We start from the raw sequence: 56,065 nt of genomic DNA on the forward strand, positions 1-56,065 counted from the left end.
GACCAGATCCTGGTGGTCGACCGCGGCCGGGTGGTGGAGCGCGGCACGCACGACTCGCTGGTCGCGGCCGGTGGGCTGTATGCCGATCTCTACCGCACCCAGTTCGCCGCGGCGTCGCCCGGGTCGCCGCCGTTCACCGCGGAGGAGGTGGAGATCCTGCCGGTCCCGGCGAGTACGGTCGAACCGTGACCGGCTTGTTGATCTTCGCGGTGGTGTTCGCGGCGCTGCTGTTCGCGTTCGCGCGGTTCGGCGGCTGGGTCAGGCGCAAGGGGATCGGTGGCGGGATCATGGGGCCGATCGACGAGGCCTACCGGCCGTCGGCCGACCGGCTGCGGCGCGAGACGGTGATCCACGAGCAGCGGGTGCTGCCGCCGCGGCCGGGCGACGAGACGTCCACTGTGTAGGCCGCCGCGCTTCCGGCGCGTCGGTGTGATGGTGACCTCGCGGCGGCGGTGGGCTGCGGCCGGTTCGGGAGGCTCGTGCGGGCGGCGGACGGCGGACGGCGGGCGGCGGCCAGCGGCGGACGGCGGGCTCGCGGGTGACGGGAACGGCTCGGGCGGGCGGTGGATTCCCCGGTCAGTCCGGGAGGGACTCGCGCAGGGTGGTGAACTCGCGGATCAGGTCGGGCAGCTGGAAATGGGCGTTCAGGCCGCTCGGGTTGGGGAGGACCCAGACCGGGACGCCGCCCACCTGGTCCGGCTGGGGGCCGATGCGCGCTTTGGGGCGGGCGAAAGCGGCCCGGTAAGCGGTGACTCCGAGGACGGCGAGGAAGTGCGGCTGCTCCCGGCGTACCAAAGCTGCCAGGATCTGGCCGCCCGCGGTCAGCTCGTCGGGGGACAACTCGTCGGCGCGGGCCGTGGCCCGCGCGACGACATTGGTGATGCCCAGCCCGAGCGCGGGGAGCAGATGCTGCTCGGACGGGTGCAGCAGGCGGTCGGTGAAGCCGGCGCCGTGCAGGGTCGGCCAGAAGCGGTTGCCCGGCCGGGCGAAGTGGTGACCGGTCGCGGCCGAGTAGAGGCTCGGGTTGATCCCGGAGAAGAGCACCCGCAGGCCGGGGCCGATGAGGTCGGGGATGGTCCGGTTCGCGGCCGCCGCGATCTCCGCCGCTGACGGCTTCTTCAGAGGGGATGCCGCTGACGGCTTCAGCGGAGGAGATGCCGCTGACGGCTTCTTCAGAGGGGATGCCGCTGACGGCTTCAGCGGAGGAGATGCCGCTGACGGCTTCTTCAGAGGAGACGCCGCCGACGGCTTCTTGAGAGGAGACGCCGCTGACGGCTTCTTGAGAGGAGACGGCGCCGACGGCTTCAGTGGAGGAGACGCCGCTGACCGGCCCGCGGGGGTGGGCTCGGGTGGCCGGGGAGGGGTGGTCACAGGGTGCGCAGGGCGCCGCCGTCGATCGGGACCACGCACCCTGTCAGGTAGCTCGCGGCCGGGGAGAGCAGGAAGGCCGCGACCCGGCCGAACTCCGAGGGCTCGCCGATCCGGCGGACCGGGATGGCCGCGGACACCTCGGCCGCCGCGGTCGCCGGGTCGCCGGTGGCCTGGAACAGCTCCCGGTTGCGGTCGGTCATGAAGCGGCCCGGCAGCAGGCCCAGCACCCGGATGCCGCGCGGGCCGAACTCGTCGGCCATGTCCTTGGCCGCCATCGCCAGACCCGGTCGCAGGCCGCTGGAGATGCCCAGGCCGGACAGCGGCGTCTTCACCGAGGTGGAGAGCACCAGGCCGATCGCGCCGCCCTCGGGCAGCGCCGCCGCGAACGTGCGGGCTGCCCGGATCGACCCCAGGAAGACCGTCTCGAACGCGTCCCGCCACTGGTCGTCACTCATGCTCGCGGCGCTGCCCGGGGCCGGGCCGCCGACCGAGATCAGCGCGCCGTCCAGCCGGCCGAACCGCTCGGTCGCGACGTCCACCAGCTCCCGCGGGGTGCCCGGGTCGGCCAGGTCGGCGGTGATCCCGACGGCGTGCGGGGCGCCGCCCAGCTCGGCCACCGCGACCGAGACCTTCTCCGGGTCGCGGGACGAGATGACCACCCGGGCGCCGTCGGCGACGAGCGCCTGCGCGGTGGCGAAACCGAGGCCGCGGGAGGCGCCGGTGAGGATGAAGACGCGATCAGCCAGGCCGAGATCCATGCCGCCATCTTTCCAGAGCCGGGTGGTGATCCGTGCCGGTCACCCGTTGAGCGCGGCGGCGGTGGCCGCGTCCGCCGGGAGGAACGCCTCGATGGCCAGCTCGGAGAGGGTCACGTCGCGCGGGGTGCCGAGCACCGAGGTGACGCTGAAGAAGTTCAGGCCGTCGTACCGCAGCGGGACCACCACGCCGGTCGGCGGGCCGGCCACCTCGCCGCCCGGGTAGCCGCCCAGCTCGGTGCGCAGCTCGCGGAGCACCGGGTCGGCGGTCGCGGCGGCCTGCCGGTCCAGACGGTGCAGCAGGTGGGTCCGCCACTCGGCGAGGTTCTCGGTCCGCGGCGCCAAGCCGTCCGGGTGCAGGGCCAGGCGCAGCACGTTGACCGGTGGTTCGAGCAGCTCGGGCGCGCAGTCCCGGGTGAACCGGCCGATCGCCTCGTTGGCGTCCACCATGGTCCAGTGCCGGTCGACCAGCACCGCCGGGAAGGGCCCGTGCCCGGCCAGCACCTGCCGCAGCCCGGCCAGCACCACGGCCAGCGGCTGCCCGTCCAGATCGGACTCCGGGTAGGCCGGCGCGAAGCCGCCGGCCAGCAGCAACTCGTTGCGCCGCCGCAGCGGCACGTCCAGCTCCTCGGCCAGCCGCAGGATCATCTCCCGGGTCGGCCGGGACCGGCCGGTCTCCACGAAGGACAGGTGCCGGGCCGACACGCCGGCCCGGCCGGAGAGGTCCAGCTGGCTCAGCCGCCGCTCGTCCCGCCAGGTCCGCAACAACTGTCCCACCGCGCTCATGGTGGCCAGAGTAGGCGGGCGGCTGGGGCGGCGGCATTACCCGCGAGGTAATCGCCGGGCTTACCGGGCGGCGGCAGGCTGGGTCCCGTCAACGAACGGCACCACGAGGGGACAAAGACGATGAGCGACTTCGACACCATGATCGAGCGGTACCTGGCGGTCTGGAACGAGACCGACCCGGCGGCCCGGCAGGCGGCGATCGCCGAGCTGTTCGCCGAGGAGGTGCGCTATGTCGACCCGATCGCCGCGGTCCGCGGGCGGGACCAGCTGAGCGGCCTGATCGGGGCGGTGCACCAGCAGTTCCCGGGGCTGGTGTTCAGCCCGGGCGGGCCGGTCGACGCGCACCACGACCAGGCGCGGTTCACCTGGCACCTGGGGCGGCCGGGGGAGGAGCCGCTGGTGATCGGCTTCGACGTGGCCGAGCGGGACGGCGCCGGGCGGATCCACCAGGTGCTCGGCTTCATCGACAAGGCGCCGGCGGCGAGCTGATCGCCGCCCACGCCCGGGCCCGCGATCGGTTGCGGTCAGACCGGTTTCCGGTACGGCCGGAGCACCCGGCCGCGGGCCCGCCGCGCCTCGCTCAGTGGCGGCGGACGGCGTCCTCGACCAGGTCCAGCACCCGGGCCAGGTCGCCCGGCGGCCGTCCGGTGGCCAGGTGCAGCACCAGCCCGTCATAGGCCAGCTCAAGGAACTGGGTGAGCACGTCGACCGGCACGTCCTTGCGGAGCACGCCGGCCTCGCCCTGGCGCTGCAGGCGCTCCCGGGTGGCGTCGGCGATGGCGGCCGAGCGCTGCGCCCACCGCTTGGCGAACGCCGGGTCGGTGCGCAGCCGGTGCGAGACCTCGAGCTGGGTGCCGAGCCAGCCGGCCGTGTCGCCGTCGCTGGTGCCGGCCCGGTCGAGCAGGTCGCGCATCACCTGGACCAGGCCGTTGCGGGCGACGGTCTCCACCATCAGCGCCGCGTCGTCCTCGGCGACCGCCAGGAACAGCGACTCCTTGTCACGAAAATGGTGGAAAATCGCGCCACGGGACATGCCGGTCGCCTCCTCCAGGCGGCGGACCGTGGCGCCCTCGTAGCCGAACCGCGCGAAGCAACCGCGGGCCGCCGTGAGGATCTCGTGGCGGCGGGCGTCTAGCTGGTCCTGGCTTACCCTGGGCACGCCGCTGATCGTGTCATGCGGCCCCGCAGTCTTGCAATCCGTACGTACGGCTTTTTAAGCCACGATCGGATGATGCGAAATGCGTCAAGCTTTCCGCTCTTTGTTTACAGTCCTGGACTGTTCGCTGCGGTCACCGCTCACGTAAAGTGCCCGCGTGCCTCTAGTCTTCCTCGCCCTGGACGACACCCTGCTCGATCGCAGCGGTGCGTACCGGTTGTGGGCTAAAGGCTTCCTCGACGAGATCGGCGCATCGCAAGATGATCTTGACTGGTTGGTCGCCGTGGACGCCGACGGCCTGACCTCCCGGTGGGACCTCGCCGACCAGATCCGGGACCGCTACCAGCTACGAGTGCCGGCCATCGATCTGGTCGACGAGCTCTACGAGGGACCGCTCGCCTTCGAGCGCCTCGATCCGATGGTGGGCTGCGCGCTGGAGATCGCCGCCGACGCCGGGCTGGTCCCGGTGGTGGTCACCAACGGCGCGACCGAGCAGTGCGAGGGCCGGATCCGGCGGACCGGGCTGGACCGCTATGTCGCCGACTGGGTGATCTCGGAGCAGGCCGGGGTGAGCAAACCGAACCCGCGGATCTTCGCGCTCGCCGCGCAGCGGGTCCGGATGCGGCTGGCCGGCGCCTGGGTGGTCGGCGACAGCCCGGAGGCGGACATCGGCGGGGCCGCGGCGCTCGGGCTGCCCAGTGTGTGGCTGCACCGGGGGCGGGAGTGGATGGACACCCGGTTCGCGCCGACCCGGGTGGTCGGCAATGTGATCCAGGGCATCTCGGCGATCATGGCGACCCGCTGAGGGTCTGACCGTCACGGCGGCCCGCTGAGGTCGTACCGAAATAAATGGGTTGCGTCCCTCGCGTGGGTGGGAAAGAGTCGTCCGCGCACCGCACTGTCGGCCCGGCACCGGGCCGCATCGAGAGAGAAGGGGGTGGCCACGAAATGGCTGTCTTTGTCATGCCCGCTGTCCTGGCTTCCCCGCAAACTTCTTTCTCCGAGGAGACCCTCCAGTGCGAGAGCACGACTCCTTCGGCCCGGCGACCATGCGCCGCGGCCGTCGCAAGTTCGACGACGACGAAGCAGATTTCGTAAAGCGCGGCCGGCTGGAGCCGGCCCTGCAGGAGGATCCCGACCTGCCCGAGGTCGGTGACCGCTGGTCCACTTGGGACGGCGCGCTGCACGGTCCCGATCCCCGGCCCGACTGGGTGCGCACCGAGCACGGCGCGGTCGACTCCGAGCTGGGCGTCCTGAAAACCGGCAAGGAAGCCGACGTCTTCCTGGTCCGGCGCTGGCTGCCGAGCACCGGGCAGGTCAGCATGCTCGCCGCGAAACGGTACCGGGACGGCGAGCACCGGCTGTTCCACCGCGACGCCGGCTATCTCGAGGGCCGCCGGGTGCGCCGGTCCCGGGAGATGCGGGCGATGACCAACCGCACCGCGTTCGGCAAGCAGATGATCGCCGGGCAGTGGGCGGCCGCCGAGTTCGACGCGCTCGGCCGGCTCTGGGAGATCGGCCAGGAGAGCGGGCTGGTCTGTGTGCCCTACCCGGTGCAGCTGATCGGCACCGAGGTGATGCTGGAGTTCGTCGGCGACTGGGAGACCGGTGAGGCGGCGCCCCGGCTGGCCCAGGTGCGCTCCGGCGACGAGCAACTCGAGGACCTGTGGCGGCAGATGACCGACGCGCTGTCGGTGCTGGCCCGGGCCCAGGTGGCGCACGGGGACCTGTCGCCGTACAACACGCTGGTGCACGACGGTCGGCTGGTGCTGATCGACCTGCCGCAGATCGTCGACGTGATCGCGAACCCGCGCGGGGCCGAGTTCATCGCCCGGGACGTGACCAATGTGGCGAGCTGGTTCCGTGCCCGGGGGCTGGCGATCGACGCCGAGGAGCTGATCGACCGGCTGCTCTTCGAGGCGGGCCTGCGATGAGGCTGCTCTTCGAGGCGGGCCTGCGATGAGGCTGCTCTTCGAGGCGGGCCTGCGATGAGGCTGCTCTTCGAGGCGGGCCTGCGATGAGGCTGCTCTTCGAGGCGGGCCTGCGATGAGGCTGCTCTTCGAGGCGGGCCTGCGATGAGGCGCCGGTGCCGGCCGCGGCGATGGCTGCGCAGCGGATCACCGCTGAACGGCTGCCGCCGCCCCGCGCCCGGTCCGCGCGCCGGGCGGCCCGGGCGGCGCTGAGGCGCCGACTCGGTCTGCGGCCGCCGTGCGGACGGCGGCCGCGGACCGGGTCACTGCAGGTAGTTCTCCACCTCGCTGACGGCGTGGGCCTGCTCCGCGTCCGGGTCGTGCCCGACGTCGCGGGCCGCCCGGCGCCGGCGCAGCAGGTCCCAGCACTGGTCGAGGGCCTCCTCGAGCTCCTTGAGGCGGGCATGCTCCTCGGTGGAGGAGATCTCGCCCTGGCTCAGCTGCCTGCGCAGCTGGTGCTCCTCCTCGACCAGGCCGTTGATCCGGCTCAGCACACTGTTGTCATCCATGCCCGAAGCTTATTCACCACCCCGGCCGGGGTGCGGCAACCACCCACGTGTCTCGCGGCCGGGCCAGCGGGATTTGATCGACCCACCTAGATTCTTCGGCGTGGCTACGGGATGGATGCGGCGGCTGCGGCAGGTGACCGGGGACGGCGCCGGCCCGGCCCAGCGCGCGCTGGAGGCGGTGGACGCGGCGAAACGCGCGTCCGCCGCGGGCGATCGGGAGACCGCGAAGCGGCTCGGGGAGACGGCGGTGACCGCGTTGCGGTCGCTGGTCACGTCGGGCGTGCGGGAGGCCGAGCCGGGGCTGGTGCGGGCGCTGCTCCACCAGTCCGAGCACCTGCGGGAGTCGGCCCGGCACGCCGAGGCGGTGGCCGCGGCCGAGGAGGCGGTAGCCCTGGCCTGGGCCGATCCGGCGCGTCCCACGTCGCTGGCGCTCGCCCTGGCCACGCTGGCCGGTCAGCTGCTGGCGGCGGGCCGTCCGGCGGACGCGCGGGAGACGGGCCGGGAGGTGCTGGCGGTCAGCGGGGTGCAGCCGGACGAGGCGCTCGCGCAGCAGCTGAGCACGCTGGCGTCCGCACTGGCCGGGGCGGGGGAGCACGAGGTGGCGCTGGCGCTCAGCGAGCGCTCGGCCGGGATGTGGCGGGTGCTGGCGGCCGGGAGTGATCGTCTCGGGCGGGAGCTGACCGGGCACGCCGACCGGCTCTACGCGGCCGGCCGCTGGGCGGACGCGATCGAGTTCAGCGCCGAGGCGGTGGCGATCCACCGGTCGCGGGCCGGGGAGTCGCCGGACCGGCTGGCGCGGGTGCTCGGCAACTACGCGATCATGCTGCGCCGGGTGGGCCGGGAGCAGGAGGCGCTGGCCGCCGCGGCCGAAGCGGAGAGCCTGGCCGGAACGCCGGACGGCCCCGCCTGAGACCAGGCGGGGCCGTCGACGCGGTGCGGGATCAGCTACGGAGCATCTTGCGCAGCACGTACTGCAGGATGCCGCCGTTGCGGTAGTAGTCCGCCTCACCTGGGGTGTCGATCCGGACCACGGCGTCGAACTCGATGCCGGTGTCCGTGGTGACCTTGACGGTGCGCGGGGTGCTGCCGTCGTTGAGCTGGGTGACGCCGGCGAACGAGAAGGTCTCGGTGCCGGTCAGGCCCAGCGACTCGGCGTTCTGCCCCTGCGGGAACTGCAGCGGCAGCACGCCCATGCCGATCAGGTTGGAGCGGTGGATGCGCTCGTAGCTCTCCGCGATGACCGCGCGGACGCCGAGGAGCATGGTGCCCTTGGCCGCCCAGTCGCGGGACGAGCCGGAGCCGTACTCCTTGCCGGCCAGGATGACCAGCGGGACGCCGGCCTCCTTGTAGGCGACCGAGGCGTCGTAGATCGTGGTCTGCTCGCCGGTCAGGTGGTTGACCGTGAAGCCGCCCTCGACGCCCGGCACCAGCTGGTTGCGCAGCCGGATGTTGGCGAAGGTGCCGCGGATCATGACCTCGTGGTTGCCGCGGCGCGAGCCGTAGCTGTTGAACTCGGCGCGCGGGACGCCGTGCTCGGTGAGGTACTTGCCGGCCGGCGAGTCCGCCTTGATCGAGCTGGCCGGGGAGATGTGGTCGGTGGTGACCGAGTCGCCCAGCTTGGCCAGGACCCGCGCGCCGGTGATGTCGGCGACCGGGGCCGGCTCGGCGGCCATGCCCTCGAAGTACGGGGGCTTCCGCACGTAGGTGGAGTCACCGGCCCAGGCGAAGGTGTCGCCGGTCGGGGTGGGCAGCGACTGCCACTGCTCGTCGCCGGCGAAGACGTCCTGGTACGCGGTGGAGAAGCCCTCGGCGCCAATCGCCTGCGCGATCACCTCGTCGATCTCCTGCGCGGACGGCCAGATGTCGGCGAGGTGGACCGGCTTGCCGTCCGACCCGATGCCGAGCGGCTCGGTGGTGATGTCGATGTCCATCGAGCCGGCCAGCGCGTACGCCACCACCAGCGGCGGGGACGCCAGGTAGTTCATCTTGACGTCCGGGTTGATCCGGCCCTCGAAGTTCCGGTTGCCGGAGAGGACGCTGACCGCGGTCAGGTCGTTCTCGTTGATCGCGGCCGAGACCTCCTCGGGCAGCGGGCCGGAGTTGCCGATGCAGGTGGTGCAGCCGTAGCCGACCAGGTTGAAGCCGATCTTGTCCAGGTACGGCGTGAGGCCGGCCCGGTCGTAGTAGTCGGAGACGACCTTGGAGCCCGGCGCCAGGGTGGTCTTGACCCACGGCTTGCGGGTCAGGCCCTTCTCCACCGCCTTCTTCGCCAGCAGCGCGGCACCGATCATGACCTGCGGGTTCGAGGTGTTCGTACAGGACGTGATGGCGGCGATGACGACCGCGCCGTGGTCCAGCTCGTAGGTCACCCCGTCGTCGCCCTTGACCACGGTCGGCTTCGACGTACGGCCCGCGGCGCCCAGGGCGGCGCTGAACGCGTGCGGCTTGTCGGCCTCGTCCTCCACCCCGTTGGCGGGCGCGTCGGAGGCCGGGAAGGACTCCTCGCTGGCCTCGTCGGCGTGGCCGTGCGGCGCGGCGTAGTTCGGCAGCGCCTCGCGGAACGCGGACTTGGCCGCGCTCAGCAGCACCCGGTCCTGCGGGCGCTTCGGGCCGGCCAGCGACGGCACGATCGTCGACAGGTCCAGCTCCAGCTTCTCGCTGTAGTCCGGCTCGGCGTTCGGGTCGAGCCACAGGCCCTGCCGCTTCGCGTACGCCTCGACCAGGGCGACCTGCTGCTCGGTGCGACCGGTCAGCTTCAGGTAGTCGATGGTCTGCTCGTCGATCGGGAAGATCGCGACGGTGGAGCCGTACTCCGGCGACATGTTGCCGATGGTGGCCCGGTTCGCCAGCGGCACGGCGCTCACGCCGGGGCCGTAGAACTCGACGAACTTGCTGACCACGCCGTGCTTGCGGAGCATCTCGGTGATGGTCAGGACCAGGTCGGTGGCGGTGGTGCCGGCCGGCGCCTCGCCGGACAGCTTGAAGCCGACCACCCGCGGGATCAGCATGCTGACCGGCTGACCGAGCATCGCGGCCTCGGCCTCGATGCCGCCGACGCCCCAGCCCAGCACGCCCAGGCCGTTGACCATGGTGGTGTGCGAGTCGGTGCCGACCACGGTGTCCGGGTAGGCCTGGCCGTTGCGCTCCATGATGGTGCGGGCCAGGTACTCGATGTTCACCTGGTGCACGATGCCGGTGCCCGGCGGGACCACCTTGAACTCGTTGAACGCGGTCTGGCCCCAGCGCAGGAACTGGTAGCGCTCCCTGTTCCGCTGGTACTCCAGCTCGACGTTGCGCTGGAAGGCGTCCTCGCGGCCGAACAGGTCGGCGATCACCGAGTGGTCGATGACCAGCTCGGCCGGGGCCAGCGGGTTGACCTTGGTGGCGTCGCCGCCCAGGTCCTTGACCGCCTCCCGCATGGTGGCCAGGTCGACCACGCAGGGGACACCGGTGAAGTCCTGCATCAGCACCCGTGCCGGGGTGAACTGGATCTCGACGCTCGGGTCCGCGTTCTGGTCCCAGGTGCCGAGCGCGCGGATGTGGTCGGCGGTGATGTTCGCGCCGTCCTCGGTCCGGAGCAGGTTCTCCAGGAGGATTTTCAAGGAGTAGGGCAGCCGGTCGTGGCCCTCCACCTTGTCGATCGTGAAAATCTCGTAGCTCGCGTCACCGACGCGCAGCTCGCTCTTCGCACCAAAGGTGTCGAGGCTGGCCACCGTCATCTCCTTCACACCCAGCGACTGGAAGTCAAGTCTTTCGCACCGAAAGGGCGACCTTCGGGTTAGGTATGCCTAACTCTCGGTTGTGCCGTGTCCCGTAAACCGTACGTCCGTCTTGCTAACCCTCGCAAGGCGGGGTCCACGTGCTGATCCTCCCAGCCGGGACGGGTCCGGCGGGCCGGGGTTTGCTTTCGTCGATCGGAGGGAACTCATGCGCCCATGACGGCCACGGCGGATCAGGACCAGCTCACCGAGTTCTTCGGTCGCTACGGCACGGCCCTCACCACCGGCGATGTCGGCGTCATCGCGGGCTGCCACGCGCTGCCCGGGATGGTGGTGGCCGACTCGTACAGCTTCACCTTCAGCTCACCGGCCGCGGTGGCGCTCTCCTTCCTCGGCGCGGCTCCCACCTACCGGGATCAGCAGATCGTCGCGGCGCACGCGCAGATCCTCGACGTGCAGCGGATCTCGGCGGTGCTGTCGATGGTCCAGGTGGAGTGGGAATACCTGGACAGCACCGGCGCCGCGGTCCCCGGCGAGCGCTATCGCTACCTGATCCGGACCGGCGCGGACGGCCCGCTGATCACCACGGTGATCGCGTCCCGCTGAAAACGTCGTATCCCGGTGCGACGATGTGGCGGTGTCCTGGCTGATCGTGCACTACCACCGTCCCGACGGCGACTACACGGGGTGGTCGCTGCACGCGTGGGGCGATGTCGCTCCCGGCCACGACGCCCCGTTCGCCGGTGTTGACTCCTTCGGCCGCTTCGCCTGGGTGCGCCTCAGCGAGGGCGCGGCCTCGGCGGGCTTCGTCGTCCTGCACGCCGACGGCCGCAAGGACGTCGATCTCGACCGGACCGTCGACCTCGGCGCCACCAGGGAGATCTGGCTGACAGCAGGCGACCGCCGGGTCGCGGCCGCCGGCCCGGCACCCGCGCCGGACCCCGGCTTCGCCGTGCTCCATTACCGGCGCCCGGACGGCGACTACTCCGGGTGGGGCCTGCACTTCTGGGAGGGCGTCCCCCGGGAGAGCAAGACCTCCTGGGGTACGCCCATGGCGCCCTCGCATCACGACGCGTTCGGCGCGGTGTTCCGTGTACCGCTCAAGCCGGACGCCGTCGGCCTGCGCTATGTGCTGCACCGTGCCGAGGAGAAGGACCTCCCGGACGACCAGCGCCTCGACCTGACCGTGGCGCGCGAGGTGTGGCTGCTGGCCGGCACGGTCGAGCCGATCCGCCCGGAGCTGGGCACCCTCGGCCCGGAGCTGGACCCGGCCCGGTCCCTGGCGGTCTTCGTCGACCGCACCACGCTGGCCCTGCCCGAGTGGTTCGCGGCCCGGGCGGCCACCTTCGAGCTGCGCGGCGCCGCCGGTCCGCTGCCGCTGACGCCCCGGCCCGGCGGGCTCTTCCAGGCGCAGAGCCGGCGCTTCCCGCACCTGCGGGCCTACCGCGCCTTCGCGGTGCGCGAGCTGGGCGACGCCACGCTCGGTGACCTGCTGCGCGACCGGCTGCTGGTCGAGGGGCGGGACACCGCCGGCGAGCTGACCGCGCGGACCGGGGTGCAGCTGGCCGGCGTGCTCGACGACCTCTACCTGGAGGCCGCCGACGCCGACCTGGGCCTCACCCTGGACGTCGACCGGCCGACGCTGGCGGTCTGGGCGCCGACCGCCCGGTCGGTGGCGCTGGAGCTCTTCCGGGAGCCGGCCGACGAGCCGCGGGTGCTGCCGATGACCCGCGACGACCTCACCGGCGTGTGGTCGGTCCCGGTCAAGCGGAAATGGCTCGGCCGCTACTACCGGTACCGGGTGGAGGTCTGGCACCCGGCCGCGCAACGGATCGTGACGACCAGCGTGACCGATCCGTACTCGGTCTCGCTGGCCGCCGACTCCACCCACAGCCAGCTCGTCGACCTCGCGGACCCGGCGCTGACCCCGCCGGGCTGGGACAGCCTGGCGAAACCGCCGGCCGTCCCGCCGGCCCGGATGCAGATCGCCGAGGTGTCGGTGCGCGACTTCTCGATCGCCGACGCATCGGTCCCGCCCGCGGACCGCGGCACCTACCTGGCCTTCACCCATCCCGGCTCGGACGGCATGCGGCACCTGCGCTCGCTCGCCGAGGCCGGGCTCACCCACCTGCACCTGCTGCCGGTCAACGACTTCGCCACCGTCCCGGACCGCCGCGCCGACCAGGCGCAGCCGGCCTGCGACCTGGCGTCCTTCCCACCCGACTCGGCGGAGCAGCAGCGCGCGGTCGCGGCCGTCGCCGACCACGACGGCTACAACTGGGGCTACGACCCGTGGCACTGGACCACGCCGGAGGGCAGTTACGCCACCGACCCGGCGGGCAGCGCCCGGATCCTCCAGCTGCGCCGGGCGGTGGCCGCGCTCAACGCCGCCGGCCTGCGGGTGGTCCTCGACGTGGTCTACAACCACACGATGGCCGACGGCCTCGACCGGTTCAGCGTGCTCGACCGGATCGTCCCGGGCTACTACCACCGGCTGCTCGCCGACGGCAGCACCGCCGAGTCCACCTGCTGCCCGAACACCGCGCCCGAGCACATGATGATGGGCCGCCTGGTGATCGACTCGCTGGTCACCTGGGCCCGGGCGTACCGGATCGACGGGTTCCGGTTCGACCTGATGGGACACCACCCGCGGGCGAACATCCTGGAGGCCCGGATCGCTCTCGACCACCGGGTCGACCAGGGGCACGACATCTGCCTGTACGGCGAGGGCTGGAACTTCGGCGAGGTGGCGTCCGACGCCCGGTTCGCCCAGGCCACCCAGGTGAACATGGCCGGCACCGGGATCGGGTCGTTCAACGACCGGCTGCGCGACGCGGCCCGCGGCGGCGGCGCGTTCGGCGACGACCCCGGGGTGCCCGGGTTCGCCACCGGGCTCGGCTCGCGCACCCCGGGGCTGGTGCACGACCGGATCAAGGTGGGGCTGGCCGGTGGGCTGGCGACGTACCGGTTCGTCACCCACGACGGGGTGGAGCGCAGCGGCGCCCAGGTCGACTACAACGGCTCCCCGTGCGGTTACGCCGCCTCGCCCGGCGAGACGGTGAACTACGTCGACGCGCACGACAACGAGATCCTGTACGACGCGATGGCGTTCAAGCTGCCGCCCGGCACCCGGCCGGTGGACCGGGCCCGGATGCAGGTGCTGGCGCTGGCCCTGGTGGTGCTCGGGCAGGGCGCCGGGTTCGTGGCGCTGGGCAGCGAGCGGCTCCGCTCCAAGTCGCTGGACCGCAACTCGTTCAACTCCGGCGACTGGTTCAACCAGATCCGCTGGGATCCCGGCCAGGGCAACGGGTTCGGCCTCGGCCTGCCGCCGTTCGCCGACAACGGCGACAAGTGGGACTTCGCCCGGCCGCTGCTCGCCGACCCGGCGCTGGTCCCGGGCGCCGAGGTGATCACGCTGACCGCCGAGCGGTACCGCGAGCTGCTGCGGATCCGCCGGTCGTCGCCGGTCTTCGGGCTGCCCACCGCCGACGAGGTGCAGCGGCGGCTGACCTTCCCGCTGGGCGGCCCGGCCGAGACGCCCGGGGTGATCGTGATGTGCCTGGACGGGACCGGGCTGGACGAGCGCTGGCGGCGTCTCGTGGTGGTCTTCAACGCCACCGACGAGGTGACCTGCCAGGTGGTGCCGGGGGAGGGTGCGCTGCGCCCGCACCCGGAGCTGACCGCGTCCGCCGACCCGGTGCTGCGCGGCGCCTCCGCGGTCACCAAGCTGGACGGCGCCGAGCTGACCGTCCCGGCCCGCCAGGTCGCGGTCTTCGTCGCGCCTCTTTGATCTGACCCGGTGCCCCGGGCTGGTGGGTCGGCGCCGGCGGTCGTGGCCTGGTGGGCCAGTGGCGGCAGTCGTGGGCTGGTGGGCCGGTGGCGGGCGGCCCCGCCGGTGAGCCGGTGGCGGCCTTGGGTCGGTGGCGGCCTTGGGCCGGTGCTGGGTGGCCCCAGGCCGGTGGGTCGGTGGCGGCCTTGGGCCGGTGGTGGGTGCCCCGGGCCGGTGGGGCGGTGGCGCCCTTGGGCCGGTGGCGGCCTCGGGCCGGTGGGCTTGCCGCGGCCTCGGGTGGGGTGAGCCGGTGTGGTCCGGGGCGGTGAGCCGGAGCGGGCCTGCTTCGGCCAGCCGGGGCGGGCTCGCGGCGGTGGGCCGGTGGCAGGGCCGCACCGGGAGGCGAGCGTGGCTGCGCTAGATTGCGCCGCGTGGCCCGCCGGCGGTCGGTGGCCACCTGAAGCGGAGGTTCTGGTGCGGTTCGAGCGTGCCCTGTGCGCGGTGGCGCTGGTCGGTCTGGTCACCGGGTGCAGTTCGTCGTCGGACGAGCCGAAGATCGAGCCGGGGACCTCGGCCTCGGCCGGCGCTCCGGCGGTCGCCGGGTCGGCGCCGGCGTGGACCGAGCCGGCCGCCTACAAGTTCACGCTGACCCGTGGTTGCGACGCCGCCAAGCCGACCGGGAGATACCAGGCCACCGTGCAGGGCGGCCAGGTCACCGAGTCGGCCCGGGTGGGCGGGAGCGCCGCCGCCCCGGACCCGTCGGCCGCGGTGGACCTGGGCCCGGTGACCGGCGACGGCGGCGAGGAGATCGAGGTCCCGACGCTGAAGGAGCTGGTCGAGATGGTGCAGACCACGACCGACGACGGCGGCGAGGCGAGCACCGAGTTCGACACCGCCGACGGCCACCCGGTCAAGGTCACCATCAACGTGACCGGCGAGCCCGGTGGCGCCGAGTGCTGGAGCGTCTCCGACTACCGGGTGGGCTGACCACCCGGCCTCAGAGGGCCGGGTGCTCCAGGAAGGCGACCAGGAAGAACTCGGCGCCCGCGCCGAAGGCGGCGGCCAGGGCGTAGCCGATGGCCACGTCGACCGGCTCCGGGTCGCCGATCCACTCGGCCAGCACGCCGCCCCCGTGGAGGACGGTGAAGTCGCCCACCCGGAAACCGTCCCGCAGCAGGCGGCTGCTCTCCGAGGTCCGCGGGCGGTACACATACTGGTGGCCCTCGTGCTCGGCCACCACCCGGTAGGAGTGCCGGGACCACCGGCCGGGCCCGGGCCGCAGATCGACCGGCAGGTCGTCGACCATCATCCGGAGATGCTGCCGCTCCCGGGTCCCGATCGGGATGTGCGGGCGCAGCCGCAGATCGTGCACGCGCTCCACGACGGCGGAGTGCCGGCGGCCCTCGGCGCGGACCTCGACGGCCACCCGGCCGTCACTCTGATCGACGTCGACGAGGAACGGTGGGGCGTCGGTCACGGCGTCTCCCGGAAAGTCGGCGGATCGCAAGATCCGTCAATCCTCGCAGCACCCCGCAATCACGACGCGCCGGGGAGCGGCCGCCCGCGAACACGACGCCCGCCGGGGAGCGGCCGCCCGCGATCACAACGCCCGCCGGGGAGCGGCCGCCCGCGATCACAACGCGCCGGGAAGCGGCCGCCGACGAACACGACGCGCCGGGGAGCGGCCGCCCGCGATCACGACGCGTGCCAGGGAGCGGCCGCTGGCGATCACGACGCCCGCCGGGGAAGTAGCCCGTCCGCGAATACGCCGCCCGCTCCGAGCGGCCGCCCGCGAAACCCCCACGCCCGGCGCGGAGCGGCGCCGGGCGTCCGGGGGAGCGGTCAGCCCGGCAGCCGCGGCCCGGCCTCGCGCTGCGCGGCCAGCCACGACTCCACCTCCGCGGAGCTGCGGGGCAGCCCGTCCGACAGGTTGCGGCAGCCGTCCGCGGTGACCACCACGTCGTCCTCGATCCGGATGCCGATGCCGCGCAGCTCGGCCGGCACCAGGTCGTCCTCCGGCTGGAAGTAGAGCCCCGGCTCGACGGTCAGCACGTAACCCTCCTGCAGCGGCCCCTCCCGGTACGTCTCGTTCCGCGCGTTCGAGCAGTCGTGCACGTCGATGCCGAGCATGTGCCCGAACCCGTGCAGCGTCCAGCGCCGGTAGATCGTGCTGTCCTCGGCCATCGCCTCGTCCACCCCGACCGGGAGCAGTCCCAGGTCGTGCAGCCCCTCGGCGAGCACCCGCATGCACACCTGGTGCACGTCCTTGAACAGCACGCCGGGCCGGATCGCGTCGATGCCGGCCTGCTGCGACGCGTGCACGATGTCGTAGACCTGGCGCTGCAGCGGGGTGAACGTGCCGGAGACCGGGACGGTGCGGGTGACATCGGCGGTGTAGAGATTGTGTCCCTCCACGCCCATGTCCATCAGCAGCAGCTCACCGGGCGTGGTCACGCCGGTGTTGCGCACCCAGTGCAGGATCGTCGCGTGCGCGCCGGCGCCGACGATCGAGCCATACCCCACGTCGTTGCCGTCGTGCCGGGCGCGCAGCCCGAAGACGCCCTCCAACAGGCGCTCCTTGACCGCGCGGTCGGCCGGCAGCACCCGGGCGACGTCCTCGAAGCCGAGCACCGTGGCGTCGATCGCGGCCTGCAGCTGGGCGATCTCCCACTCGTCCTTGACCAGTTTCAGCTCGGAGAGCACCCAGGCCAGCTCGCGGTCGCGCGGCTTGGCCTTGTCCGGCTCGTACGCCAGGATCGTCCGGTCGACGTTGGCGTCCAGGCCGCGCAGCACCCGGGTCCGGCCCGGCGCCGACTGGGCCAGGGCCGAACCCAGGAAGCCCAGCGACGCGGTCTCCAGGCCCAGCTCGGCGGATTTCTCGGCGAGGGTGTGGGTCCGGCCGATCCAGAGCTCGCCGTTGCGGTCCCGGAAGAAGCGGTCGGTGTCCTTCGAGTTGCGCTCCCGGGTGAACAGCACGGCCTCGTGCCCGGAGCCGCTCGGGTGCAGGATCAGCACGCTGTCCGGGTCGCGGTCGCCGGTCAGGTAGAAGAAGTCGCTGCCCGGGCGGAACGGGTAGTCGGTGTCGTTGGCCCGGACCTTCTCGTTGCCGCTCGGGATGATCAGCGTCTCACCGGGGAAGGCCTCGGAGAGCGCGGCCCGGCGCTTCGCGTAGTTCGGCACCTCGGGCAGGGGCGCGACGGAGATCGGATCCTCGCGCCAGCCGGTGCGCATGAACTGCAGGAACGCTTCCGGGAAGGCGGGGTCGTGGGACTCCGTCTTGGGTGCGGGCGTGCCGCCGTCCTTCTGCGCCATCGTGGGGTGCCTCCGTTCTCAGCTGTGCCCCGACGGTACCGCCTGCCCCCGACAGAAAGCAGAGCCGGATCAGCGACCGCCGGCACGGTAGCCGAACGGCAGGTCGAGGCAGCCGACCCGGGCCCCGGCCGTGCCCGCCACGCCCGGTCCGGTGCGGGTCGTCTCGGCGTGCAGGACCAGCGATTTCGGCAGCCGGTCGGCGGCGAACATCCAGTCCTGCTCGTGCCGGACGGTGGCGGCGCCCCGCGCGTCCGCGGTGAAGTCCAGCCAGATCTCGTTCGCCGGGTTGGCGTAGGCCGGGTCGACCGACGGGCTGACCGGATCGGGCCGGTGCTGGAAGTGCGGGCCGGCCGCCTTCGGGTCCGGGCCGCACTCGGCGACGTGCATGTGCGCGCCGTACGCGTGCCCCGGCACCAGCCCGGTCACCGCCAGCTCCACCCACAGGTTCTGGCCGGTCGAGCTGAACGCCACCTGCGCCGTCGCGCCGACCGGCACCACCTCGGTGTCGTAGGTGACCGCCTGCGCCCCGGCCTGCCAGGTCTGGAACACGGCCGGCCCGGGCGCGGGGGCGAGACCGAGGACGGCGGCGAGCGTGATGACTAACATGCCCTGATTCTGGCAAATCAGGATTTATCCGGCCCGGATTTGCCCCCTCCTGGCCGTGGCGCCGAAAAAACGCGAGGCTGAGATCCGACGACGCGGGAGGGGAACGGCATGGGCTACGCGGTGGTGCTGGGCGAGGCGCTGATCGACCTTCTGGAGGAGGACCGGGACGGCGAGTTGATCTACCGGCAGGCGATCGGCGGCGCGCCGCTCAACGTCGCGGTCGGCGTGGCCCGGCTGGGCGGCGCGGTGCAGTACGCCGGCTCGCTCGGCACCGACGTGCTCGGCGACCGGATCGCCGCCTTCCTGGCCGAGGCCGGGGTCGGCGAGCGGGGGGTGCGCCGGGCCGCCGTGCCGACCACCCTCGCGGTCACCACCTTCGAGGGCGCCGAGCCGGCCTTCACGTTCTACGGCGAGCCGCCGTCCTACGCGCTGCTCGGCCCGGCCGACCTGGACCGGGACATCCTGGCCGGCGGCGAGGTGCTCTACACCGGCTCGATCTGCCTGCTCCGCGAGCCGTTCCGGGCGGCCGCCCGGCAGGCCTGGTCCGGCTTCTCCGGCCTGCGCGTCTTCGACCCGAACGTCCGTCCGAGACTGCTTCCCGACGCGGCCGCCGTGACCGCCCTGCGCGAGCTGGTCGAGGAGTTCTTCGCCACCGCCGACCTGGTCAAGCTGAGCCTGGCCGACGCGCAGCTGCTCTATGCCGAGTCCGATCCGGCGGCCGCCGCCGACCGGATCCGATCGCTGGGCGCGGCCGCCGTGGTGGTCACCTGCGGGGCGCGGGGCGCGCACGTGGCCGCGGCCGACGGCGCGGTCTCGCTGCCGGCCCCGTCGGTCCGCGCGATCGACGCCACCGGTGCCGGCGACTCGGTGATGGGCGCGCTGGTCAGCCGGCTGCTGGCGGAGGGCCGCCCGGCCGGCCTGGACGACTGGCAGCGGCACGTCCGGTTCGCCCTGGCGGTGGCCGGCCTGGTCTGCGAGCGCCAGGGCGGCGCCACCGCGATGCCGACCCCGGCCGAGGTCACCGCCCGCTGGGGCGAGATCTGAGACCCGGCCCGCACCGCACGCGGGCGAGCGGACCGGAACCACGAGCGGGCCGGCCGGAGGTGCTCACGGCCGTCATCCCGGTCAGTCGCCGAGCGCCTGCGCGATGAACCGCTGCCGGTCCACCAGCGCCCGCTCCACCCGCACGTCGGCCACCACCGTCTCGCCGTCCCGCACGCTCACCTCGAAGACCAGCTTGCGCCCGTCGACCTTGGTCAGCGTGGCCTGGCCGACCACGGTGCGCCCGACCGGCGCGGCGGCCCGGTGCTCCACCTCGGCCCGGGTGCCCACGGTGGTGATCCCGCCGGGCAGCTGCCGGGCGGTGGCCGCCACCGTGGCGGCCTCGGCCAGCGCCAGGACCCGCGGGGTGGCCAGCACCGGCACGTCGCCGGAGCCGAGGGCCTGGGCGGTGTCGGCGTCGGTGACCGTCAACTCGACCCGGGCGCTGAGGCCGGGAGCAAACTCGGGGAGCTCCATTCACCCACCTTATGCTTGCGTGGGCCGCTGCCAGAACGTCTCGTCGGCGGGTTGACGGAGATCGGACGGCGCGGCCGGGCGCGCCGGCGCCGCCGGGCGCCGGGCCAGCCGGGCCCGGCGGGCCAGCTCGTCGGCCAGCGCCCAGGCCTCGGCGAGGTCCCGGTCCCGGGCCGCGCCGGACCGCCCGCCGGCCGCGTCGGCGTAGACCGTGGCCAGGCCGAGCATCCGCTGCAGCGGTCCCTGCACCACCCGCACGCTCTGCATCCGGGCGTAGGGCAGCAGGGTCATCTCCCGGGACAGCCGCCCCTCCCGGGTGACCAGCACGTCCGGGTGCAGCCCGACGCCCATGAACCGCAGCCCGACCGGGTGCAGCCAGCGGACCCGGGGCGGCGGGGGCGAGGTGGCCAGCGCGGCCAGGTCGACGCCGGGCAGCACCGCCCCGACCACCAGCCGGGCGGCGTGCTGGTCGCCGACCGGCAGCAGCCGGTCCGAGCCGGTGTCGTTGCCGCGCTCCGGCGCGCCGTACCCGGCGACGTCGAGCTGCAGGTGGAGCCAGCTGGTCAGCCGCCACAGGAACGGCCAGGTGATCCGGATCGCCTGGACCCGGTGCAGCGGCACCACCTGGCTGCGCGTCTCGGTCAGCCCGTAGTGCAGCAGCAGCCGCCCGTCCGGGTCGTGGGCCAGCCGGAAGTCCCAGTCGCGGAGCACCCGGCGGATCGGCTGGAGCAGCACACCGGCCATCGCGGTGACCGTGCTGGCGATCCCGATGAAGGTCCACGACCCCTCCATCACGAACTGGGTGATCACCCAGGCCACGCCGACCGGCAGGAAGAACGCCTGCGGGGTGAGCAGCTGGCTGATCAGCAGCTCCCGGTTGCTGACCGAGAAGAGCGGGCGTCCGCCCGGGGTCACCGTCCGCGGCGCGGCCGCCGGGTCCGCCGCATCCGAGGACACTGCGACGGAGGTACGGCCGGAGAGCGCGAGCAGCCGTTCGCGCAGCGCGGCCGCCTCCCGGACGGTCAGATAGGCCAGCGGCGCCTCGGCCTTGCCCCCGCCGACCACCTCGAGCCGCAGCTCGGCCAGCCCGGTGGCCTGGGCCAGCAGCGGCCGGCGCAGCTCCACCGACTGCAGCCGGTCGAGCGGGATGGCCCGGTTGCGCCGCCACAGCAGCCCCTCGGTGATCCGCAGCTCCCGGGCCACCACCTGGTACCCGGTGTTCCACCAGCCGACCGCCGAGAAGATCACCGCACCCACCGCGACGGCCAGCACCACCATCGCGAAGTGGGTCGGGCCGAGCTGGCGCAGCGACTGCCAGGAGAGCGCCGCGACGATCACGAACAGGCTCTTGGCGCCGTGCAGCAGCGGGCTGAGCGGGTGCAGCCGCTGCCGTCCGGCCTGCTCGGGGGTCTCGGTGGTGGTCACAGGCCCTCGGCCCGGTCCTCGCCGAGGGCGGTCAGCCGGTCCCGCAGCCGGGCCGCCTCGTCCGGCGGCAGCCCGGGCACCTGGGCGTCGCTGGCCGCGGCCGCGGTGTGCAACTGCACGGTGGCCAGCCCGAACGCCCGCTCCAGCGGGCCGGCGGTGACGTCCACGAACTGCATCCGCGCGTACGGAACGATGGAGAGCCGGCGGACCAGCAGCCCGTGCCGGACCATCAGGTCGTTGTCCCGCTCGGCGTACCCCCAGGCCCGGACCGCGCGGACGGCCACGGTGGCCCGCCAGACGCCGAGCGCCAGCACCGCCGCGATGCCGGCCAGCCAGGCCCAGTGGTGGGCGAACAGCCAGCCGACGACCAGGCCGAGCACCAGGACCGCCTGCCAGATGGCGAGGCTGATCAGCTCCACAGTGATCAGCTTGCTGGACACCGGGCGCCACCGCACCGTGTCGGGCCAGGGCTGCAGGGCATCGACCGAAGGCGTGCTCACGTTTCAAAGCCTAGGAGATGGACGCATCGTCTGCCGAGACGAAAGGGGTCACTTCCCGGAGGAAGGACCGGGCCTCCAGGAACGCGCCCAGGGAAACCCGATGATCGGCGCAGGCCAGCCAGGTCTTGCGGTATTGCGGGTCATGAAGTTTGGGATTGTTCCACAGCAATTGCCAGGCCGCCGACGCGCGACAACCCTTGGCGGAGCACTGCGGGGAGAGTTCCTCGACCATGTCGACCAACTTATAAGGAACGACGTGGGAGTAATGAAAAAGATTATGCGCCGGGCGGCCACGGGGGAAGCCGCCCGGCGACGCTGTAAATGCTACACGGTTCAAAGACTTCCGTATCCACCCGGTGAGCGTGCCCGTTCCGGCGGATCGCGCAGAAAGATCAACATGTTCGGCCGATAGTGCCCTGGGCTGCGGAGATCGGCCGGTATCGCCGAAGATGGTGACGGTCAGGTGACAGCCCGGGTTTCTATGCTCCTAGGAACCTCTCAGCCGTGTGTAGTTGTCTGTCGTGTAAGTCTTGAGCGTCGGCATCCGCGCCGGCACATGTTGACCGTTGTGGAGGACCGGTGGCGCAGCCCAGCACGCCCGAGACCGAGACCAGCCCGGAGCCGGTCCCGCCGGCGCACGACGCGTCGCAGCTCGAGCGGGCGATGTTCGAGGTCAAGCGGGTCATCGTCGGCCAGGACCGGATGGTCGAGCGGATGTTCGTGGCGCTGCTGGCCCGCGGTCACTGCCTGCTCGAGGGCGTGCCCGGGGTGGCCAAGACGCTCGCGGTGGAGACCCTGGCCAAGGTGGTCGGCGGCACCTTCTCCCGGGTCCAGTTCACCCCCGACCTGGTCCCCGCCGACATCGTCGGCACCCGGATCTACCGGCAGAGCAACGAGCAGTTCGACGTCGAGCTCGGCCCGGTGTTCGTGAACTTCCTGCTCGCCGACGAGATCAACCGGGCGCCGGCCAAGGTGCAGTCGGCGCTGCTCGAGGTGATGGCCGAGCACCAGGTGTCGATCGGTGGCAAGAGCTACGACGTGCCCGATCCGTTCCTGGTGATGGCCACGCAGAACCCGATCGAGCAGGAGGGCGTCTACCCGCTGCCCGAGGCGCAGCGCGACCGCTTCCTCATGAAGATCATCGTGGGGTACCCGACGGACGCCGAGGAACGCGAGATCGTCTACCGGATGGGGGTGAGCGCGCCGGAGCCCAAGCAGGTGTTCACCCCGGCCGACCTGCTCGCCCTGCAGCGCCGCGCCGACCAGGTGTTCGTGCACAACGCGCTGGTCGACTACACGGTCCGGCTGGTGCTGGCCACCCGCGCCCCGGCCCAGCACGGCATGCCGGACGTGGCCCAGATGATCCAGTACGGCGCCTCCCCGCGCGCCTCGCTCGGCATCGTCCGGGCCACCCGGGCGCTGGCCCTGCTCCGCGGCCGGGACTACGCGCTGCCGCAGGACCTGCAGGACGTGGCGCCGGACATCCTGCGGCACCGGCTGGTGCTCAGCTACGACGCGCTCGCCGACGACATCCCGGCCGACCAGATCGTCGCCCGGATCATGCAGATGGTGCCGATGCCGTCGGTCGCCTCCCGGCAGGGCGCCGCGCCCAACGGCGGTCCGGTTCCGCCCGCGCCCACCAGCGGCGTCCCGGCCGGCGGCGTCCCGGCCGGCGCCGGCTACCCGGCCAACGGCGCCGGGAGCCAGTTCCCGCCGAACGGCCCCGGCTGGCCCGGACCGGCATGAGCCAACCGATCGGATCCGCGCCGGCGCCGCTGGACCAGACGGCGCGGAGCGGCCTGGCCCCGTCCGGCAGCGTCCCGGAGCCGCTGGCCGAGGCGGCCCGGGCCGAGGCGGTGCTGGCCAAGCTGCAGCTGCTGGTCACCCGCAAGCTGGACGGCCTGCTCCAGGGTGACTACGTCGGCCTGCTGCCCGGTCCGGGCACCGAGGCCGGCGAGTCCCGGGAGTACCGGCCCGGCGACGACGTGCGCCGGATGGACTGGCCGGTCACCGCGCGCACCACGCTCCCGCACGTGCGGCGCACGGTCGCCGACCGGGAGCTGGAGACCTGGATGGCCGTCGACCTGTCCGCCAGCCTCGACTTCGGCACCGCCAAGTGGCTGAAGAAGGACCTGGTGATCGCCGCCGCCACCGCGGTCACCCACCTGACCGCCCGGGGCGGGAACCGGATCGGCGCGGTGGTGGGCACCGGCTCCGGCGTACCGGAAAGCGGTCTCACCCGGAAACGCTGGCGCCGCAAGCCGGCGGCGGCGAGAGAGAGCGACGCGCCCGGGCCGTCGGTCGTGCGGATGCCGGCGCGGCCGGGCCGCAAGGAGGCGCAGGGCCTGCTGCGGGCGATCGCCCGGACCCGGATCCGGCCCGGGCGGACCGACCTGGGCGCCCTGATCGACCTGCTGAACCGGCCGCCCCGGCGGCGCGGCGTGGCCGTGGTGATCTCCGACTTCCTGGCGCCGGTGGAGAGCTGGGCGCGGCCGATCCGCAAGCTCGGGGTCCGGCACGACGTGCTGGCCATCGAGGTGGTCGACCCGCGCGAGCTGGAGCTGCCCGACGTGGGCGTGCTGACCCTGGCCGACCCGGAGTCCGGCGCGCTGCACGAGGTGCAGACCGCCGACCCGGCGCTGCGGCAGCGGTATGCCGCCGCGGCCGGTGAGCAGCGGGCCGCGATCGCCCGGGCGCTGCGCGCGGCCGGCGCCTCGCACCTGCGGCTGCGCACCGACACCGACTGGCTGCTGGACATGGTCCGTTTCGTCGCCGCCCAACGACACGCACGCACCCGGGGGACCACTCGATGATCCGTTTCCTGGCTCCGTGGTGGCTGCTCACGCTGCTGCCCGTCCTCGCCGTGGCCGGCGCCTACGTCTGGCGGCAGCTGCGCAAGCGGCAGTACGCGATGCGGTTCACCAACGTCGACCTGCTGCGCACCCTGGCGCCGAAAGGCCTGGGCTGGCGCCGGCACGTCTCGGCGGTCGCGTTCCTGCTGATGATGGCGGCGCTGGCGTTCTCCACCGCGCGCCCGTCGGTGGACACCGAGCAGCCGCTGGAGCGGGCCACCGTGATGCTCGCCATCGACGTGTCGCTGTCCATGCAGGCCGACGACGTGGCGCCGAGCCGGATCGAGGCGGCGCAGGAGGCGGCCAAGGCGTTCGTCAACGAGCTGCCGCCCACCTACAACCTGGGCCTGGTGTCCTTCGCCAAGGCGGCGAACGTGCTGGTCGCGCCGACCAAGGACCGGTCCGAGGTGATCGCCGGGATCGACAGCCTGACCCTGGCCGAGGCGACCGCGACCGGGGAGGCGGTGTTCACCTCGCTGGACGCGATCCGCTCGGTGCCGGCCGACGGCGCGGAGGGCGCGCCCCCGGCCCGGATCGTGCTGCTCTCCGACGGGTACCGCACGTCGGGTCGCTCGATCGAGGACGCCGCCACCGCCGCGGCCGGGGCGAACGTGCCGGTCAGCACGATCGCGTTCGGCACCGACACCGGCGTGGTGGACATCCGCGGCCAGCTCCAGCGGGTCCCGGTGGACCGGCTCTCGCTGCAGGAGCTGGCCGAGCGCACCAAGGGCTACTTCTACGAGGCGGCCTCGGTGAGCGAGCTGAAGAAGGTCTACGAGGACATGGGCAGCTCGATCGGGCACCGGACGCAGCCGCGCGAGGTCACCCAGTGGTACGCCGGGGTGGCTCTGCTGCTGGCCCTGTTCGGCGCGGCGTCGAGTCTGCTGTGGACGTCCCGGCTGCCCTGACCGAGGGCACGCCCGGGGCTTATGGCGTGTTGTGCGAGGCGAGCACGAACAGGAGCACGACCCACGCGGACAGGACGGTGAGACCGAGGGGCGCGATGAGGTTCTTCATGGTGGAGCCACCTTCCGCATCGTGACTGGCGGGTTTCTGCGCGCAGGTCACGTCGCGGCCATGCCCGCTGCCCGGGTGTCGCGGCGCACACGACACGGCCGGCCTCCCGCGAGCAGGCGGGAGCCGGTGGGAACGGGTGGGAGAGATCGGGTCAGCGGTCAGAGGCGCTGACGAGCGTCCCGGCCACGACTAGGAGGATCGCTATCTCGCACAGCGATCACCTCCACAGCTCGTCGGGCCTTTGGGAACCGCCGGGAACTGTACCCCTTAAAGACAACTTAAGAAACTCAGGCCTCACCCGGGTGGCGCGGAACACCCGGACGTGTTCACTCTCCGGCTCTACTCGCCGGCCGCCACCAGGCCGGTCTCGTAGGCGAACACCACGGCCTGGGCGCGGTCGCGCAGCGCGAGCTTGGTCAGGATCCGCCCGACGTGCGTTTTCACCGTCTGCTCGGCGACCACCAGGTCGGCGGCGATCTCCTGGTTCGACCGGCCGCGGGCGATCAGCCGGAGCACCTCGGTCTCCCGCGGGGTGAGCGCGTTCAGCGCCACCGGGCGCGGCCGGTCGGCCTTGGGCCGGGCGGTGAACTCGGCGATCAGCCGGCGGGTCACCGACGGGGCGAGCAGCGCCTCGCCGGCCGCCACCACCCGGACCGCCTGCACCAGGTCGGCGGCCGGGGCGTCCTTGAGCAGGAAGCCGCTGGCCCCGGCGCGGAGCGCCTCGTAGACGTAGTCGTCCAGGTCGAACGTGGTCAGGATGAGGATTTTCGGACCGCCGGCCAGCCGCCGGGTCGCCTCCAGGCCGTCCATCACCGGCATCCGGACATCCATCAGCACCACGTCCGGGTTCAGCTGCCGGGCCGCGGTGATCGCGGCCGCGCCGTCCGCCGCGTCGCCGACCACCACGAAGTCCGGCTGGGCGGCGAGCAGCGCGCCGAAACCCTGCCGGACCATCGCCTGGTCGTCCGCGATCAACACCCTGATCATGGCGCCTCCGGCTGTCGCGGGATCCGGGCCAGCACCCGGTAGCTCCCGGCGCCGTCCGGCCCGGCGGTCAGCTCGCCGCCGAGCAGTGCCACCCTCTCACGCATCCCGATCAATCCGTGGCCCGGCCGGTGGCCGGCCTCCGGCGGGCTGGTCAGCTCGTTGCGGATGTCCAGCTCCAGCAGGTCGCCGTCGGCGCGGGCGAGGATGCGCACCGGGCCGCCCGGCGCGTGCCGGGCCGCGTTGGCCAGGGCTTCCTGCGCTATCCGGTACGCCGTGAGCCCGGCCGTCCCGTCCACCCCGTCCAGCCGCGGCAGCTCGCCGCTGACCGCCAGCCCGGCCCGCCGCGCCCCGCTCACCAGCTCGGTGATCTCCGGGTAGCCCGGCTGCGGGGCGCGTTCCGCCTCCTGGTTCTCCGCGCGCAGCACGCCGAGCAGCCGGCGCATGTCGGTGAGTGCCTCCCGGGCCGCCACCGCGATCGAGGTCAGCTCGTCCTTGGCCGCGTCGGGCAGCCCGGCCAGCCGGAACGGCGCGGTCTCCGCCTGCACCGCGATCATCGACATGTGGTGCGCCACCACGTCGTGCATCTCCCGGGCGATCCGGGTGCGCTCCTCCAGCACCGCCCGCTTGGCCCGCTCCAGCTCGTTCAGCTCGGTCTGCTCGGCGAGCAGCTCCCGGGCGCGGCGACGGTAGGACGCGGTGCTGCAGAGCGCCGCGACCGCCACCACCAGCAGGGCCCCGCCGAGCACGTTGCCGTGCGGGGAGAACAGGAAGACCGGGATCAGGAACAGCCCGGTGGCCCAGGCGGTGACCGCCGGAGCGCTGACCCAGGCGAGCCGGCCGAGCACGAACAGCGCGGCGAGGATCTGCACCGCGTTCCACGGCCAGGGCTCGTCGTGCGGGCCGACCTTCGCGTTGACCACGCCGAGGAACAGCATCACGAACGCCAGCCGCCAGGCGGCCACCGGCCGGCGGTAGGCGAGCACCACCGGGAGCACCGCCCCGGCCGCGAGGAGGTAGAGCGCCTCGGGCGGCAGCACCCGGGTCTCCTCCAGGGTCGCGACCATCGCCATGGCGAGGCTGACCAGCAGGAGCAGCAGCACCGGCATCGCGATCCGGAAAGCCCGTCTCCGGATCGGCGGCCTGGGCGTTTCCCTTCTGAACGTTAGGTAAGTCAGCGGCCCCATTACCGTGCTCCGCTGCTGAGGGCCGATAGTCTCCATTCCCAGCAGGCTAACGACGGGGCGCTGCGCTGTCGTCGCCCTGCGGTACCCCCTACCGGGGTATGACATCCGTGGAGTCGAAGGAGTGGACTGTGCCTCGCACCGTGTTGGTGACCGGCGGAAACCGTGGCATCGGCCTGGCCATCGCCCGGGCCTTCGAGAAGCAGGGTGACCGGGTCGCCATCACCCACCGTGGCTCGGGCGCCCCGGACGGCCTGTTCGGTGTGCAGTGCGACGTGACCGACGCGGAGTCGGTGGACGCCGCGTTCAGCTTCGTGGAGAACGAGCTCGGCCCGGTCGAGGTGCTGGTCGCCAACGCCGGCATCACCGACGACACGCTGCTGCTGCGGATGTCCGAGGAGCAGTTCGAGCGGGTCCTGGACACCAACCTGACCGGCTCGTTCCGGGTCGCCAAGCGGGCCAGCGCGAAGATGCTGCGCGCCAAGTGGGGCCGGATGATCTTCATCTCCTCGGTGGTCGGCCTGTACGGCGGCCCCGGCCAGGTGAACTACGCCGCGTCCAAGGCCGGGCTGGTCGGCGTGGCCCGCAGCATCACCCGGGAGCTGGGCACCCGGAACATCACCGCGAACGTGGTGGCCCCCGGATTCATCGAGACCGAGATGACCGAGGTCCTGTCCGAGTCCCGCAAGGCCGAGATCATCAAGGCCGTCCCGGCCGGCCGGCTCGCCTCCCCGGACGAGGTCGCCGCCGCGGTGACCTTCCTGGCGAGCGACAACGCGGCGTACATCTCGGGCGCCGTGATCCCGGTCGACGGCGGTCTCGGCATGGGGCACTGACCCCACCCTTATTTCAGTCACAAATTTCTTCAGGAGAGAAACTTGTCTGGACTGCTGGCCGGAAAACGGCTGCTGGTCACCGGTGTCATCACCGACGCCTCGATCGCCTTCAACGTGGCCAAGGTGGCCCAGGAGAACGGCGCCACGGTCGTGCTCACCGGCTTCGGCCGGCTGTCCCTGGTGGAGCGGATCGCCAAGCGGCTGCCCGAGGCCGCCCCGGTCATCGAGCTGGACGTGACCAACCAGGAGCACCTGGCCGGCCTGGCCGACAAGGTGCGCGAGCACGTCGACGGGCTGGACGGCGTGGTCCACTCGATCGGCTTCGCCCCGCAGAGCTGCCTCGGCGGCGGCTTCCTGGACGCGCCGTGGGAGGACGTGGCGACGGCGCTGCAGGTGTCGACGTTCTCGTACAAGTCGCTGGCCACGGCGGCGCTGCCGCTGATGAGCTCGGGCGGGTCGATCGTCGGCCTGACCTTCGACGCGACCAAGGCGTGGCCGGTCTACGACTGGATGGGCGTGGCCAAGGCCGGGCTCGAGTCGGCGAACCGCTACCTCGCCCTGCACCTGGGCAAGCACGGCATCCGCAGCAACCTGGTCTCGGCCGGGCCGCTGCGCACCATGGCCGCCAAGTCGATCCCGGGCTTCGAGCAGTTCGAGGACGCCTGGTCGGAGCGGGCGCCGCTGGGCTGGGACCTGACCGACACCGAGCCGACCGCGCGGGCCATCTGCGCGTTGCTCTCCGACTGGTTCCCGGCCACCACGGGTGAGATGGTGCACGTCGACGGCGGGTACCACGCGCTCGGCGCGTGACACCGCTGACAGCGGGCGGGTTACCGCGCGCCGGTTGAACCTTCCGGTGGCAGGATGGGCGGGTGGTTTACGACGCCTTCGTCCTGCTCTCCTTCGGCGGTCCGGAAAAGCCGGATGACGTGATGCCGTTCCTGCGCAACGTGGTGCGCGGGCGCGGCGTTCCGGACGAGCGCCTCGCCGAGGTGCGTGAGCACTACATGCACTTCGGCGGGGTCTCCCCGATCAACCAGCAGTGCCGGGACCTGCTCGCCGCGGTCCAGGCCGAGTTCGCCGGCCACGGCATCGATCTCCCGGCGTACTGGGGGAACCGGAACTGGCACCCGATGCTCGCCGACACCGTCGCGCAGATGCGGGACGACGGGGTCGAGCACGCGCTCGGCTTCGCCACCAGTGCGTACGGTGGCTATTCCTCCTGCAAGCAGTACTGGGAGGACATCGCCGCGGCCCGCAAGGCGGTCGGGCCGAAAGCCCCGCTGATCAGCAAGCTGCGGCAGTTCCACGACCACCCGGGCTTCGTCGAGCCGCAGGCCGACGGGGTGCGCGCCGCGCTGGCCACCCTGGACCCGGCCCGCCGGGCGACCACCCGGATCGTCTACACCGCGCACTCCATCCCGGTCAGCATGGCCCGCACCGCCGGCCCGACCGGCGGGCGCTACACCGCCCAGCTGGAGGAGACCGCCCGGCTGGTCCAGGCCCGGGCGGCCGAGGACCTGGAGCACGACCTGGTCTGGCAGAGCCGCTCCGGCCCGCCGCAGGTCCCGTGGCTGGAGCCGGACATCAACGACCACCTGGAGACGCTCGCCGAGAAAGGCGTCACCGACGTGGTGGTCAGCCCGATCGGTTTCGTCTCCGACCACCTCGAGGTGATCTGGGACCTGGACAACGAGGCGAAGGACACCGCGGCCCGGCTCGGGCTCGGCTACGCCCGGGCGTCCACCCCGGGTGTCCACCCGCGATTCGTGACGATGGTCCGCGAGCTGGTCCAGGAGCGGCTGGGTGATCAACCGCACACCACCCTGGGTACGCTCCCGACCTGGGACGTGTGCCCCAGCGACTGTTGCACCCCTCCGTCCCGCCCTGCCAAGCGACCTGGAGCCGCTGCATGAAGGAACGCAAAGCGATCGAGAGCTGGCTCACCGACATGGACGGCGTGCTCGTCCACGAGGGCGAGCCGGTTCCCGGCGCACCCGAGTTCGTCAACCGGATGAAGGCGTCCGGCAAGCCGTTCCTGATCCTCACCAACAACTCCATCTACACCCCGCGCGACCTGCAGGCCCGGCTCACCCGGATGGGCTTCGAGGTGGACGAGCAGTCGATCTGGACGGCCGCGCTGGCGACCGCGCAGTTCCTCGCCGACCAGCGGCCCGGCGGCACGGCGTACGTGATCGGCGAGGCCGGCCTGACCACCGCGATGCACGCGTCCGGCTACGTGCTGACCGAGTTCGACCCGGACTACGTGGTGCTCGGCGAGACCCGCACCTACAGCTTCGAGGCGATCACCAAGGCGATCCGGCTGATCAACGGCGGCGCCCGGTTCATCTGCACCAACCCGGACGCGACCGGGCCGTCCACCGAGGGCCTGCTGCCGGCGGCCGGCTCGGTGGCCGCGATGATCTCCCGGGCGACCGGGGTGAAGCCGTACTTCGTCGGCAAGCCGAACCCGATGATGATGCGCTCGGCGCTGAACGCGATCGGCGCGCACAGCGAGACCACCGCGATGATCGGTGACCGGATGGACACCGACGTGCTGTGCGGGCTGGAGGCCGGGCTGGAGACGATCCTGGTGCTCACCGGGATCAGCAGCCGGATGGAGAGCGAGACGTACCCGTACCGGCCGTCCCGCATCGTCAACTCGGTCGCCGACCTGATCGACGAGATCTAGCACCGCCGGTCCGGCGGCCGGTCCCGGGCCGGCCGCCGGACCCGCGCGGTCCGCGGCTCGCCCGCGCGGCCCGCGGACCCGGCTCGCCCGCGCGGCCCGCGGACCCGGGTGGCCAGCAGGAGCAGGGCGCCCGGGTTCGGCCGGGTGGTGTGAGCGGGGGCACACCGTCCTGTTCGGCGGCGTGGCGAGCGGCCTGAGTTGCCGCCTGCCGCCTAGCCTCGCTGGCGTGCCGGCGTGGGAAGAGTCGTATCTCGGGCAGTTGCGGGAGTCGGTCGGACCGGCCCGGGTGCTGATGACCGTCGGGGCGCGGGCCGTGCTGCGCGACCCGGACGGCCGGGTGCTGCTGATCCGGCGCAGCGACAACGGCCGGTGGGCGCTCCCGGCCGGCACCATGGAGCTGCGGCAGACGCTGAGCCAGTGCGCGATCCGCGAGGTGTTCGAGGAGACCGGCCTGACCGTGCACAGTGTCACGCCGTTCGCCCTTTACTCCGGCGAGGAGCTGACCACCAGCGCCTGGGGCCAGCCGTACCAGCACGTCACCCTCGCCTGCCGGGCCGACTCGTGGTCCGGCGAGCTGCTCCGGGAGACCGACGAGACGGTCGACGCCGCGTTCTACCCGGTCGGCGCGCTGCCCGAGACGGCCGGCCCGAACACCCGGCGCACCCTGGCGGACCTGGCCCGTTTCGAGGCCGGCGACCCGTTCGTGCTGGCATGAGCGAGGTCGTCGCGGCCGCCTGGGTGTGGGTCCGCGGGCGCCGGGTCCTGGTCGTCCGGGCGCGCCAGTCGGACGCTTTCTACCTGCCCGGCGGCAAGCTGGAGGCGGGCGAGACCGCCGCCGAGGCGGCCGCCCGGGAGGCCGAGGAGGAGGTCGGCGTCCGGGTCGAGGCCGCGGGGCTGCGCCTTTTCCGTACGATCGAGGCGCCCGCGCACAACCGTCCACCCGGCACCCGGGTCCGCCTGATCACCTTCCGCGGCGACCCCGCCGACCCGGCCCCCACCCCGGCCCCGGCCAACGAGATCGCCGAGCTGGCCTGGTTCACCTCGACCGACACGGCCCGCTGCGCCCCCGCCATCCGCCTGCTCCTGGACGAGCTGGTCAAAGCCGATCTGATCGACTGACGCCGCGACGCCCGGTGCGGCCGGCCGGTCCCGAGCCGGCGTCCAGCGGGGCTGCGCGCCGGTGCGGCCGGCCGGTCCCGAGCCGGCGTCGACCGGGGCCGCGGCGTCCGGTGCGGTCAGCCGGCCACCTGGGACTCGGCGAACCAGCGGGCGGCGACCTGGGTGTGCAGGCTGAAGCCGAGCTCGGCCGGGGCGTGCAGGACCTCCAGGCCGAGCACCTCCGGCTGCGGCATGCCGGGCAGCTGCTCCGGGTCGGCGAGCGGGGGGAGCACACCGAAGATCAGGAGGGTGCCGTCCGGGGCGCTGAGCGCGTCGAAGAGGCGTACCTCACCGGGGTCGGCCGTCAGGCCGGTCTCCTCGCGCAGCTCGCGCGTGGCCGCGGTCTGCCAGGTCTCGCCCAGCTCGATGAAACCGCCCGGCAGGGCGAGCAGGCCGGCGGCCGGCGGGATGCCGCGCCGCACCACCAGCAGACCGGAACCGATCGGCTGCAGCGCCACCGCGACCGGGGTCGGGTTCCGGTACGTCGTCTCGCCGCACGCCGCGCACCGGCGTGGCCACGGCTGGTCCGGGGTGAACCGCGCCCCGCAGAACGTGCAGTGCGCGTGCCGGTCGGCGGTCACGGGCGCAGCGGCGCGTTGCAGGCCGCGACCAGCGCCTGCCGGCACGCCGCGGTCAGCGGCCGGAGCGCCTCGTCCCGCTGCTGGGCCTCGTAGCCGTTCACCGCGCCGCCCGGCGCGTTCGTCTCGGCCAGCGCGAGCACCCGGTCGAGCACGCTGGCCCGGGCGAACAGCCGCCGCGACCGCGGATCGAACCCGGGCGGCAGGGTGGCGGTGCTCTCCGGGCTGCGCAGCGCCTGCAACGCCCCGGACAGCTCCGGTTTCCACTGCGCCACGTCCAGCTTGGTCAGCCGGGTGGTGGCCTCGCCGAGCGCCGCGGTCAGCTGCGCCTCGGCCTCGGCCGCGCCCATCTGGAAGACCGGCCGGTGCTCGGGCGCCGGCAGCACCCGCCAGACCACCGTCTCGAACTCCACGCCGGAGCCGGACGTGTGCCGGCGCACCTCCGGGATCACCCCGAACCCCGGCGTGATCACCGCCTCGCCGGCCAGCAGCGCGGCGCCGGTCAGCGGGCCCGGGCCGGGCAGTCCACGCGGGTCACCGGGGACCGGCAGGACCAGCCGGATGTCGTCGGGATGCAGCTTCGCGAAGATCGGCAGGCCCTGGCCGAGCGGGACGTCGGTCCAGGTGCCCGGGGCATCGGCGACGAGGTGCTCCTCGTCGCCGGCGATCTCGTCGGCCAGCTCGTCGAACGGGACGAGCCCGGCGCGCCAGGCCCGCACCCAGGCCACGAAGCGGGTGGACCGGCGGGCGGTGCGGGTGGCCGCATCTGCTGCGGAATGCATGCGAGCAAGGGTACGTGCCACCCCGGAACCTTGTCTCGGCTCGGAGCGTCACCCCGGCGTGTCCGAACGGAGGGGTTACCGTGCGATTCATGTATGGGGAGGACGTGCTGTCCGGCAACTGGCGCCGGCGAAAAGTGATCCCGGAGGTGGACGCCGAGCCGGACCTGGTCGTCGAGGACGCCGACTCCGGGTTCTGTGGCGCGGTGGTCGGCTTCGAGTACGGCGCGGTGGTGCTGGAGGACCGGCACGGCAAGCGCCGCAACTTCCCGCTCGAGCCGGCCGCCTTCCTGCTCGACGGGCAGGTCGTCACGCTGCGCCGACCGGCCCCGCAGACGGCGCCCGCGCCGCGCCGGCTGACCGCCTCCGGGTCGGTCGCGGTGGCCGGGGTGACCGCGCGGGTGGCCAAGGCCAGCCGGATCTGGGTGGAGGGCATCCACGACGCCGCCCTGGTCGAGCGGATCTGGGGCGACGACCTGCGGATCGAGGGCGTGGTGGTGGAGCCGCTGGACGGCATCGACGACCTGGCCGCCGCCGTCCGGGACTTCCGGCCCGGACCGCAGCGCCGGCTCGGGGTGCTGGTCGACCACCTGGTGCCGGGCTCCAAGGAGAGCCGGATCGTGGCCGCGGTCACCCATCCGGACGTGCTGATCACCGGTCATCCTTATGTGGACGTCTGGCAGGCGGTCCGACCCGAACGGGTGGGCCTGCGCGCGTGGCCGGTCATCCCGCCGGGGCGGCCCTGGAAGGAGGGCGTCTGCGAGGCGGTCGGGGTGCGCGAGCCGGCCGACATGTGGCGCCGGATCCTGGCCTCGGTGCACAGCTACCGCGACGTCGAGACCCCGCTGATCAACTCGATGGAGCGGCTCATCGACCACGTCACGGTGCTGCCCGACTGATCCGGGGCGTCGGACTGCTCTTGCTCGCATGCCTAGCGGCGCTAGGATGAGGGCATGTCGGTAGCCGAACGCAAGCAGCGCGACCGGGCGGTCCGCGAGCGCCTGATCCTGGAGACCGCCCGCGAGCTCGCCGAGCAGCAGGGCTGGGACGCGGTCACCACCCGGCGGCTCGCCGAGCGGATCGAGTACAGCCAGCCGGTCCTCTACAGCCACTTCCGCGGCAAGCGGGAGATCATCGGAGCGGTCGCCCTGCAGGGCGCCACCGAGATGGCGGCGGCGGTGCGGGCCGCCACCGCCGCCCAGGCCGACCCGCGGGCCCGGGTCGCCGCGCTGGCCCGCGCCTACCTCGACTTCGCCGCCCGCCACCCGGCGGTCTACGACGCGCTGTTCCAGCTCGACGGCGGTCTGGCCTACGCCCGGGAGGACACCCCGGAGCCGCTCAAGGACGCCTTCGCCGCGCTGCTCGAGAGCCTCGGCGAGGTCGCCGGGGAGGGCGTCGACACGGGACTGTTCACCGAGGTGTTCTGGTCGTCGCTGCACGGCCTGGCGACGCTGACCCGGGCCGGCCGGCTGCTGCCCGAGGCCGCCGAGGCGCGGGTGGCGCTGCTAGTCGACCGGCTCGCCGTGCTCTGACAGCGGGACCCGGCCGATCCGGGCGGCGGCCTCGGCCAGCCGGTCCGGCGGGTGCGCGGCGTAACCGATCACTAGCCCCGGCGGGCCGGGGAGCAGCCGGTGCCAGCTGAGCGGGTGCACCAGCACGCCGGCGTCCCGGACCCGGCCGGCGAAGGCGACATCGTCCACCCCGGCCGGCAACTCGGCCAGCAGGTGCAGGCCGGCCGCCACGCCACGGACCCGGGCCTGCGGCAGGTGCGCCCGCAGGCCGGCGAGCAGGGCGTCGCGACGGATCCGCTGGCGGGCGCGGACCGTACGCAAATGGCGCTCGTAATCCCCGCCGGCCAGCAACTCGGCGAGCACCAGCTGGGGGAGCGCGGAGCTGCCCAGGTCGCTGGCGTGCTTGGCGGCGAGCAGGTCGGCCTGCCACCGGCGCGGCGCGATCAGCCAGCCCAGCCGGATCCCCGGGGCCAGCGACTTGGAGACACTGCCCAGGTAGGCGACCTGTTCCGGGGCGGAACCCTGGAGCGCGGCGACCGGCGCCCGGTCGTAGCGGTGCTCGGCGTCGTAGTCGTCCTCGATCACCAGCCGGTCGCCGCCGGCCGCCCAGGCGAGCAGCTCGCGGCGGCGCTCCGGGGCGAGCACCACCCCGGTCGGGAACTGGTGCGCCGGGGTGAGCAGCACGGTCCGCAGACCGCTGCCGATCAGCGCGTCGACACGCAGCCCGCCGCTGTCGACCGGCACCGGCTCGGGGTGCATCCCCCAGTGCGCGATCTGGTCACGGGCGCCGCGCGACCCCGGATCCTCGACCGCCCACCCGGTCTCGCCGCGGGCCGACCGGACCTGCGCCAGGAGAGCGAGCCCTTGCGCGACGCCGCCGCACACCAGGATGTCGTCCGCCTCGGCCAGGACTCCCCGGGTACGGGCGAGCCACCCGACCAGCTCGGCACGCAGGCGTGGGGTGCCGCCGGGATCGCCGTACCCCAGGTCGGCGGCGGTCACCCGGTCCAGGACCGCGCGTTCCGCCCGCAGCCAGGCGGCCCGCGGGAACGCGGAGAGGTCGGGCACACCGGGGGAGAGGTTCAGGTCGATGCCGTCCGGGGTGGACAGTGGCAGCCGCAGCTCGTGCAACGTGCGCCGCCGGTCGGCGGGCGGTCGCGGGGTGACCGCCGCGTCCCGGGCCACCACCGTCCCGGAGCCGGTCCGTGCCCCGGCCAGCCCCTCGTCCACCAGCCGCTGGTAGGCCTGCACCACCACGCCTCGGGAGACGCCCAGCTCGGCCGCGAGCAACCGGGTCGGCGGCAGCCGGGTGCCGGGCGCCAGCCGGCCGGCGGCGATCGCCGCGCGCAGGCCGTCGGCCAGCCAGCCGGTCAGCCCTTTCGCCGGCGCCTCCTCCGTCCGCAACTGCAGGAAGTCCGACCCGATCTCGCCCGCCTGCGCCGCTCCCACACCGTCTCCTCGGTCGCCGTCGCCCCGGAGCCGAGAATTGGTTCACCTCATCCCGCCGGGATTGGACCTCGAAACGGACCATACCCGCCGGGAGCATGAGACGCATGAAGGCGTTCCCGATCCTGGCCGGCGCGGCCGGCATGGCGTTCGTCGGCGGCAGCGTCGCCGTCTCCGGCCACCTGGCCGACGCGCCCAACCTGACCGTGCAGGCCCTCCGCTACGCGCTGGCCTGCCTGCTGCTGATCGTCTGGGCCCGGGCGACCCGGACCCCGCTGCGCCGCCCGCGCGGCGCCGAATGGCTCTGGCTGCTCGGCGTCACCGTGGCCGGTCTACTGATCTTCAACATCGCCCTGGTGCACGGCGCCGAACACGCCGAACCCGCGGTCCTCGGCGTCGCGGTCGCCTGCGTCCCGATCCTGCTCGCCGCCGGCGGCCCGCTGCTGCAGGGCCACGGCGCGGCCCCGCGGGTGCTGCTCGCCGCGGTCGTGGTCACCCTCGGCGCGGTCCTGGTCGAAGGCCTCGGCCGGGCCGACACCACCGGGGTGCTCTGGGCCGTCGTCACCTTCGTCTGCGAAGCCCTGTTCACCCTGCTCGCCGTCCCGGTCCTGGGCCGGCACGGCCCGCTCGGCGTCTCGGTGCACGCCACCTGGATGGCGGTCGTCCTGTTCGGCGTCGGCGGGCTGGTCACCGAGGGCCCGGCCGCGGCCCTCCGCCTGCACGGCGACGACGTGCTGGCCGGCCTCTACCTGGCGGTGGCGGTCACCGCGGTGGCCTTCCTGCTCTGGTACACCTGCGTCACCCGGATCGGCCCCGGCCGGGCGGGGCTGCTCACCGGGGTGGCGCCGATCTCGGCGGCGCTGACCGGGATGGCGCTCGGTGGGCCGGCGCCGCGCCCGCTGGTCTGGGTCGGCATCGCGACGGTCGCGGTGGGTTTGGCCGTCGGGCTGACCGCTCGCACTCCGGCCGCGGAGCCGGAACCGGCGCCGGTGCTGGCGGGCGCTTAGCCGCGATCGGTGGGTCTGCGCCGAGCGCGGCTTGCCGGGCTGTGCTGTGGGTGGCTTTGGGCTGAGGGCGGCTTGCCGGGCTGTGCTGTGGGTGGCTTTGGGCTGAGGGCGGCTTGCCGGCCTGTGCTGTCGGTGGCTCTGGGCCGAGCGCGGCTTGCCGGCCCGGGCCGGCAGCAGATCGGGCCAGCGCAGCAACACGATGCGGGCGAGCACCCGGCCGCAACCGATGGCTCCGGCGCGGGGGCGCGGGTCCGAGGCGCGCCCCGCGCTTATTGCCCGCCCTCCCAGGGGGTTGCCCCCGCTGAACAGTGTGGCGGGAGGCGCCGGGCGGTGGCGGCCGGCCTGTGGACAACCCGGGACTGTGGACGACGGCGGCGGCCGCCGGCTGGGTGCTCCGGCCGTACCGGAAAGTGGCCTTCAAGCGAGATCGTGGGGATTCCGGCTGAAGCGGAACGTGGCGATGTCGATCTTCGAGACCGCGCCGTCCGGGGTGCGCAGGACCGTGAGGATCTCGCCCTCGTTGCTGCCGGTGACGCCGCGCCAGCGGTCCGGGGCCTCGCGGCGGAAGAGCGTGTGGTGGCCGGGACCGGTCATCGCCAGTCCGTCGGCCTCCGGGGCGAGGTCGTATTCGCGGCCCATCCACCACCAGCGGCCGCAGATCTCGGCGGCCTCGCCCCGCGGCGGCGCGGGCGGGTGCCAGGCCGGGGCGGGCGCGGGCGGCTCGCTGTCCAGGACCGTGGTGAGGGTGCGCAGGCTCAGGTCCTTGATGCTGTCCTCGCCGTCGAAGCCGTAGGCGTTGGCGAAGACCACCACGCCGTAACGGCTGCGCCGGTGCACCGCGAGGTGCGCGACGTAGCCGGGCATCGAGCCGCCGTGACCGACGTAGACGCGTTCGCCGACCCGGAACAGCTGCGGCCCGAGGCCGTGCCCGGCGGTCCAGGACTCCAGGTCGCCGATGGTGACCGGGCTGCACATCTCGTCGACTGTCTCCCGGGCCAGCACCGCGGGGGCCGGGTCGGCCAGGAAGCCGGCCCACTTGGCCATGTCGGTGACGGTGGACCAGAGCTGGCCGGCCGGGGCCATCGCGCCGGTGTCCGGGCGCGGCTCCTCGTGCAGCGTGCCGCCGAGCGCGTGCACCACGTAGCCGCGGGCGAACGGCTCGACCGGGTGGTAGCTGGTGCGTTTCATTCCCAGCGGGTCGAGGACCCGCTTGGTGACCAGCTCCGACCAGCTCTGCCCGGTGACCCGGGCGAGGACCGCGCCGAGCAGTCCGTAGGCCAGGTTCGAGTAGCGGTAGCGGCGGAAGGGGGGTCCGGTCAGTTTTTCGTACGTCAACCCGCCCAGCAACTGGTCCACGTCCCCGCCCGGGTTCCGTTCCCACCAGGGCCCGTCCGGCTCCCGCTGCAGCCCGGAGACGTGCCCGAGCAGCTGGCGCAGCGTCACCCCGCCGATCGGGGTGCCCGGCAGGTGCCGGTAGAGCAGGTCGTCGAGCGCGAAGAAGCCCTCGTCGCGCAGCTGCATGACCAGCGTCGCGGTGATCGTCTTGGTGATCGAGCCGAGCCGGTACTGGGTCTTCGGGTCGGGTCGCGGCGTCTCCCCGGCGAAGGCGTTGTGCAGCACCGCCCGGTCGCGCACCACGGCCAGGGCGAGTGACGGCACCCGGCCACGGGACTGGGCCCGGGCGGCGATCTCGTCGACCCGTCGGGCGGTCTCCGGAAGCAGTGTCACGGTGGGGGTCCTCCTGCTGTGCGACTGACGGGTACAACTGTCCGAGGGCGGTTCGGCTACGCCGTAGCGTGGCATCGCCGGATATGCGCCGACGTGACACGATCGTTGATGTGGATGCCGTTCTCTGGGTCGTCCTCGCCGTCGCTCTGGCGATCGGCGAGGCCTTCACCGCGACCATTCTGATCATCTTCTTCGCGGCCGGCGCCGCCGCGGCGGCCCTGGCGGCTGCCCTGGGTGCGCCGCTGCTCCTCCAGGTCATCGTCTTCGCCCTGGTCTCCGGGCTGTCGGTGGCGGCGATCCGCCCGGTGATCATGCGGCACGCCCGGTCCGCGCTGGAGACCGGCGACACCCCCTTCGGCATCGAGGCGATGGAGGGGCACCACGGCACCGTGCTCGAGGACGTTGACGCCGACCACGGCCAGATCCGGATCGACGGCGAGATCTGGCAGGCCCGCTCCTTCGACGGCCGGGAGACGTTCCCGGCCGGCCAGCGGGTCCGCGTGGTCAAGGTCCGGGGCGCCACCGCCCTGGTCTGGCACGACGATCTGCCCGACCTCTGACAAGAAGTGCATCGCTACACATAGAGAGGCGCCATGGAAGCAGTCATCGCTGTCCTGGTCATAGTCATCGCCATCTTCGCGGTGACCACCATCGTCCGGTCCATCCGGATCGTCCCACAGCAGCGGATGGACGTGGTGGAGCGGCTGGGCCGCTACAAGCGGACCCTCAACCCGGGCCTCAACCTGCTGGTCCCGTTCGTCGACGCGGTGCGCAGCAAGGTGGACATGCGGGAGCAGGTGGTCTCGTTCCCGCCGCAGCCGGTGATCACCTCGGACAACCTGGTCGTCTCGATCGACACCGTGCTCTACTTCAAGGTCGTCGACCCGGTCCGGGCCACCTACGAGATCGCCAACTTCCTCCAGGCGATCGAGCAGCTCACCGTCACCACCCTGCGCAACGTGATCGGTTCGCTCGACCTGGAGCGCGCGCTGACCAGCCGCGAGGAGATCAACCGGCACCTGTCCACGGTGCTGGACGAGACCACCGGCCGGTGGGGCATCAAGGTCACCCGGGTGGAGATCAAGGCGATCGAGCCGCCGCCGAGCATCCGCGACTCGATGGAGAAGCAGATGCGCGCCGAGCGGGAGCGCCGCGCGACGATCCTGAACGCCGAGGGTCACAAGCAGGCGCAGATCCTCACCGCCGAGGGTGAGAAGCAGGCCGCGGTGCTCCGCGCCGACGGTGACCGGCAGTCCCGGATCCTGCAGGCCGAGGGTCAGGCCAAGGCGATCCGGACCGTGTTCGACGCGATCCACCAGGCCAACCCGTCGCAGAAGGTGCTGGCGTACCAGTACCTGCAGAGCCTGCCGCAGATCGCCAACGGCTCGGCGAACAAGGTGTGGATCGTGCCGACCGAGCTGACCAAGGCCCTGGAGGGTCTCGGCGGCGCGCTGGGCGGCCTGGCCAACATGGCCGGCGACATCCCGTCGCCGCAGGTGGACGCCGGTGCGGTGGAGCGCGAGGCGGAGGCCGCCGCGGAGGCCGCCGCGGCCGAGGCGCAGCGGGTGAACGCCGAGGTGCGCGAGGCCGAGGCGCAGGTGTCCGGCGACTCGGAGCAGACCGCGGCGCTGCCCGCCGCGCCGGCGGTGCCGCCGGCGTCGGCGATCGGCGGGGCGGACTACAACGGGGCGGCCCAGCCCGAGCGTTCCTGACCCGTCAGGACGGAAGCTGTCAGCACGGACGGCCGGTCTCCACGGAGGCCGGCCGTCCGGCTTTTCTCGACATTTCCTGAGATTAGGCTCACAGCTTCCTACGTATTTGACATGCTTCGTCTCGGATTTCCGACCGGTTGCCCCCGGCCGCTCGGCGTGTTGCCCCTGCGAGCGAGGCGGAGCCATGAGCATCAGCCATCGTCACACCGCGAGCGGCCGGCCCCTGCGGGTGGCCCCGGCCTGGGTCGGCGCCGCCGCCCCGGCCGACGGCGCCGTCGCGGACCACTACGTGCTCCCGGTCCGGGAGGCGGTGTGGATCTGGTCGGTGCGCCGGTTCGCCCGGCTGGCCCTGTGGGCGCTGCCCGCGGCCTCGGTCCTGTACGGCTGGGTCACCCTGGGGGTCGGCGTCCCGCCCGGCCCGTTGCCGGTCGCGCTGCTGGCCGGCTGGCTGGCGGCGGTCGCGCTGATCGCGCTGGCCGGCCTGCTCGCCGGGGCACGGACCCGGCGCGTCGCGCTGACCGGGCTGCTGGTCGCGCTGGCCGGCGGCACCCTGCTGCTGCCGCTGGCCGCGCTGCCCGCGGACGGCGCGGCCGACTCGGTCTCGCTCGCCGCCGGGCAGGTGCGGACCCTGGTCCAGGTGGCCTGCGCGATCTCCGGGACCGGGCTGCTGCTGCTCGGCTGGGCGGTGTTCCGCTCCAAGCTGGTCAACCCGGCGGACGGCGTGCTGCTGATGCTCGCTGCGGTGGCGCTGGGCGCCGGGTCGTACGCGGTGCGGCCGCTGCCGACGGTCGGCGCGCTGCTGCTCCTCGCCGCCGGGATGGGGCTGGCCTGGACGGGTGGCCGGTTGGTGCCGCGGACCTGAGACTTGTCCCCGGAACGTGACGAGAGGGGACAGGCATGGCACGGGTGATCGCCGACATCTCGATGTCACTGGACGGATACGTGACCGGGCCGGACCCGGGCCGGGACAACGGGCTCGGCGACGGCGGCGAGGCGCTGCACACCTGGGCGCTGCACCCGGACCCGGTGGACGCCGACGTGCTGGACGCGACCACCGCCGCCACCGGCGCGGTGATCATGGGGCGGCGGCTGTTCGACATCGTCGACGGGCCCCACGGGTGGACCGACGAGATGGGTTACGGCGCGGACCGCGCGGCGACGCCACCGGTGCTGGTGGTGACCCGGATCCCGCCGGACACGGTGCGGCTCGCCGACCGGATGACCTTCGTGGTGGACGGGGTGGCCAGCGCGGTCGCCAAGGGCGTCGCGCTGGCCGGGGAGCGGGACGTGGTGATCATGGGCGGCGCCCAGGTGATCCGGGGCGCGCTGGACGCGGGGCTGGTCGACGAGCTGCGGCTGCACCTGTCGCCGGTGCTGCTCGGGGCCGGCACGCCGCTCTTCCCGGGCGGGCTGTCCCGGCGGCTGCGCCAGGTGCACGCCCGGGCATCCGGGCAGGCCACCCACCTGACTTACCTGCTGGAGTGATCCCGGGTCAGCTCGTAGAAGGTGATGGCGGCGGCGGTCGCCACGTTGAGCGAGTCGACGTTGTTGTGCATCGGGATGGCGACCCGCACGTCGCTGGCCCGGAGCGCCTCCGCGGTGAGCCCGGGACCCTCGGCGCCGAGCAGCAGGGCGGGACGCCGGCGCTGCTCCGGGGTGAGCCGCTGGAGGGCCACCGCGTCCGGCGCCGGGGTCATCGCGAGCAGGGTGAAGCCGGCGTCCCGGATCGCGGTCAGCGGATCCGGCCAGGTCTCCGCCTTCGTGTACGGGATGGCGAACACCTCGCCCATGCTCACCCGCACCGCCCGCCGGTAGAGCGGGTCGGCGCAGTTCGGCGAGAGCACGATGGCGTCGATGCCGAGCGCGGCCGCGCTGCGGAACAGCGCGCCCAGGTTGGTGTGCGTGTTCAGGCCCTCCAGCACGGCCAGGTTCCGCGCGCTGCCGAGCAGGTCGGCCAGCGAGGGCAGCGGGCGGCGGTGGAACGAGGCGAGGATGCCGCGGTGCACGTGGAAGCCGGTGATCGACTCCAGGACCGGCGGGGCGGCGGCGTACAGCGGGGCGTCCGCCGGCAGGCCGGTGAGCTGGTCGGCGCGCTTCTCGTCGACCAGTGCCGAGCGCAGCCGGTAACCGGCCCGCAGGGCACGCTGGATGACCAGCTCCCCCTCGGCGATGAACAGGCCGTTCGGCGGCTCCCAGCGGGTGCGCAGTTCCAGGTCGGTGAGGGCCCGGTAGTCACCGATGCGCGGGTCGTCGGGGGTGGTGATGGCGATGGCTGGCACACCAGCATTCTGCCGACCCCGATGCGGCAAGATGGGGTGCGGGGCACGGGCGGTCGCCGGCCGAAATCGGCAGTACGGTTGTACTGTTCGCACGTTCCGCTTCTCGGGGGGTGTCAGTTGTCGTCTGGTCCGGGATCAGATCCGCATCTGCTCGCCCTGCTGCGGGCCATCCGGCTGCGCCAGAGCGCGCCCGACGCGGCCGCGGCCGGCGCTGCCGACGCCGCCGCCGCGCTGTCCGAGCTGCCGGCCGGCAAGCAGAAGCGGGCCGAGCCGGACGCCGGCGCCGAGCCACCCGCGGCGCCCGAGGCCGCCGACTCCGGCGCGCCGGGGCCGGCCGTCGGCCCGGACCGGCCGGCCGTTCCGGCGATCACCTCGTTCTTCCGGCCGGCCGCGGTGTCCGCCGGCAGCGCGGCCCGCCCGGGGAACGTGTCCGGGATCGGCCGCACCGGCCAGGCCGGCGACGCCGCCCGCCCGGTGAGCGAGGGCGAGCCGGCGCCACCCGGCGGCGCGGGCACCACCGGCGCCGGGTCCGAGCTGCTGTGGCGCGGCGACCAGGGCGCCGCGCTGGGCCGGTCCGGTCTCGGCCCGGGCGGCCAGCGGCGGGGCGTCGCCGGGCACGAGGACCGCGCCGGAGCCAGCGCGGCCTACGGCGTACCGATCAATCGGGTCAATCCGATCACCGGGATCAACCCGGGCGGACCGGTGACCCCGACCCCGGCGGTCCCCGGCGTGCCGCCGGCGCGCCCGATCGGCGCGCCCGGCACCGAGTTCCCCTCGGTCACCCCGGCGGAGTACGCCGCGCACTTCGCCCGCAACACCACCCGGCGGCACGCCGCGGCGGACGGCATGGACCCGGGCGACGCCCTGGCGCTGCAGGACACCCAGCGGCTGCTCAGCACCAGCCTGACCTTCGCCGGCGGGGTGGACGAGGTGGCCGAGCGGCTCTGGCGGGCGCTGCTGCAGGCCCAGCCGGACCTGCTGACCGCGCTGCCCGGCAGCGTCGACTCGCAGCGGCGGCAGCTGGCCCGGGCGATCACCTGGCTGGTGCACCGGCTCGACGACCCGCCGGCCGTGGTGGCCGGGGCCGGGCAGGTCGGCGCGGTGCTCGCCGAGTGCGGCGTGCAGTGGAGCCAGCTGCACCTGGTCGGCGCGGCGCTCGCCGAGGCGATGCGGGCCGGGATGCCGCCGGGCACCTGGCGGCAGGACTTCGACCAGGCCTGGCGGTGGACCTGGCAGCACGTCTACGAGTGGATCGTGCACGGCGGCACGCTGATCGCCTACCAGCCGACCGTCTGGGAGACCGAGGTGGTCGGGCACGACCTGCGCCGGCCCGACCTCGCGGTGGTCCGGCTGCGGCCGTTCCTGCCGATGCCCTACCGCCCGGGGCAGTACGCGCGGGTCGAGGTCGGCGCCGTCCCCGGCGTCTGGCGGCCGTATTCGCTGGCCGGCGCCCCGCAGGTGGACGACGTGATCGAGCTGCACGTGCGGGCCAAGACCGAGACCGGGGTGAGCGGCACGCTGGTGCACGGCACCCGGCCCGGCGACCGGGTGCGGATCGGCCGCCCCGAGGGCGAGATGGGCCTGCCCGCCGAGCCGGGCCGGGGCGTGCTGATGATCGCCGGCGACACCGGGGTGGCCCCGATGAAAGCGATGCTCGCCGAGCTGGCCGCGGTCCGGGACACCCGCCCGGCGGTGCTCTTCTGGGGCGTGCGCAACCTCGGCGAGCTCTACGACATCGAGTCGCTGACCGCGCTGGCCCGGCAGGCGCCCCGGGCCACGGTGGTCCCGGTGGTCGCCGAGGGCAACCCGGGGCCGTACGCGTCCGGTCTGGTCACCGACGCGGTCGCGGCTTACGGCGAGTGGTCACGGCACGAGGTCTACCTGGCCGGGCCGCCGCTGATGCTGGCCGCGACCAGCATCGCCCTGCGGCAGCTGGGCGTCGACCCGGCCCGCATCCACCACGACGCCCCGGAGTAGCCCTCAGAGGGCGGCGTCGAGGATCTTCTGGTACGCCGCCGGGATGTGGTGCGGACCGCCCGGGGTGAAGACGGTGCTGTGCGAGACCGAGTCCCAGGCGGACGCCGGGACGGCCGCGCGCAGCGCCACCAGCACCGGCGCGTCGTCGGTCAGCAGGGAGAGGGCGACCAGGCACTCCTCCGCCTCGCCGACGCACTCGAACGGCTTGTGCCCGTCCACACCGAGCAGCTCCTTGAAGCCCGGGACCTGCGACTCGTCGGTGAACAGGTCGTGCCCGAAGATGTGCGCCAGCCGCTCCCGGGACATGTGCGGGGCCATCGCCAGGAAGACGAACCGGCACTTCGGGCAGTCACCGCACCAGCGGGCCGTCGGGTCGTGCAACTTGAACGCCTTGTTACAGCTGGTGACCACATCATCGTACGCGGTGTGACCGGCGAACAGCTGTGCGATGTGCAGCTCGGAGAGCGTCCGGAGCAGTGAGAAGTACGGGTCGACCAGACCGGTGTGCGCCGTCACCGCGTCCCGCAGCAGCCCCTCGGCGAGCACCCCCTTGGACCACTGGTGGTTGACCTCGTGACCGTTCCAGATCAGGTTCGGGTCGGACGCGGAGCGCTCGTTCGACATCACCACCGGGCCCAGCCCGTGCCACACCGCGGTGGCGATCGCGATCAGCGAGTTGATCGCGGTGACCGGGATGTGCCCGTTCAGCGCACCGGCCTTGTTCAGCTCGAACAGCCGTGGGTCGAGCTTGCGGCGGGCGGCCAGGGCGGGCAGGCCGGAGGCGGCGTTCACGTTCTCGATCACCGGGTTCGGGTTGACCGAGAAGGGGACCGGGTCGAGCCCGGCGGCACGCAGGATTTCCAGCGTGACGATCGAGTCCTTGCCGCCGCCGACCGCGGACAGCGGCCGGCCGGTGACCGCCACCGGGTCGGCCGGGGGCTGCTCGCCGGGGGTCTCCACGGTCAGCTCCAGGACGTGCGGGAGCTGGTTGCGGTACGCGAACTCGGCCAGGCCGTCGGTGTAGATCCGGGTGAACCAGGCGGCGACCGCGGGCGCCACCGGCAGCGGCGCGAGCACCCGCGGCGGGGCGCCCACCTTGTAGTAGCTCACCCCGGCGACCACGTGCAGCAGATCGAGCACCCGGAAGAAGGCGGCCGGCGGCTCGGCCGCGGCAACCGGGAACGTGATCGTCTCGGTGAAGCTCAGCGGCTCCGGACCGTCGAGCACGTAGTCGAACGTGGCGACCCCCGTCGTCGGATCGAACGCGGACGAGGGGAAGCGCATGACGTCGAACTGCACCCGGGAACTCCTGTCTACTGGCTGACGGGCAATATTAGTGCGGTCCGGCTGGAAACCAACCTGGGGAGACGACGTGCGCCTGGCAGACCTGCGCGGCCGATCGGTGGCGGTCTGGGGGACCGGCCGGGAGGGCCGGGCCGCGGTGACCGCGATCGCCCGGCACGAGCCCGCGCGGCTGATCGCGGTCAACGACAGCGCCGGATACCTGGACGACCCGTGGGACGGCACGCTCGCCCCGCTGGCCGGCGGCGAGCACGCCTTCGCGGCTCTGGCCAGCGCGGATGTCATCGTCCGGTCGCCCGGGGTGCCGTCCACCCACCCGTTCATGGCGGAGCTGCGCGGGCGCGGGATCACCGTCACCGGCGGCAGCGCGCTCTGGATGGCCGACCACGCGGCGCGGACCGTCGGGGTCACCGGCAGCAAGGGCAAGAGCACCACCTCCAGCCTGATCAGCCACCTGCTCGCGGCGGCCGGGCGGCCGAACGCGTACGGCGGGAACATCGGCGTACCCCTGCTCGACCTGCCCGAGGCCGAGCTCTACGTGCTGGAACTCTCCAGCTACCAGTGCGCCGACCTGACCGACTCGCCCCGGGTGGCGGTGGTCACCTCGCTCTTTCCGGAGCACCTGGACGCGCACGGCGGCGAGCGGGAGTACTACCGCGACAAGCTGAACATCCTCCGCCACGGACCGGATCTGATCGTGGTGAACGGCGCCGACGAGCGGCTCCGCGACGAGCTCCGCGGCGCGACCGACCGGAACGGTTTCCCGCCGGTGCCGGCCGCCGCCGGCGACTCCCGCTTCCGGGTCGAGGAGGGCACCGTCTTCTGCAGCGACGACCCGCTCTTCGACCGTTCCGAGCTGCGGCTCAAAGGCAAACACAACGAGCGCAACCTGTGCGTGGCGCTGGCCGTGCTGGACGGCATGGGCATCGACGTGGTCGGCCTGCGCGCCGAGCTGGCCGCCGCGGTCCGCGCCTTCGAGGGCCTGCCGCACCGGCTCACCGAGATCCCCGACCCGTCCGGCCTCACCTTCGTCGACGACACCCTGTCCACCGCCCCGTTCGCCGCCATGCACGCCATCGAGGCCTACGAGGACCGGCCACTCACCGTGTTGGTCGGCGGCACCGACCGCGGCCTGGACTACTCACCGTTACGAGATTTCCTCGCCTCCCGGCAACTCACCGTGATCGGCATGCCGGACAGCGGCCCGCGCATCCTCGCCGAACTGGCCGACCTCCCGAAGATCACCACGATCCCGTCCGAGGACCTGGCCGACGCGGTCCGGCTGGCCCGCGAGGTGACCCCGGCCGGCGGCGTGGTGCTGCTGTCCCCGGCCGCGCCCAGCTACGGCCGCTTCCGTAACTTCGAGCACCGCTCGGAAGCCTTCGTGGAAGCGATCCGAGCCACCGCCGGCTGATCACGAGCCCGTAGATCCGCGATCCCGCCTGCCCGGAGTCGGCCGGCCCGCGATCCGGCGCTCGCGATCCTGTCTTTTCGCGATCCCGCCTGCTCGGGGTCCGGACGGCTCGGGGTCCGGACGGCTCGGGGTCCGGACGGCTCGGGGTCCGGCCGGCTCGCGTTCCGGCGCTCGCGATCCTGTCTTCTCGCGATCCCGCCTGCCCGGGATCCGGACGGCTCGGGGTCCGGCGCTCGCGATCCTTTGTTCTAGCGATCGTCGGCGCGCGATCCCGTGTTCGCGCGAACCGGTCGGCCTGCGATCCGGTCGTCCGGCGATGCAGTCAGCCCGCCCTCCCTGGGGGACCCCCGCCTGAACAGTGTGGCGACGCTGAACGGTCGATGACGGACAGCCTGTGGACGACGCGGGAATGTGGAAAAACGCTGTCCGGCCGGCGCGTACCCAAGTGCGGTCGAGCCGCGCAGGGGTGCGGCTCGGCTGGTGGTCACGGGTGTTTCAAGCCGGTTGAGGGACCCATGAGAGACAGCCGGTGACGGCGAGGTGGGCTGCGGTCTGAGGCGGCGGGTGGCGGCTGCGGCCGGTGGCGACCGATGGCGGCGAGATCGGCTGCGGTTTGAGGCGGCGCGGTTTTGGGTGGGTCGGCCGGGCGCACGGCGTACCGGAAATGTTTTTGATCGTGTTTCCGACGTGTCCGCGGGGTTTCGGGGTGCCTGCGGAAGGCGCCGAACGGGTGAGGGTGCGTGGGCTGATCAGCGGCGGTCAGTGGGCTGATCAGGGGAGCGCAAAACGGGCGCAAGTTGGACATGTGATGGCGACCACGTTGTAAGGGTTATTTCCGGATCGATGGCTGTCATCTGGCTGCTGTGAAACACGCGTTCATCGGCCCAGGTCAGGTAACGGTTTGAAAACTTCACCCACGGCCTTGACACGGAGGGGCGGTTAGTAAGAACTTTTACCGCAACAGTAAACAGTCCTTCCTGAAAGGGTGACCGATGGCTGAGCCGGAGATGGACGGGACCGCCTTGACCGCGGTTGCCGACTCGCCGGCCCGCGGCGAGGCCGCCCCCGACGGGAGCGACATCACGGTGCGGGACCGGCTTGACCAGAATTTCTGGGCCCGGAGCGAACCCCGGCCCCGGCCGGCCGACGCCCGCGGCGACAGCGGGCGCGGCGAGAACGGGCGTGGCGAGAACGGGCGCGGCGAGAACGGGCGCGGCGACAGCGGGCGGGCCGAGAACGGCCGTGGTGAAAACGGCCGCGGCGAGAACGGGCGCGGCGAGAACGGCCGTGGTGACCACGGACGGCCCGAGAGCGGCCGTGGCGAGAACGGCCGCGGCGACAACGGGCGGGCCGAGAACGGGCGCGGCGAGAACGGGCGTACGGAAAAAATCGGGAGCGACCCCATGGACCACCCGCCCGCCGACGGGGTCCTGGTCCGGGTCCGGACGCTGCTGCCGGAGTTCACCGGCGCGCTGCAGCGGGTCGCCGAGCAGGTCCTCACCGACCCGGCCGCCGCCTCCCGCGCCACCATCGTCGAGCTCGCCGAGCGCAGCGGCACCTCACCGGCGACGGTGACCCGGTTCTGCCGGGCGCTGGGTTTCGACGGCTACGCCGACCTGCGGCTGGGCATCGCCGCGGAGACCGGGCGGGCCCGCTCGGCCGGCTGGACGGTCGACATCGGCCGGGAGATCCAGCCCAACGACCCCCTGGAGCGGGTGCTCGGCCAGATCATGGCCTCCGACACCAGGGCCATGCACGACACCGCCTCGCTGCTGGACCTGGGCGAGGTGGAGCGGGCCGCGGTGGCGATCGCCGCCGCACCGCGGGTGAACATCTTCGGCGCCAGCGGAAGCGCGCTGGTCGGCGAGGAGATGCAGTTCAGTCTGCACCGCATCGGCATCCCGGTGTGGGCCTGGACCGACGTGCACAACGGTCTGGCCAGCGCCGCGCTGTCCCGGCCCGGCGACGTCGCGCTCGGCATCTCGCACACCGGCGAGACCGGCGAGACGATCGAGCTGCTCGCCGAGGCGAGCAGCCGGGGCGCCACCACCATCGCGCTCACCAGCTTCCCTCGTTCCCCGCTGGCCGAGCTCGCCGACATCGTCCTGATCACCGCGACCCAGGCGACCACCTTCCGGCCGGACGCACTCTCCGCCCGGCATCCCCAGCTGGTGGTCCTCGATCTGCTCTACGTGGCCGTCGCGCAGCGGACCCACGAACGCTCGCATGCCGCCTTCCAGCGCACCGCCCAGGCAGTGCACGGACACAAAGCGGCGAAAGACGCCTAACCCCTTTTTACGCATGAAACCCCTTCCGGGAGGAAAAGTGAAGCGCAAGTTCGCGGTCGCCGCGGCTCTCGCCGCGACGCTGGTCGGTACCGCCGCGTGCGGTGGCAACAGCGGCGACAGTGCCACCACGTCGGCCAACAACACCGTCGACGGCAAGGGCAAGACCATCAAGGTCTGGCTCATGGTCGACGCCCAGAGCGGCTGGAAGAGCGTCGTCGACGACGCCTCCAAGCGGTTCACCGACGCCACCGGCGCGCAGGTGCAGGTCGAGTACCAGCAGTGGGCGAACGTGCTCACCAAGCTGGACGCCTCGCTGGCCGGCTCGGACGTCCCGGACGTGGTCGAGCTGGGCAACACCCAGTTCCCGAAGTACGTCGACTCCGAGGGTTTCGCCGAGCTCGACAAGAAGAGCTTCGAGAACTCCGACACCTGGCTGGCCGGCCTCTCCGGCGCCTGTGAGAAGGACGGCAAGACCTACTGCGTGCCTTACTACGCGGGCGCCCGGGTGCTGATCTACCGCAAGGACCTGTTCGAGAAGGCCGGCATCACCGACGCGCCGAAGACGTACGACGAGTTCCTCGCCGACGCGGACAAGGTGCAGGCCGCCAACAAGGACGCCAAGTTCGGCTCGGTCTACATGCCGGGTCGCTACTGGTACGCCGCGATGTCGTGGGTGAAGGCCAACGGCGGCGACATCGCCAAGAAGGACGGCGACAAGTGGACCGGCCAGCTCTCCACGCCGGCCTCGCAGGCCGGTCTGCAGAAGTGGGTCGACCTGGTCAAGAAGTACTCGAAGGCGGACGTCACCAAGGACGAGGCCGACCAGTACCTGGTGTTCAGCCAGGCCAACGCCGGCATGTTCTACGGCAACGGCTGGGAGCAGGGTTCCGCCGAGAAGGTCAAGAAGGACCCGAACGACGCCAACTCGCCGCTGGTTCCGACCAAGGTGGACGGCAAGCTGGCCGCCGCTCCGATGCCGGAGATCCCCTCGCTGCTCGGTGGCTCGAACGTCGGCGTCCCGCTGAAGAGCAAGAACCCGGAGCTGGCCGCTCAGTGGATCAAGGCCTTCACCGACAGCACCTCGATGAAGGGCCTGATCAAGGCCGGCGCCCTGCCGAACGCCACCTCGCTGCTGGACCAGGCCGCCGCCGACAACCCGGCGCTGAAGTTCACCGCCGGCGCGGCGAAGAACAGCTGGGCGGTGCCGAACTCCGGCAAGTGGGCCGACGTGGAGAAGGCCAACGTGCTGCAGAACATGCTGTCGGACATCCTGACCGGCAAGAAGTCCCTGGCGGACGCCACTGCCGCCGCTGACGAGCAGATCGCCAAGACGCTCAACGGCTGATCCGGACGCTGCCCGCCCGCCCTCCGGCGGGCGGGCAGCGCACCGCTGTCTCTTCTTCTTCGGTGAGAGAGGAAAGCTGATGTACGCCGTCGACTCTCCGGCGACCCGCACGCAGAGCGGGCCGAACGGATCCGGCGCGGAGCGACCGGTGGTCCGGCACAAGCGGCGCAAGCGCGGCGGGGACGACGTCGTCCTCCCGTGGCTGCTGTCCGGCCCGGCGCTGATTCTCCTCGCCCTGCTGCTGGCCTACCCGGTCGGGCGCATGCTGGTGCTCTCGTTCCAGAAGCTGGGGCTCAAGGAGCTCTGGACCGGCGCCGCCGCGCCGTTCGTCGGCCTGGACAACTACGTCGCCGTGCTCTCCGACAGCGCCTTCTGGTCGGTGGTCACGCGCACGGTGCTCTTCACCGCGGTCTCGGTGGTCCTCAGCGTGCTGATCGGCCTCGGTGTGGCGCTGCTGATGCGCCGGGTCAACAGGACCGTCCGGCTCCTCATGATCATCGCGATGATGTTCGTCTGGGCGCTGCCCGCGCTGGTCCAGGCGCAGATCTTCAAGATGATGACCGACTCCGACGTCGGGGTGATCAACTACCTGATCGACAAGCTGCCGGGCGTCGAGTTCCAGAACCACTCGTGGTTCTTCACCCCGATCCAGGGCTGGATCGTGATCACGTCCTGCGTGGTGTGGGCCGGCATCCCGTTCCTGGCGATCACCCTGAACGCCGGGCTGACCCAGGTGCCCAAGGAGCTGATGGAGGCCGCCACGGTCGACGGCGCCAACGCCTGGCAGTCGTTCAAGAACATCACCGTGCCGATCCTCAAGCCGCTCATGGTGATCGTCACGACCCTGTCGGTGATCTGGAACTTCGGCCTGTTCACCCAGAACTGGGTGATGCGGGACGGCAAGCCGGAGCCCGAGTTCCAGACCCTGGCGACCTATTCGTACGTGCAGGCCTTCGCGCAGAACAAGTACGGCCTCGGCTCGGCGATCGCGATGATCACCGTGCTCATCCTGCTCGGCGCGATGGCGGTCTACATCCGCCAGATGTTCAAGATCGGAGAGGTGGACTGATGGCCGTCCTCACCAGCACGCCGCCGCGCCGCAAGGCCCGCAAGGCCGACGACGGCGTGATGACCGTCGGGCGCAGCCGGGCCGGCAGCCTCGTCGCCAACATCAGCGGCGTCATCTTCGCGCTCGTGATGTTCTTCCCGGTCTACTGGGTGCTGATCACCGCGTTCAAACCGCAGACCGAGTGGTCGAGCTTCACCCCGACGTTCATCCCGAACGCGCCGACGCTGGACAACTTCACCTCCGCGTTCAACGCCCCGCTGTTCAAGCAGTCCCTGGTCAACGGGGTGCTGGTGACGGCCATGGCGGTGGTGGCGGCGCTGATCGTCGGCTTCCTGGGCGCGCTCGCGGTGGCCCGGTTCCGATTCTACGGCCGGCGGGCGATCATCATGGTGGTCCTCGCGGTGCAGCTGATCCCGTTCATCTCGCTGCTGATCCCGATCTTCCTGATGCTGCAGAGCTGGAACGCGGTGGGCAACACCCTGGTCGGCGTGACGCTGGTCTACACGGTGCTGATCCTGCCGTACACGGTGTGGATGCTGCGCGGCTTCATCGCCGGCATCCCGCGCGAGCTGGACGAGGCCGCGATGATCGACGGCTGCACCAGGGGCCAGGTGTTCTGGCGGATCGTCCTGCCGCTGACCGGTCCCGGCCTGGTCGCGACCTCGGTCTACGGGTTCATCCAGGCCTGGAACGAGTTCATGATCATCAACACGCTCAACGACCCGGAACACCAGAACCTGATGGCCTGGCTGATGCAGAACCAGACCAGCCGGGGCACCTACTGGGGCCCGCTGATGGCCGGCGCGATCATCACGTCGATCCCGGTTGTCATCTTCTTCCTGGCGGTGCAACGCAACATCGCCTCCGGGCTCACCGCCGGTGCGGTCAAGGGCTGATTCCACTCTCCGAAAGGGACATAGATGTCTGTGACAACCGATCGTCGTACTCTGTTGCGCCGTGCCGCCGCCGTCGGCCTGGTGGCCGCCCCGGGCGTCAGCTTCCTGTCCGCCTGCGCGGGCTCGGACGACAGCAGTGACGACACCAAGCAGGCGACCGGGACCAAGTCGGCGGACAACCCGCTGGGTATCGACCCGAAGGCCGGCATCGAGATCGTGATCTTCGATGGTGGTCTCGGCACCAAGTACGCCACCGATGTGGACACTCCGCTCTACAACAAGAAGTGGCCGGACTCGAAGGTCACCTACTCGGCCACCCAGCAGGTCGCCACGACCATCAAGCCGCGGCTGAACTCCGGCAACGCCCCCGACATGATCAACAACTCGGGGTCGGACATCATGGACTTCGGCGCGATCGTGAAGGCCGGGCAGGCGGCCGACCTGACCGATCTGTTCGCCGCGCCGTCCCTGGACATCGAGGGCAAGACCGTCGCCGAGACGCTCGTCCCCGGTGCGGTGCAGCAGGGCACGTACGACGGCAAGCCGTTCGCGGTGAACTACTCGTTCACGGTGTTCGGGCTTTGGTACAACAAGAAGCTGTTCGACAAGAACAAGTGGACGATTCCGACCACCTGGGCGGATTTCACCGCGCTGTTGGAGAAGATCAAGGCGGCGGGGATCACGCCGTTCTCGTACGCGGGGGCGAACGCGTCGTATTACATGGTCCGGGCGATCATGACCAGTGCGGCGAAGATCGGTACCGAGCAGGTGCTCAAGGACATCGACAACCTGAAGCCGGGTGCGTGGACGAACGAGGCGGTCAAGCAGGCCGCGGCGGCGTGGGGTGAGGTGGGTAAGAAGTTCGCGAACCCGTCGCACCTGGGGTTGAAGCACACTGAGGTGCAGCTGCAGCAGAACCAGGACAAGGTCGCGTTCTACCCGTGTGGGTCGTGGCTGGAGAACGAGCAGGCCGCCAGCACGCCGGCGGGGTTCGAGTACGCGATGATGGCGTTCCCGAGCGTGACCGCGTCCGACAAGCTGCCGGCGACGGCGATCAACGCGGCGGCCGGGGAGATCTACTTCGCGGCGGCCAAGAGCAAGAACCCGCAGGGTGGTAAGGAATACCTGCGCACGATGCTGTCGAAGGAAGCGGCCCTCGAGTTCACGAAGCTGACCAAGTCGCTGACCGTGGTCGCGGGCGCGGCCGACGGGGTGACGATCAGCCCCGGTCTGACCTCGGCGAATGACGCGTTGAGCAAGGCCGGTCAGGACGTGTTCATGGGGTACCTGTTCGACACCTGGTACAAGAAGCTCGACGACGCTTCGCGGGAGGCCGCGAACCAGCTGTTCTTCAAGGGCGGCGACGCGCAGAAGTTCTGCGACACCATGGAGGCCGCGTCGCAGGCGGTGGCCAAGGACTCGTCGATCACCAAGTTCACCCGCTCCTGAAGTTATTCGTCGGTAAGAGATAGGTAGGCGTCATGCGGCACGGCAAGTATCCCTTCATCATCGGTTTCCTTGTCGTGCCGCTGGCGCTCTATCTGGTGTTCGTGGTCGGCGCGTATTTGCAGATGTTCCAGTTGTCGCTGACCGACTGGTCGGGGTACGGCGGGTTCAGCTACATCGGGCTGGAGAACTTCCAGAAGTTGTGGGACGACCCGGTGTTCTGGGTCGCGTTGCGGCACAACCTGTATCTGCTGATCCTGATGCCGATCGTGACGATCGCCCTGGCGTTGTTCTTCGCGTTCCTGCTCAACTCCGGTGGCAAGAAGGCCGGCGGGGTGTGGGGTTCGAAGGTGTATCGGGTGATCTTCTTCTTCCCGCAGTTGCTGGCTCTGGCGATCGTGGCGGTGATCTTCGGGCGGGTGTTCGGGTCGGACAAGTCCGGGATGATCAACGGGTTGTTGCCGCAGTCGTGGACGCCGTGGCTGTTCCTGGCCGATGAGCGGTGGGCGTTGACCTGCATCCTGGTGGTTCTGGTGTGGCAGGCGGTCGGGTTCTACGTGGTGTTGTTCTCAGCCGGGATGGGGTCGATCGCCGAGGAGATCTACGAGGCTGCCGCGTTGGACGGGGCCACGAAGATCACCTTGTTCTTCCGGATCACGCTGCCGTTGTTGTGGGACACGCTGCAGGTGGCGTGGGTGTATCTGGGTATCGCGGCGTTCGACGCGTTCGCGCTGGTCAACATCATGTCGGTGAACCACGGCGGGCCGAACAACAGCACCCAGGTGCTGAGCATGCAGATCTATTTGAACGCGTTCCAGAACTCGCAGGCCGGTTACGCGTCCGCGCTCGGCGTGGTGCTGTTCTTCCTGACCCTGACGTTCGCCGCGCTGACCCTGCGGGTCACCCGCCGCGACGCGGTACAGGCCTGACCCGCGGAGAAGACGACAATGACAAATCTCGCTGTTAAGGAACCCGCGGTCGTGAGCACGCCGAAGCCCGCGGAGAAGTCCCGCAAGGTCAGCCCGCTCAACGGGATGGCGCACGTCGCCCTGTTCCTCTGGGCCCTGGCCACGGCCGGGCCGCTGATCTGGGTCGTTCTCGCGTCGTTCAAGAACAACACCGAGATCTTCCTGGGCAAGCCGTTCGCGTTGCCGGAGACGTTCTCGTTCACC

Annotated in this window: 55 protein-coding genes and 1 pseudogene (2 of these 56 running past the window's edge); 35 read left to right on the forward strand and 21 right to left on the reverse strand. The window is 72.3% G+C overall.

Annotated features, from left to right (window positions below; all coding sequences use genetic code 11):
• A protein-coding gene (locus BJY16_RS17170) for an ABC transporter ATP-binding protein (RefSeq protein ID WP_185040424.1) crosses the window boundary here: on the forward strand, positions 1 to 189 show its 3' end. It extends 1,749 nt beyond the left edge of the window; the window shows 189 of its 1,938 coding nt (coding positions 1,750-1,938); the start codon falls outside the window, past its left edge; its stop codon occupies positions 187 to 189.
• Positions 186 to 404 (forward strand): hypothetical protein, encoded by a 219-nt coding sequence (locus tag BJY16_RS17175; RefSeq protein ID WP_185040425.1) that lies wholly within the window; start codon positions 186 to 188, stop codon positions 402 to 404. Before BJY16_RS17170 ends, BJY16_RS17175 begins: the two co-directional genes overlap by 4 nt.
• A 172-nt stretch (positions 405 to 576) precedes the next feature.
• On the opposite strand, the gene mug is transcribed toward BJY16_RS17175, so the two are convergent.
• The 3 genes from mug to BJY16_RS17190 form a co-directional block, all read right to left on the reverse strand.
• Positions 577 to 1,176, reverse strand: coding sequence for a G/U mismatch-specific DNA glycosylase (gene mug / locus BJY16_RS17180; protein ID WP_373873411.1), 600 nt, complete (start codon positions 1,174 to 1,176; stop codon positions 577 to 579).
• Positions 1,177 to 1,367: 191 nt separating this feature from the next.
• The gene (locus BJY16_RS17185; protein ID WP_185040426.1) at positions 1,368 to 2,129 is read right to left on the reverse strand and encodes an SDR family oxidoreductase; all 762 of its coding nucleotides are present in this window, start codon (positions 2,127 to 2,129) and stop codon (positions 1,368 to 1,370) included.
• A gap of 39 nt (positions 2,130 to 2,168) precedes the next feature.
• The gene (locus tag BJY16_RS17190) at positions 2,169 to 2,912 is read right to left on the reverse strand and encodes a helix-turn-helix domain-containing protein (RefSeq protein WP_185040427.1); all 744 of its coding nucleotides are present in this window, start codon (positions 2,910 to 2,912) and stop codon (positions 2,169 to 2,171) included.
• A 120-nt stretch (positions 2,913 to 3,032) separates the two neighbouring features.
• Between BJY16_RS17190 and BJY16_RS17195 the strand changes: the two genes are divergently transcribed.
• On the forward strand, positions 3,033 to 3,401 hold the full coding sequence (locus BJY16_RS17195) for a nuclear transport factor 2 family protein (RefSeq protein ID WP_185040428.1): 369 nt from the start codon (positions 3,033 to 3,035) through the stop codon (positions 3,399 to 3,401).
• A gap of 91 nt (positions 3,402 to 3,492) precedes the next feature.
• Here the strand turns inward: BJY16_RS17195 and BJY16_RS17200 are convergent, their stop codons facing one another.
• Complete coding sequence (locus BJY16_RS17200; protein ID WP_185040429.1) at positions 3,493 to 4,071, reverse strand: TetR/AcrR family transcriptional regulator; 579 nt, start codon at positions 4,069 to 4,071, stop codon at positions 3,493 to 3,495.
• A gap of 154 nt (positions 4,072 to 4,225) precedes the next feature.
• On the opposite strand from BJY16_RS17200, the gene BJY16_RS17205 reads away from it, so the two are divergent.
• Positions 4,226 to 4,873, forward strand: a complete 648-nt coding sequence (locus BJY16_RS17205) for an HAD family hydrolase (RefSeq protein ID WP_185040430.1) — start codon at positions 4,226 to 4,228, stop codon at positions 4,871 to 4,873.
• Positions 4,874 to 5,084: 211 nt separating this feature from the next.
• A complete protein-coding gene (locus tag BJY16_RS17210; RefSeq protein ID WP_373873409.1) occupies positions 5,085 to 6,002 on the forward strand; it encodes a serine protein kinase RIO in 918 nt (305 codons plus the stop codon).
• Between the two features lie 299 nt (positions 6,003 to 6,301).
• Here BJY16_RS17210 and BJY16_RS17215 read toward each other — a convergent pair whose 3' ends face one another.
• The gene (locus BJY16_RS17215; protein WP_185040431.1) at positions 6,302 to 6,547 is read right to left on the reverse strand and encodes a DUF2630 family protein; all 246 of its coding nucleotides are present in this window, start codon (positions 6,545 to 6,547) and stop codon (positions 6,302 to 6,304) included.
• A 100-nt stretch (positions 6,548 to 6,647) separates the two neighbouring features.
• On the opposite strand from BJY16_RS17215, the gene BJY16_RS17220 reads away from it, so the two are divergent.
• A complete protein-coding gene (locus BJY16_RS17220) occupies positions 6,648 to 7,457 on the forward strand; it encodes a tetratricopeptide repeat protein (RefSeq protein ID WP_185040432.1) in 810 nt (269 codons plus the stop codon).
• A 31-nt stretch (positions 7,458 to 7,488) separates the two neighbouring features.
• On the opposite strand, the gene acnA is transcribed toward BJY16_RS17220, so the two are convergent.
• Positions 7,489 to 10,275 (reverse strand): aconitate hydratase AcnA, encoded by a 2,787-nt coding sequence (gene acnA / locus BJY16_RS17225; protein ID WP_275408037.1) that lies wholly within the window; start codon positions 10,273 to 10,275, stop codon positions 7,489 to 7,491.
• Between the two features lie 207 nt (positions 10,276 to 10,482).
• On the opposite strand from acnA, the gene BJY16_RS17230 reads away from it, so the two are divergent.
• From BJY16_RS17230 to BJY16_RS17240, 3 genes and pseudogenes are all read left to right on the forward strand, one after another.
• Positions 10,483 to 10,872 carry a DUF6841 family protein gene (locus BJY16_RS17230; protein WP_185040433.1) on the forward strand — a complete coding sequence of 130 codons (390 nt, stop codon included), beginning with the start codon at positions 10,483 to 10,485 and terminating at the stop codon, positions 10,870 to 10,872.
• A 37-nt stretch (positions 10,873 to 10,909) separates the two neighbouring features.
• A pseudogene (gene pulA / locus BJY16_RS17235) lies at positions 10,910 to 14,056 on the forward strand (pullulanase-type alpha-1,6-glucosidase); the annotation flags it as partial.
• A gap of 453 nt (positions 14,057 to 14,509) precedes the next feature.
• Positions 14,510 to 15,022 (forward strand): hypothetical protein, encoded by a 513-nt coding sequence (locus BJY16_RS17240; protein WP_239176569.1) that lies wholly within the window; start codon positions 14,510 to 14,512, stop codon positions 15,020 to 15,022.
• 10 nt (positions 15,023 to 15,032) lie between these two features.
• Here the strand turns inward: BJY16_RS17240 and BJY16_RS17245 are convergent, their stop codons facing one another.
• The 3 genes from BJY16_RS17245 to BJY16_RS17255 form a co-directional block, all read right to left on the reverse strand.
• The gene (locus BJY16_RS17245) at positions 15,033 to 15,512 is read right to left on the reverse strand and encodes a hypothetical protein (RefSeq protein WP_185040435.1); all 480 of its coding nucleotides are present in this window, start codon (positions 15,510 to 15,512) and stop codon (positions 15,033 to 15,035) included.
• Between the two features lie 365 nt (positions 15,513 to 15,877).
• Positions 15,878 to 17,347, reverse strand: a complete 1,470-nt coding sequence (locus BJY16_RS17250) for an aminopeptidase P family protein (RefSeq protein WP_185040436.1) — start codon at positions 17,345 to 17,347, stop codon at positions 15,878 to 15,880.
• Positions 17,348 to 17,416: 69 nt separating this feature from the next.
• A complete protein-coding gene (locus tag BJY16_RS17255; protein WP_185040437.1) occupies positions 17,417 to 17,953 on the reverse strand; it encodes a superoxide dismutase family protein in 537 nt (178 codons plus the stop codon).
• A 108-nt stretch (positions 17,954 to 18,061) separates the two neighbouring features.
• Between BJY16_RS17255 and BJY16_RS17260 the strand changes: the two genes are divergently transcribed.
• Entirely contained in the window at positions 18,062 to 18,997 is a 936-nt protein-coding gene (locus BJY16_RS17260) for a carbohydrate kinase family protein (protein ID WP_185040438.1), read from the forward strand.
• Between the two features lie 81 nt (positions 18,998 to 19,078).
• On the opposite strand, the gene BJY16_RS17265 is transcribed toward BJY16_RS17260, so the two are convergent.
• From BJY16_RS17265 to BJY16_RS17280, 4 genes are read right to left on the reverse strand one after another with little or no spacing between them, the layout of a single operon-like run.
• Positions 19,079 to 19,471, reverse strand: coding sequence for a thioesterase family protein (locus tag BJY16_RS17265; protein ID WP_185040439.1), 393 nt, complete (start codon positions 19,469 to 19,471; stop codon positions 19,079 to 19,081).
• A gap of 9 nt (positions 19,472 to 19,480) precedes the next feature.
• Positions 19,481 to 20,893 carry a PH domain-containing protein gene (locus BJY16_RS17270; RefSeq protein WP_185040440.1) on the reverse strand — a complete coding sequence of 471 codons (1,413 nt, stop codon included), beginning with the start codon at positions 20,891 to 20,893 and terminating at the stop codon, positions 19,481 to 19,483.
• Positions 20,890 to 21,393, reverse strand: a complete 504-nt coding sequence (locus BJY16_RS17275) for a PH domain-containing protein (RefSeq protein WP_185040441.1) — start codon at positions 21,391 to 21,393, stop codon at positions 20,890 to 20,892. Before BJY16_RS17275 ends, BJY16_RS17270 begins: the two co-directional genes overlap by 4 nt.
• A gap of 10 nt (positions 21,394 to 21,403) precedes the next feature.
• A complete protein-coding gene (locus BJY16_RS17280) occupies positions 21,404 to 21,625 on the reverse strand; it encodes a hypothetical protein (protein WP_185040442.1) in 222 nt (73 codons plus the stop codon).
• 347 nt (positions 21,626 to 21,972) lie between these two features.
• On the opposite strand from BJY16_RS17280, the gene BJY16_RS17285 reads away from it, so the two are divergent.
• Genes BJY16_RS17285 through BJY16_RS17295 form a run of 3 tightly spaced genes read left to right on the forward strand, consistent with a single transcriptional unit; the run spans position 21,973 to position 25,153 of the window.
• A complete protein-coding gene (locus BJY16_RS17285) occupies positions 21,973 to 23,139 on the forward strand; it encodes an AAA family ATPase (protein WP_185040443.1) in 1,167 nt (388 codons plus the stop codon).
• On the forward strand, positions 23,136 to 24,206 hold the full coding sequence (locus tag BJY16_RS17290) for a DUF58 domain-containing protein (protein WP_239176571.1): 1,071 nt from the start codon (positions 23,136 to 23,138) through the stop codon (positions 24,204 to 24,206). Before BJY16_RS17285 ends, BJY16_RS17290 begins: the two co-directional genes overlap by 4 nt.
• Positions 24,203 to 25,153: a VWA domain-containing protein gene (locus BJY16_RS17295; RefSeq protein ID WP_185040444.1), complete on the forward strand. Its 951-nt coding sequence runs from the start codon at positions 24,203 to 24,205 to the stop codon at positions 25,151 to 25,153. The genes BJY16_RS17290 and BJY16_RS17295 overlap by 4 nt, the downstream gene beginning before the upstream one ends.
• Before the next feature lie 448 nt (positions 25,154 to 25,601).
• On the opposite strand, the gene BJY16_RS17300 is transcribed toward BJY16_RS17295, so the two are convergent.
• Positions 25,602 to 26,249, reverse strand: a complete 648-nt coding sequence (locus tag BJY16_RS17300) for a response regulator (RefSeq protein ID WP_185040445.1) — start codon at positions 26,247 to 26,249, stop codon at positions 25,602 to 25,604.
• On the reverse strand, positions 26,246 to 27,355 hold the full coding sequence (locus BJY16_RS17305) for a sensor histidine kinase (RefSeq protein ID WP_239176573.1): 1,110 nt from the start codon (positions 27,353 to 27,355) through the stop codon (positions 26,246 to 26,248). Before BJY16_RS17305 ends, BJY16_RS17300 begins: the two co-directional genes overlap by 4 nt.
• Positions 27,356 to 27,561: 206 nt before the next feature.
• On the opposite strand from BJY16_RS17305, the gene fabG reads away from it, so the two are divergent.
• From fabG to BJY16_RS17335, 6 genes are all read left to right on the forward strand, one after another.
• Complete coding sequence (gene fabG / locus BJY16_RS17310) at positions 27,562 to 28,266, forward strand: beta-ketoacyl-ACP reductase (RefSeq protein ID WP_203758793.1); 705 nt, start codon at positions 27,562 to 27,564, stop codon at positions 28,264 to 28,266.
• Between the two features lie 42 nt (positions 28,267 to 28,308).
• Positions 28,309 to 29,076: an enoyl-ACP reductase FabI gene (gene fabI, locus BJY16_RS17315; protein ID WP_185040448.1), complete on the forward strand. Its 768-nt coding sequence runs from the start codon at positions 28,309 to 28,311 to the stop codon at positions 29,074 to 29,076.
• Between the two features lie 62 nt (positions 29,077 to 29,138).
• A complete protein-coding gene (locus BJY16_RS17320; RefSeq protein ID WP_185040449.1) occupies positions 29,139 to 30,182 on the forward strand; it encodes a ferrochelatase in 1,044 nt (347 codons plus the stop codon).
• Entirely contained in the window at positions 30,179 to 30,958 is a 780-nt protein-coding gene (locus tag BJY16_RS17325) for an HAD-IIA family hydrolase (protein WP_014688889.1), read from the forward strand. The genes BJY16_RS17320 and BJY16_RS17325 overlap by 4 nt, the downstream gene beginning before the upstream one ends.
• Before the next feature lie 292 nt (positions 30,959 to 31,250).
• A complete protein-coding gene (locus BJY16_RS17330) occupies positions 31,251 to 31,673 on the forward strand; it encodes an NUDIX domain-containing protein (RefSeq protein WP_260418669.1) in 423 nt (140 codons plus the stop codon).
• Complete coding sequence (locus tag BJY16_RS17335) at positions 31,670 to 32,077, forward strand: NUDIX domain-containing protein (protein WP_185040451.1); 408 nt, start codon at positions 31,670 to 31,672, stop codon at positions 32,075 to 32,077. The genes BJY16_RS17330 and BJY16_RS17335 overlap by 4 nt, the downstream gene beginning before the upstream one ends.
• Before the next feature lie 116 nt (positions 32,078 to 32,193).
• Here BJY16_RS17335 and BJY16_RS17340 read toward each other — a convergent pair whose 3' ends face one another.
• Positions 32,194 to 32,697, reverse strand: coding sequence for an NUDIX domain-containing protein (locus tag BJY16_RS17340; protein ID WP_185040452.1), 504 nt, complete (start codon positions 32,695 to 32,697; stop codon positions 32,194 to 32,196).
• Positions 32,694 to 33,476 carry an Rv1486c family protein gene (locus BJY16_RS17345; protein WP_185040453.1) on the reverse strand — a complete coding sequence of 261 codons (783 nt, stop codon included), beginning with the start codon at positions 33,474 to 33,476 and terminating at the stop codon, positions 32,694 to 32,696. The genes BJY16_RS17340 and BJY16_RS17345 overlap by 4 nt, the downstream gene beginning before the upstream one ends.
• A gap of 89 nt (positions 33,477 to 33,565) precedes the next feature.
• On the opposite strand from BJY16_RS17345, the gene BJY16_RS17350 reads away from it, so the two are divergent.
• Complete coding sequence (locus BJY16_RS17350; RefSeq protein ID WP_185040454.1) at positions 33,566 to 34,372, forward strand: DUF3097 domain-containing protein; 807 nt, start codon at positions 33,566 to 33,568, stop codon at positions 34,370 to 34,372.
• Positions 34,373 to 34,426: 54 nt separating this feature from the next.
• Complete coding sequence (locus tag BJY16_RS17355; protein ID WP_185040455.1) at positions 34,427 to 35,005, forward strand: TetR/AcrR family transcriptional regulator; 579 nt, start codon at positions 34,427 to 34,429, stop codon at positions 35,003 to 35,005.
• On the opposite strand, the gene pdxR is transcribed toward BJY16_RS17355, so the two are convergent.
• Positions 34,979 to 36,433, reverse strand: coding sequence for a MocR-like pyridoxine biosynthesis transcription factor PdxR (gene pdxR / locus BJY16_RS17360; protein WP_185040456.1), 1,455 nt, complete (start codon positions 36,431 to 36,433; stop codon positions 34,979 to 34,981). The two genes, BJY16_RS17355 and pdxR, sit on opposite strands and share 27 nt — an antisense overlap.
• 95 nt (positions 36,434 to 36,528) lie before the next feature.
• Here pdxR and BJY16_RS17365 point away from each other — a divergent pair, with 95 nt between their 5' ends.
• Complete coding sequence (locus BJY16_RS17365; protein ID WP_185040457.1) at positions 36,529 to 37,437, forward strand: DMT family transporter; 909 nt, start codon at positions 36,529 to 36,531, stop codon at positions 37,435 to 37,437.
• A 417-nt stretch (positions 37,438 to 37,854) separates the two neighbouring features.
• Here BJY16_RS17365 and BJY16_RS17370 read toward each other — a convergent pair whose 3' ends face one another.
• Positions 37,855 to 39,165 (reverse strand): serine hydrolase domain-containing protein, encoded by a 1,311-nt coding sequence (locus BJY16_RS17370; RefSeq protein WP_185040458.1) that lies wholly within the window; start codon positions 39,163 to 39,165, stop codon positions 37,855 to 37,857.
• Between the two features lie 110 nt (positions 39,166 to 39,275).
• Here BJY16_RS17370 and BJY16_RS17375 point away from each other — a divergent pair, with 110 nt between their 5' ends.
• From BJY16_RS17375 to BJY16_RS17390, 4 genes are all read left to right on the forward strand, one after another.
• The gene (locus BJY16_RS17375; protein ID WP_185040459.1) at positions 39,276 to 39,725 is read left to right on the forward strand and encodes an NfeD family protein; all 450 of its coding nucleotides are present in this window, start codon (positions 39,276 to 39,278) and stop codon (positions 39,723 to 39,725) included.
• 33 nt (positions 39,726 to 39,758) lie between these two features.
• Positions 39,759 to 40,877 (forward strand): SPFH domain-containing protein, encoded by a 1,119-nt coding sequence (locus tag BJY16_RS17380; protein WP_185040460.1) that lies wholly within the window; start codon positions 39,759 to 39,761, stop codon positions 40,875 to 40,877.
• Between the two features lie 184 nt (positions 40,878 to 41,061).
• Positions 41,062 to 41,739 carry a hypothetical protein gene (locus BJY16_RS17385; protein WP_185040461.1) on the forward strand — a complete coding sequence of 226 codons (678 nt, stop codon included), beginning with the start codon at positions 41,062 to 41,064 and terminating at the stop codon, positions 41,737 to 41,739.
• 35 nt (positions 41,740 to 41,774) lie between these two features.
• Entirely contained in the window at positions 41,775 to 42,362 is a 588-nt protein-coding gene (locus BJY16_RS17390; RefSeq protein WP_185040462.1) for a dihydrofolate reductase family protein, read from the forward strand.
• Here BJY16_RS17390 and BJY16_RS17395 read toward each other — a convergent pair.
• A complete protein-coding gene (locus BJY16_RS17395; protein ID WP_185040463.1) occupies positions 42,347 to 43,156 on the reverse strand; it encodes a TrmH family RNA methyltransferase in 810 nt (269 codons plus the stop codon). The genes BJY16_RS17390 and BJY16_RS17395 overlap by 16 nt on opposite strands.
• 117 nt (positions 43,157 to 43,273) lie before the next feature.
• Here BJY16_RS17395 and BJY16_RS17400 point away from each other — a divergent pair, with 117 nt between their 5' ends.
• Positions 43,274 to 45,133 (forward strand): FAD-binding oxidoreductase, encoded by a 1,860-nt coding sequence (locus BJY16_RS17400; protein WP_239176577.1) that lies wholly within the window; start codon positions 43,274 to 43,276, stop codon positions 45,131 to 45,133.
• Positions 45,134 to 45,136: 3 nt separating this feature from the next.
• Here the strand turns inward: BJY16_RS17400 and BJY16_RS17405 are convergent, their stop codons facing one another.
• Positions 45,137 to 46,432: a MurL-like N-terminal domain-containing gene (locus BJY16_RS17405; protein ID WP_486303882.1), complete on the reverse strand. Its 1,296-nt coding sequence runs from the start codon at positions 46,430 to 46,432 to the stop codon at positions 45,137 to 45,139.
• 73 nt (positions 46,433 to 46,505) lie between these two features.
• On the opposite strand from BJY16_RS17405, the gene murD reads away from it, so the two are divergent.
• The 8 genes from murD to BJY16_RS17445 all read left to right on the forward strand — a co-directional run.
• Positions 46,506 to 47,849: a UDP-N-acetylmuramoyl-L-alanine--D-glutamate ligase gene (murD, locus tag BJY16_RS17410; protein ID WP_185040465.1), complete on the forward strand. Its 1,344-nt coding sequence runs from the start codon at positions 46,506 to 46,508 to the stop codon at positions 47,847 to 47,849.
• A gap of 1,403 nt (positions 47,850 to 49,252) precedes the next feature.
• Positions 49,253 to 50,137 carry a MurR/RpiR family transcriptional regulator gene (locus BJY16_RS17415; RefSeq protein ID WP_185046505.1) on the forward strand — a complete coding sequence of 295 codons (885 nt, stop codon included), beginning with the start codon at positions 49,253 to 49,255 and terminating at the stop codon, positions 50,135 to 50,137.
• A 37-nt stretch (positions 50,138 to 50,174) separates the two neighbouring features.
• A complete protein-coding gene (locus tag BJY16_RS17420) occupies positions 50,175 to 51,482 on the forward strand; it encodes an extracellular solute-binding protein (RefSeq protein WP_185040466.1) in 1,308 nt (435 codons plus the stop codon).
• A 79-nt stretch (positions 51,483 to 51,561) separates the two neighbouring features.
• Positions 51,562 to 52,551 (forward strand): carbohydrate ABC transporter permease, encoded by a 990-nt coding sequence (locus BJY16_RS17425; protein WP_185040467.1) that lies wholly within the window; start codon positions 51,562 to 51,564, stop codon positions 52,549 to 52,551.
• Entirely contained in the window at positions 52,551 to 53,447 is an 897-nt protein-coding gene (locus tag BJY16_RS17430; protein WP_185040468.1) for a carbohydrate ABC transporter permease, read from the forward strand. Before BJY16_RS17425 ends, BJY16_RS17430 begins: the two co-directional genes overlap by 1 nt.
• Positions 53,448 to 53,471: 24 nt before the next feature.
• A complete protein-coding gene (ngcE, locus tag BJY16_RS17435; RefSeq protein ID WP_185040469.1) occupies positions 53,472 to 54,896 on the forward strand; it encodes an N-acetylglucosamine/diacetylchitobiose ABC transporter substrate-binding protein in 1,425 nt (474 codons plus the stop codon).
• A gap of 32 nt (positions 54,897 to 54,928) precedes the next feature.
• Positions 54,929 to 55,822, forward strand: coding sequence for a carbohydrate ABC transporter permease (locus BJY16_RS17440; protein WP_185040470.1), 894 nt, complete (start codon positions 54,929 to 54,931; stop codon positions 55,820 to 55,822).
• A gap of 18 nt (positions 55,823 to 55,840) precedes the next feature.
• Positions 55,841 to 56,065: the 5' end (the start) of a carbohydrate ABC transporter permease gene (locus BJY16_RS17445; protein ID WP_185040471.1), read on the forward strand. It continues 678 nt past the right edge of the window; 225 of the gene's 903 nt are visible here — the first part of the coding sequence; it begins with the start codon at positions 55,841 to 55,843; its stop codon lies off the right edge, out of view.

Source organism: Actinoplanes octamycinicus, from assembly GCF_014205225.1.
Lineage (GTDB): Bacteria > Actinomycetota > Actinomycetes > Mycobacteriales > Micromonosporaceae > Actinoplanes > Actinoplanes octamycinicus.

Coding starts and splice junctions, on each gene's coding strand:
- BJY16_RS17380 (WP_185040460.1), top strand. CDS start 39,759: ATGGAAGCAGTCATCGCTGTCCTGGTCATAGTCATCGCCATCTTCGCG.
- BJY16_RS17255 (WP_185040437.1), bottom strand. CDS start 17,953: ATGTTAGTCATCACGCTCGCCGCCGTCCTCGGTCTCGCCCCCGCGCCC.
- BJY16_RS17280 (WP_185040442.1), bottom strand. CDS start 21,625: ATGGTCGAGGAACTCTCCCCGCAGTGCTCCGCCAAGGGTTGTCGCGCG.
- BJY16_RS17265 (WP_185040439.1), bottom strand. CDS start 19,471: ATGGAGCTCCCCGAGTTTGCTCCCGGCCTCAGCGCCCGGGTCGAGTTG.
- BJY16_RS17415 (WP_185046505.1), top strand. CDS start 49,253: ATGGACCACCCGCCCGCCGACGGGGTCCTGGTCCGGGTCCGGACGCTG.
- BJY16_RS17295 (WP_185040444.1), top strand. CDS start 24,203: ATGATCCGTTTCCTGGCTCCGTGGTGGCTGCTCACGCTGCTGCCCGTC.
- BJY16_RS17250 (WP_185040436.1), bottom strand. CDS start 17,347: ATGGCGCAGAAGGACGGCGGCACGCCCGCACCCAAGACGGAGTCCCAC.
- BJY16_RS17195 (WP_185040428.1), top strand. CDS start 3,033: ATGAGCGACTTCGACACCATGATCGAGCGGTACCTGGCGGTCTGGAAC.
- BJY16_RS17430 (WP_185040468.1), top strand. CDS start 52,551: ATGGCCGTCCTCACCAGCACGCCGCCGCGCCGCAAGGCCCGCAAGGCC.
- BJY16_RS17260 (WP_185040438.1), top strand. CDS start 18,062: ATGGGCTACGCGGTGGTGCTGGGCGAGGCGCTGATCGACCTTCTGGAG.
- BJY16_RS17215 (WP_185040431.1), bottom strand. CDS start 6,547: ATGGATGACAACAGTGTGCTGAGCCGGATCAACGGCCTGGTCGAGGAG.
- BJY16_RS17440 (WP_185040470.1), top strand. CDS start 54,929: ATGCGGCACGGCAAGTATCCCTTCATCATCGGTTTCCTTGTCGTGCCG.
- BJY16_RS17425 (WP_185040467.1), top strand. CDS start 51,562: ATGTACGCCGTCGACTCTCCGGCGACCCGCACGCAGAGCGGGCCGAAC.
- BJY16_RS17230 (WP_185040433.1), top strand. CDS start 10,483: ATGACGGCCACGGCGGATCAGGACCAGCTCACCGAGTTCTTCGGTCGC.
- BJY16_RS17355 (WP_185040455.1), top strand. CDS start 34,427: ATGTCGGTAGCCGAACGCAAGCAGCGCGACCGGGCGGTCCGCGAGCGC.
- BJY16_RS17350 (WP_185040454.1), top strand. CDS start 33,566: ATGTATGGGGAGGACGTGCTGTCCGGCAACTGGCGCCGGCGAAAAGTG.
- BJY16_RS17190 (WP_185040427.1), bottom strand. CDS start 2,912: ATGAGCGCGGTGGGACAGTTGTTGCGGACCTGGCGGGACGAGCGGCGG.
- BJY16_RS17290 (WP_239176571.1), top strand. CDS start 23,136: ATGAGCCAACCGATCGGATCCGCGCCGGCGCCGCTGGACCAGACGGCG.
- ngcE (WP_185040469.1), top strand. CDS start 53,472: ATGTCTGTGACAACCGATCGTCGTACTCTGTTGCGCCGTGCCGCCGCC.
- BJY16_RS17330 (WP_260418669.1), top strand. CDS start 31,251: ATGACCGTCGGGGCGCGGGCCGTGCTGCGCGACCCGGACGGCCGGGTG.
- BJY16_RS17185 (WP_185040426.1), bottom strand. CDS start 2,129: ATGGATCTCGGCCTGGCTGATCGCGTCTTCATCCTCACCGGCGCCTCC.
- BJY16_RS17300 (WP_185040445.1), bottom strand. CDS start 26,249: ATGATCAGGGTGTTGATCGCGGACGACCAGGCGATGGTCCGGCAGGGT.
- BJY16_RS17390 (WP_185040462.1), top strand. CDS start 41,775: ATGGCACGGGTGATCGCCGACATCTCGATGTCACTGGACGGATACGTG.
- BJY16_RS17385 (WP_185040461.1), top strand. CDS start 41,062: ATGAGCATCAGCCATCGTCACACCGCGAGCGGCCGGCCCCTGCGGGTG.
- BJY16_RS17365 (WP_185040457.1), top strand. CDS start 36,529: ATGAGACGCATGAAGGCGTTCCCGATCCTGGCCGGCGCGGCCGGCATG.
- BJY16_RS17325 (WP_014688889.1), top strand. CDS start 30,179: ATGAAGGAACGCAAAGCGATCGAGAGCTGGCTCACCGACATGGACGGC.
- BJY16_RS17345 (WP_185040453.1), bottom strand. CDS start 33,476: ATGCATTCCGCAGCAGATGCGGCCACCCGCACCGCCCGCCGGTCCACC.
- BJY16_RS17305 (WP_239176573.1), bottom strand. CDS start 27,355: ATGCCGGTGCTGCTGCTCCTGCTGGTCAGCCTCGCCATGGCGATGGTC.
- BJY16_RS17335 (WP_185040451.1), top strand. CDS start 31,670: ATGAGCGAGGTCGTCGCGGCCGCCTGGGTGTGGGTCCGCGGGCGCCGG.